The organism is Rothia sp. HMSC08A08, assembly GCF_001808385.1.
In the GTDB taxonomy this organism is placed as follows: domain Bacteria; phylum Actinomycetota; class Actinomycetes; order Actinomycetales; family Micrococcaceae; genus Rothia; species Rothia dentocariosa.
The window spans coordinates 57,672-99,389 of sequence record NZ_KV793052.1; the positions used below are offsets into that span (position 1 = coordinate 57,672).

The following is a 41,718-nucleotide window of genomic DNA, read 5'->3' on the forward strand; positions in this document are numbered from 1 at the left end:
AGCTGTTCCGAGAAAGCGAATCCGGGAAGCGAAGGAACAACAACGTTATACCCCGCCTCAACGAGAGGATGAATCACCGGAATATACCGTAAGAAAGAATCGGGCCAGCCGTGAATCAGCAGAACTGTACCAAGATTTTGTGGGCTTTGCTCATGAAGAGCATGCAGCTCTTTGCCCTGTATTGTATAGATGCCATGCCGATACGAGTTCAATATTTTCTGATGCGCCGCCCAATCATACTCGGTAAGCCAATAATCCACGAGATTTTTCATAAACTCGACCGAGATTCCTGCGTTATTCTCCTGTTCATCTAGAACAACAGGAAAACGTGCACCCCGCAAACGGACCTTCAGATCTTCAAGTACTTCGTGCGATACGTCAATATATAGGTCTCGCATAAGCTTCTTTCCTCCCCCAGTCTTCTCTCTATGAATACCCCATACTCATACAGCATTACATGCCACCGTATAACAAATCCCGCAGGGACACAGACGTTTTCGTCATCAGACACGAGAACGTCTACGCGCTGCGGGGGTTTCGGGAATAATAAAGGGCGTTAGCGCACAATCGTAGTGATCATCTGCTGTTGCCCCAGATACCTGGCAAGGTCGTGTACATCGTCAAGGGTAACCGCACGAATTTTTTCCAATAGCTCATCGGTGCTCGTGAACTTGCCTGAGTCCAGCTCGGCACGCCCCAGTCGGGACATCCGAGAACCCGAGTCCTCACTGCCCAAAACAGTTGAACCGGCCAGCTGCCCGCGTACTTTACTGAGTTCTTCCTCAGTAATTCCTGCGGACACCAACTTATCAAACTCATACTGCAAGAGTTCACACACCTGCTCGGTTTTAGCGGGCAAGCACCCTGCGTACATGCCGAAATATCCCGCATCGGAGTAGGCACCCGAGAACGCAAACGTACTGTACGCCAGCCCGCGTTTTTCGCGAATCTCCTGGAAAAGCCGCGAAGACATGCCCGACCCAAAAGCACTCGACAGCACACTCATCGCGTAGCGGCGCTCATCCCCAGCGATAATACTCGGGCACCCCATCACAATATTGGTCTGTTCAAAGCCCTTCTGCACCTCGTACAGCTCGGAAAACGGGACAATACCGCTCTCTGTGCGCACACGGCGCGGTACCGGAGCCACACCCTCAAGAAGGTTCCAGCCGTAGCGGGTGAGCGCATCCAACACAAGGTTTACGATGTGCGAGTGCTCCAGCGACCCAGCCGCCGAGATAACAAGGCGATCCGGCGTGTAATACTGCTTGTAATGTTCCCACACAGCATCCCGCGGGACCTGCATAATCTCCTGCGGAGTACCACCGATCGGGCGACCCAGGGGGTTCTGGCCCATAAGCTGTTCTACAAAATTCTCGAAGGCAACGTCCGTAGGATCATCCTGGTCCATGGCAATCTCTTCCAGAATCACCCCGCGCTCCTGCTCCAGATGCTCTGGATCGAGCAAAGCGTTACTCACCATATCAGCCAGAACATCAACCGCCATCGGGGTATCATCGTCAAGTACACGCGCATAATAGCAGGTATGTTCCTTCGCAGTGAGGGCGTTTGATTCGCCTCCCACCGCATCGAATGCCTGGGCAATATCAAAAGCAGTTCGAGACGGAGTTCCTTTAAAGAGCAGATGCTCCAAAAAGTGGGTAGACCCCAACATACCGGGTGCTTCATCCCGGGAGCCGACCCCCACCCAGAATCCGAGGGAAACGCCGCGGGTGCCAGGCATCCGCTCCGTTATCACCCGAACACCGCCGGGCAAAATCGATCGGCGAACTTCATTACCATTTATACCCTCGTAAACCAGGCGACCGCGTTCATAGTCGAGCTCAGCGGTAATCTCATCGCGCGCAACGGGAAGAGAAATAGGCATTAGTGAATAGTCCTTAGCAAACCAAATGTATATAGCGAGCCGTACAAGTCAGAGTAAACGCCAGCCCATCATGAGAACAACCCTCAGGAGTCTCAGGACGAGCTGGCGCTGCTTATCCGACAGAAAAACCAGCAAGTTCCTTAGTCAAGGTGCGGTTTATATCGGGGAGAGTTTCTACTCGGCATCCTCAGCATCAATCACTGGGGAGAGCGAAAGCTTGCCGCGATCGTCAATCTTAGTGATCTCAACCTGCACCTTCTGCCCCACCGAAACAACGTCTTCGGCATCCACCACACGCTTACCACCGTTGAGCTTGCGCATCTCAGAAATATGAAGCAGACCGTCCTTACCGGGGGTAAGCGAAATGAACGCACCGAAATCGGTCACCTTCACAACGGTACCCAGGTAGCGCTCGCCGACCTCGGGAACCTGCGGGTTCGCGATCGCGTTGATAGCGGTGCGTGCAGCCTCAGCCGAAGGACCGTCGGTTGCACCGATAAAGACAGTACCATCGTCTTCAATCGAAATATCGGCACCGGTATCTTCCTGGATCTGGTTAATCATCTTGCCCTTCGGGCCGATCACCTCGCCGATCTTAGCGACCGGAACCTTCACCGAGATGATGCGCGGCGCAAATTCGCTCATCTCATCGGGGGCATCAATAGCTGCGGTGATCACATCCAGAATGTGCAGACGAGCCTCACGTGCCTGGGTCAGTGCGCCTGCCAGCACAGATGCAGGAATGCCGTCGAGCTTGGTGTCCAGCTGAATAGCAGTCACAAATTCGCTGGTACCGGCAACCTTGAAATCCATATCGCCTAGGGCATCTTCGGCACCCAGAATATCGGTCAGTGCGGCGTAACGGGTTTCGCCATCAACCTCATCAGAAACAAGACCCATTGCGATACCTGCAACGGGCGCGCGCAGAGGCACACCGGCATTGAGCAGCGACAGGGTCGAAGCGCAGACCGACCCCATCGACGTGGAGCCGTTCGAGCCCAGAGCCTCAGAGACCTGGCGGATCGCGTAGGGGAACTCCTCGCGTGAGGGCAGCACCGGGGTAAGCGCACGTTCCGCAAGTGCGCCGTGACCGATTTCGCGACGCTTGGGCGAACCAACACGGCCGGTCTCGCCGGTAGAGTACGGCGGGAAGTTGTAGTGGTGAATGTAACGCTTGGACGTGACCGGGTACAACGAATCGAGCTGCTGCTCCAGCTTGAGCATATTCAAGGTGGTCACGCCCATAATCTGGGTTTCGCCACGCTCAAAAATCGCCGAACCGTGCACGCGCGGCAGTATTTCAACCTCGGCGGTCAACTGACGAATATCGGTGAGTCCGCGACCATCAATACGCACCTGTTCAGTGAGGATGCGCTGGCGCACGGTGTGCTTGGTAAGAGCAGCAAACGCCACTGAAACTTCATTAGCGCGCTCCTCAAACTCTTTACCTTCCCCGGTGAGGGCTTCCATCAGCTCGGATTCAAGCTCAGCGGCAGCGGCTTCACGCTCCTGTTTACCCGCGATGGAGTAAACTTCCACGAGGCGCTCGCCCGCGAAGTCCTTCACGGCGGTATCGACGTCTTCGCCGTGTCCGCCGAAGTAGGGAAGCTCCAGGGCGGGTTTACCGGCGCGCTCCACAAGGTCAGCCTGCGCCTTGCACAGAGCAGCAATAAAGGGCTTCGCAGCCTCCAAACCTTCAGCCACGATCTCTTCGGTGGGAGCAGCGTGTCCGTCTTCCTTGATGAGCTTCCAAGAATTATCGGTTGCCTCTGCCTCTACCATCATGATCGCAACGTCTTCGCTGCCATCGGCCTTGGTCACGATGCGACCGGCCACAGCCATATCGAATACGGCGTTTTCCAGCTGAGAGTATTTGGGGAAGCACACCCACTGCCCATCAATAAGGGCCATACGCACACCACCGATAGGCCCGCTAAAGGGCGCACCCGATAACGCGGTTGATGCGGATGCTGCATTAATCGCAAAGGTATTGTAAATTTCATCTGGCTCGATGGTCAGAACGGTGACGACAACCTGCACTTCGTTACGAATACCCTTCGTAAAAGCGGGGCGCAGCGGACGGTCGATTAGACGTGCCGCAAGAATCGCCTCGGTCGGGGGTCGCCCCTCGCGGCGGAAGAACGAACCGGGAATTTTACCGGCGGCGTACATGCGCTCTTCAACGTCTACGGTCAGCGGGAAGAAGTCAAAGCCCTCGCGGGGAGATTTACCAATTGCGGTTGCTGAAAGCAGCGTTGTTTCGTCATCAATCGTGACGAGCACGGATCCTGCCGCTTGTTTGGCGAGACGGCCAGTTTCAAAACGTACATGGCGTTTGCCATGAATACCATTGTCAATTTCTACTTCAGAGAATTGGATTTCGGGACCTTCCACGATTCCTTCTTTCTGTGTTCGTATACCCGTCGCCATTTCCACCCAATCTATCGGCCTTCGATAGGAAACCACGGACGTCGTACCCTGAACCTCTGTTGTACACAGGAGTATTCCGTAATTCGCTACCGAGGACCGCACCGGGGCGTGCCTGGAACGAGCGCTCTTTATAAACTGTTTATCTGAAAAATGGACGGGTTTCCGTACATGATAACGCGGGCGCATCCCCCGCCGTGCGACGGAGGATGCGCCCGCTTAGCGTTACCTGCAAGGTACGAAAACCTTAGCGACGCAGACCAAGACGCTCAATGAGCGAACGGTAGCGTTCAATATCAATATCCTTGAGGTAGCCTAGCATATTGCGACGACGACCCACGAGGATCATCAAACCACGACGGGAGTGGTGATCGTGCTTGTGGAACTTCAAATGCTCAGTCAGATCGGAGATTCGACGAGACAGAACTGCAATCTGCACCTCGGGAGAACCAGTGTCACCCTCGTGAGTTGCGTATTCCTTGATGATTTCCTGCTTGATAGCGGGATCCAATGCCACTGTATAACTCCTAGAGTTAGTGCCGCGTAGCTGCCCGTACGACCGTATGTCGCCGGGGTTTTGGGCGTATGCCCCTCACGTCTTCTGCCGCGGACCGCAGACACGCGTTTAACACATTCTACGCTACTTTTACGGATTTTGAAAGATTACCGCCGCAGCACATTCCGTATTTAGGCCTAGCATTTCCGCCCGCAATACCGCATTTATCCGCCCTGAGCATCAGATGCGATCGCCAGTTTTGCGTTCTTTGCCAACCGTGGCGCTACCGCTAGGCGATAGTACGCGAGAAGGAAAACACACCATATAGCGCCAACAACAAGAGCCAAACGAGTGTCATCGAAGAATCCGAAGAGCACGACGATGAACGCCATAAACGCAAGCGTTATATAGCTGACGACCAGAGGAAGCCGCACGGGCTGCACTTCGTCTTCGTATCCCCCACGTTTATAGGCGATGTGCGCCAGCAGAATCATAACCCACACGAAAACGGTCGCGAATGTTGCCAGCGAAGCGACTACTTCAAAAGCATTCTCGAACGCGATATTCACGATCACGCCCACCGCCATAACCACGATCATCAGAAGAGTCGTCATCCAGGGCGCACCGTTTTTTGCAACCTTGCCGAATGATTTCGGGGCCAGCCCCTGCTTTGCCAGCCCGTACATCATACGCCCGGCACCGTAAACATCGGCATTCATCGCAGACACGGCGGCGGTAATAATAACCACGTTGAGGATTGATCCTGCCGCCGGAATTCCCAGGTTCTCGAAGATCTGCACAAAAGGCGAGTTCTCTTTAGTGACAGAGTACCAAGGGTAGAGCGACATAATGACGGAGAGAGTCAGCACATAGAAGATCAGAATGCGGAACGGCACAGTACGAATAGCCTTAGGAATCGACGTGCGTGGGTTTTCCGCCTCCCCCGCCGCAATACCGATATTCTCAATACCGCCAAAGGCAAACATTACCACGGTAAAACATGCCAGGAAACCAGTAAACCCTTCGGGCATAAAACCACCATCAAGCGCCCACAGATTCGTAACGGACGGCTTCACCGAGGTGTGTGCCTGCACACCAACGAAAAGCAGAATAATTCCGCCCACAATCATGGCGATAATAGCGCTTACCTTGACAATAGTGAACCAAAATTCTGTCTCGCCAAAGGCTTTCACCTTGGCAAGGTTAATGGCGAGCAAAATGAGCAGCACCGATACGATCCAAATCCACGAGGGCGACTGGGGGAACCAGAATTTCATATATACTGCAAATGCTGTCACATCCGCGATGGCAACGAGCGCCATTTCCAGAGCATAGCTCCAGCCGGTGACGAACCCAGCCCAAGGTCCCAGATACCGGGTTGCGTATTCCGAGAATGCGCCAGATACGGGGTGTGCCAGTGCGAGCTCCCCCATAGCGCGCATCACCATGAAAACGGCAGCTCCGCCAATCACATAGGCGAGTAGTACAGCGGGGCCCGCCAGTTGAATAGCGGAGGCGGAGCCGTAAAAGAGTCCGGTGCCGATTGCCGAGCCAAGCGCAATGAACATGATGTGACGCAGGGAGAGTCCGCGCGATAGCTGGGGCGCATCCTCGGTGGAGATAGCGCCATTTGCGGTAGTTGCCGCAGAGTTAGCGTTATTCTTCATTTTTCCTCACCTCGCGGGTTAGCGGTGTAACCTCTTGAAAATCTTGTGTTCTGGTTGGTTCTGCGGTGTGGCTTTTGTTACCGTATGCCGTGCACCTCCCCCATCGAGGTTGTGGGATGCGCCCAGCGTACTCCCCGTGCATCCTTGCGATTTCTTAGTTGCAGTGAATCGTAACGCAAAAAGACGGCGGGTTTGGCAACGAAGCCAACCCGCCGTCTTGTTGAAGACTATTTCTGTTTACGCTTACGTCCTACGATGAGCGACAACAGAGCGGTTACGCCAGTCACGGTATAGACTGCCGGCCACGCGCCAATTTTCTTGGCGAGTGGATGGGAGTAACCGAAGGCAGAAAGGTAAACGCCGGTGAGGAACGTAGCACGCCCAACTCCAGCTTTACGCTTCCAGTTCTTGAAAGCAATAAAACCCGCAAGACCCAGCACGGCACCACCAAGAGGCCGGTTGCCGGTTGTAGATGCGACCTTGTAACCGCCAAGAAGACCAGCCGCAGAGGCTAAGGTCGGGCAGATTTTCATGGTGCTCTCCTGAGTCACGAGTACGTTATTGCTGTGTTAACCATACGCTATGACGGCTTAAATGTGAATTCTCTCGGAATTTTTCTTGTAATGAGTGTTTCTGTGCAACCGTCTGAGCACTTGGGGTCTGAAGCATTATGGTCTTCTTAAGCAGATCCGTCCACTTAGTCTTCAAGGTTCAACTCAAGAGCGGGTAATTCCTGCTGCGTCCAGAGCTCAGCGGCAATCTGCAGCGCATATCGTGCCGAGCGGGGAGCCACCACATCGACCGAAAGATGAAATTCCTGATCTGCTGCTGGGCCGCATAAATCAGAGATGCAGCGTACCGCCATAAAAGACACATCATAGTTACTGCAGATCTGCGCGATCGCTGTGGTCTCCATATCGGTGCTGAGTGCCGTATCGAAGGCCTCTCGGGTGTCCTTCACGTTATACTCAGTCACGAATGAGTTACCCGCAAGCATCCGCCCTTGGTGCACCGCCCAGGAACCTTCCTCCTGTGCCGATTTAAGAGCTGAAAGCGCCGCTTCAATCGCCTCTTCCCAGTCCGAGTCACGATCGCCATAGGATACGGGCATCCCAGGAATCTGCCCGCGTTCGTATCCAAAAATGGTTGCGTCGGCATCGGTGTACAGGTAATTTGACCCCAGTACTATATCTCCAACGTTGATGTGCTGCGCAAGACCACCGGCGGTTCCTGCACTGATAACCCCCAAACAGTTAGTCGCGTAGTTGATAGCTTCCGTGACGGCGGATGCGGCATTGACTAACCCAATTTTGGAGCGAACCAGCAGAAGGGGAACCTGATCTTCTTCAAGCATAAGATAACGTGGGTAGAATTTTGCTACGCCTTCAGTGAAGGAGGGCTGTGCTTGCTCGGTCGCTGCGAGGAACGGGGCTAGCTCTTCATCCATCGCAACCTGAATGACGATCGCGTTTGAGAAGCTCATCATGAGGTCGTTCAGGTTCTCCAAGTCGGCATACATTTCGTTAAAAATATCCGCCGGCGTAAAGTCTGTGGGGAACATCTGCGCAGCTTCTTCGGAGTGCCCCTGTTCGCCAGAGTGATGCTGTTCGCTCACGCCGCCATCACCTGCTCCCAGTCAGCACGTGCGGCGAGGAATTCACGTGCAGCATTCTGCGCCCCTTCAAGGGTGTGGTTAGCGCCCCAACCGCACTGTATTTCATTCGCGGCGGGCACCTCGGTAGCCGTGAGAATATCTCGTAGAGTCGCTTCCAGGATGGGCAAGAACTCCTGCAGCTCTAGCCCCAGGGTGAGGGCGTAAAACCCAGTTTGGCATCCCATTGGTGAAAAATCGATGAGCTTATCTGTGTGGTTGCGCATGTGCTCGGCGCTCATATGCTCGATCGAATGTACGACGGGCATTTCAAGATGGCCCTTGTTAGGCTGAGTGAAGCGGACATCGTATTTGATGAGGGTATCTCCACCGGGCAATTCCTTGCGGTCTGCAATCCGCACATAGGGGGCCACAACGGCACGATGATCAAGGTTGAAAGACTCGACGTTCATTTTTTTCATGCTTATATTCTCTCTTAAGCACCCGCTTCGTCGGAACCCTTCATAAGATACTCTCCCTAAGAGAGTTCCTGCATTCTCATTGCATAAATGCCGCTGAGCTCGGTCTCATGACGCAAGAATACGGCGGCATCGCGTTATTGCAATACCGCCGTATTCCATGTACAGCATGCACTGCTGCACTAGCCCTCTTTATATAAGTGCCAAACAGCTTGATGGTGCATAGCTTTGCTGGAGGATATTACTCTCGGGTCCAGTTACCGCCGAAAGCCCAGTATCCGCTGATCGGCACCGCATGCTTATTGGCAGAACTGCTGCACTCTGCAACACGGGGGTCTTTGAGTGCGTAAGAGTACTCGCCCACCACACCAACCTGGTCGTTATCTCCAGCCCAACGTTTGGGACCACCATTATAGGTTGGATTGCAGTTGTTGTTGTAGTAGCGCTGATTAATGTACGAGGCGGACATTTCTTGAAGCGAGTAAACACGAATAGTTACTTTAATAATCGTTCCTGCACTTACCGGTCCGAAGTCAAGATAGAGCTGTCCGCGCCAGCGGCTGCCCTCAACTACAGAACGCGCCTGAGAACGGGAGAACGGATAGAACTTACGGTCCTCATAACAACCGTAAGACCCCGTAGTTTTTGAGGGCATACCATCAATATTTTTGTGGTTGAAGCTCCCCCACCCAAAGGTTCCCTGCTTGATAGGTTGGGCACCAGTAACTTTATACCCAACACCGTTAAATTGGGTATCGAGTACAGCATTATTTTTTGCATTTTGTTCACCCACTGGAGTTGCCTGATTAACCCAAGGATTCGCCTTAAAGCTCCGCAAATCTTCTGTGATGCGGTAGGTAAAGGTGAAATCATGGTAAGGGTTTCTCTCAATGGGTGTATTAACAGCATAAGGGTTACGACCATTGTCATATGTATCGGCAAATTTATAAGATACACCAGCACCCCCTTGGTTCCCCCAGTCCGCGACGGTAATATTCGGATTACCATTGTCCGAGAATTCGTTAGAAACGCTCGTCTCCACAACATTCTGAGTCGCAAGCCATGAACAATCCGGCACGCTGGACGCATATGCGGGTATAGCGGAGGAGGCTAATACAACAGGGGCAGCCCAGGCGGTGCCTTTTGCCAAGGTACGCCGGGACAGTGTTTTCGAGGTATTCACAATATTCCTTTGTGTCGAGTAGGTGATTGTCATCCCTGATTTACGCAATAAGTCAGGGATATATTCTCCAGGTAGATTACTCTCTAATATATCTTATGTCACCAAAGACCCAAGATATATTACATGCATCAATAAGCTATCGGAAATTTGTAATTTTTAGTGTATCTCATGCACACATCAACAAGAGAGAAAATTACATATTTCTCTCGAAGTAAACAAAAATATTACAATTAAATTCTCAAGGTGCGGTTTATCTATACATTTATACAATTAATATAAAAAATATTTTAAACCTTCACGATAAACATGAAAGTTACAGAATCAGTTATGTTTTATTTTGGTCTTCATAAGATTACAGACGACAGAAAACGCCAGAGTCTTATTACCTAAGCGTAAGACCCTGCGGCAAGCACATCGCGCGCCTGCGCAACATCCTGATTAATCTGTTCGATCAAAGCATCAATGCCATGGTACGCAACCATAGGGCGCAGGTGCTTCACAAATTCCACGACCACATGCTGCCCATAAAGGTCAAAGTCCTCAACACGTTCTTGAGGACGGTTAATAACATGCGCCTCAACCTGACGGTTTTCAATGCCGTCGAAGGTTGGGTTTGTACCCACGGATATAGCCGCCGGATGCTTTTCACCAGACTCATCGGTCAACCATCCGGCATACACACCATCAACCGGGATAAAGCCGCGCGCCTCCAGCTCCAAATTTGCTGTAGGGAACCCCAATTCACGCCCACGCGCCAAGCCGTGCACGACTTCCCCGTACATCAGGTGCGGACGACCAAGCAGCCGAGCCGCACCTTCCATGTCCCCCGCGTTCAGATATTCGCGAATGCGGGTTGAAGAGCATCGGGTTTTTTCATCGGCCATCAAATCATCAACCACGATGACCTCAAACCCGTATTTCTTCCCCAGTTCGCGCATTGTGTTTAAATCGCCCGAATTCTTGTGCCCAAAACGCACATCGTCGCCGATCACGACATAACGTGCACGCAGGGTATCAACAAAGACGGACTTCACAAATTCTTCGGGGCTCTGCTTCGCAAACTCTAGGTCGTAATGCAGCAGTAGGTAGTTCTGCAGGCCAAGCTGGCACATGAAATAACGTCTTGACCCCTGACCCATGATTTCCTGATGCTTCAGTTCAGGATTATGCACCTGCATGGGGTGCGGATCAAACGAAACAGCAACCGAAACAAGCCCGTGCTCATTCGCTACCTCGACAACACGTGAAATAACGCGAGCGTGACCAATATGCACGCCATCAAAATTGCCGATAGTCACTACGGACGGACCGAAATCCGCCGGAATATCGCTCAACTCGGTATAGAGGGTCACGGGCTCTCCTGGTAAGAAATAATGTACCTATACATCCTAAACCAGTCTGAAGACGTATGTAGAATTACCACCCCGATAAACCTGAAGGATTTTCGAGACCCAACGCTAACGAGAGGATTTCCCCTGTTGCGAAGCTTGAAGCATATCCTGCCGAATCTTATTGGACTTATTAATCCAGGCGTACCAAATCAACAGGCATGGAGGAATGACCAGCTCAGTCACCATCAGCACGATCAGCGACCAATGCGGGGTACCGTGGGTAGCCCACGACATAATACGTCCCACGCCGCCTAAGAAAACCACCAAACAGGATATCACCAGCATATTGACCCACTTGAACTTCACGGCGATAACGAGGAATGAGAGCCCCAAACCGAAGTATATTGCGGCGAAAAACGCATAATTTGATTCCAGAGAAGCATTTGCCGCCAGAGCATCATTCTCTGGCACAGCACGGGCGCCAGAGAAGATCTGCCACCCCGCATAGAGCATAACCAAAGCACCATAAAGTGCGGTCACAGCGCGAAAAACCCCTTGGTTCTGAGGCTTGGCGACGTCCTCCACCGTACGCACGGCCGTCGTTTTCTGCGATGCTGCAGGGGCAGTATTTTTTGATCCGCGAGCAGATTTCTGAGCACTGGATTCAGATCCGATTTTCTGTGCAGGCTGTTGAGCCGACGCAGTGCGCGCTTTCTGCGGATACTCCGACTGCGCTGAAATCACCGGCTGCGGCTGAGTTACCGGTTCAGAGGTTGAAAGTGGTTTTTTCTCGGCCTTCTGCGAGTTCTTATCACGAGTCATAGTTCTCTCCTTTTAGTTTTCGCTATCCTCACCGAGAATTCTGCGACCTGTTCGTAGTGCGATGCGCTGCCCGGTACAGCCACCACAACCCCACCACCGGCAGTACCAAGGGGATATACCCATATCCCTGCCCGAAATGCGACCACACGGATGCTAAAGGGAAAAACTGCGGAGCGGCATACGAGAAAACTCCTATGCCAAGGACGCCAAGAAGCTCCACTACGATGGTGATAACCGCAAGCTGCCTAGCACGTTCTCCACGCTTTGCTAAAGAAACAGCAGCAATAGCATAAATAATTGCGGAAAGAAGCGAAAGCAGAATCGCCAAAGGCGCCTCATCAAATTTACGAATCAGCTGATAACACGCGCGAGCGCCCGCCGACAATGTAAAAATCCCGTACACCACAGCGATAACTTTACCCGGACCGGAGGCATGGCCAGCTGAGGAAACAGCATCGGATTTAGAATTGCCTTTTGTGGTGCGGGAACCCCAAGGGTTCAAAGTATTATGCACATCGTGTCCTTCCCAAGGTGTGTGCGCAGAAGGTGTCTCTAGATGCTTGCGTACTTGCTCTATAATTCAGGCTCTGTGCCCCAGCTATGTGGAGTAAAACCTGTGTCTAATAGTAATACCACAGCATATTCATTCGGTGAACCATCACGATAAGCACGGGCCCTGGAACCGCCAGTAGCAGAGTCGCCCATCGCGTACGCTCGCTGAGAGAATAGAAGAACGCGCCGGCGGGAATAAGCATGGCAGTCACGAGGTACCCGTAATACTCCAGCCAGTCACCACGAGGTCCCGGTCCCACAGCCTGCATGATGATCGACCCTACCAGGTACACCACTAAAAACGCTTCAAGAACAAGCATCGGACCTTGTGAATAGTCATCGGGTTCATAACCACGGAAATACTGTACCAAAGAAGCCAGACACGATAACGTACCGAGTACCACAGTAATCCAGAACCACCAGTCCAAACCAGCGATCATAGCCGCTCCCCCGCTTCCCGCGAGAAGTCAATTCCTGCTTCAAATACGAGCACGGGTGCCGCGCATCGGGTTCCCCGAAACTTCACATTCTCTATAAGAGCCACTAGTGTTCCGTCCGGCGCAAATGCGGCAGTTATCCCCTCGGTATTGGCATGCTGAGATTCCGGGCTTTGTGTGCCTAAGACAAGAGCATCTGAGCCTTCCTCACTGACTGTAATGCGCCGACCAAATGAAATATCGGTCGCCTCTTGCGTCGTAAGCTGCCGAACGTTGAACAGACGACGTGCCGCCTCCTCAAGAGAAAGTACAGGTAAGTCTAGCGGCCCATCAGCGTTCTCGTGTTCCTTCATGAGTTCAGCTAAATCAAACGCCTCACGCTGATACACATTCCCTACACGTATACGGTTCAAAGCACTCAGATGGCCCCCAACGCCCAGGGCTTTACCCACATCACGAGCAAAAGCACGAATATAGGTTCCAGAAGAGCAGGAAACCGTAATATCTACCTCAACAACTGGTACACACGCGGGAGCATCAAGCCCCTCGGCAACAGTATATAGTCGAGTATCAAGTTTGCTATCGCGCACCTCATGAATAGCGGCCTCATGAATCGTGACCTTTCGGGCGGGAAGTTCAATATCCTCGCCGTCACGAACCCGAGCATAAGAACGCACGCCCTTAACCTTAATCGCCGAAACGGCGGAGGGAACCTGCATAATATCGCCCGTCAAAGATCGTACGGCGTTTTCAATCTTCTCCCGAGTCAGAGCCCTCACAGCCTCCGCGCGAGCAATCCCGGTGAGCTCTCCCTCAGCGTCCTCTGTCAGAGTTGTGGCCCCTAACACCAGGCGAGCCTCATAAGTTTTATCCTGACCAACTAAATACGTCAAAAGCTTTGTCGCTTTATTCAAGCCTAAAACCAACACGCCGGTCGCCGCCGGATCAAGAGTACCTGCATGACCAACACGCCGCGTACCGGCAATCCAGCGGATCTTCAAGACTACATCATGGCTCGTCATGCCAGCGGGTTTATCCACCACCAGTAGACCTGACGGTCCACGTTCCCGAGCTTTCGCCACTGTATTAGTCTTCCTCTACTTCGGCCTGCTCAGGTTTCTTGTATGGGTCTGCCTCGCCCGCGTACTGGGCCCCTGCGGATGCGGCAGCAAGTTCAGCATCGCGCTCACGGGTTTTCTTTAAGAGGTCTTCGAGGTGGTAAGCGTTAACCGGTACTTCGTCTGGTACGAAGGTGAGGGTTGGCGTCAGACGCGCGGTAATATTTTTTCCCACCTCAGAGCGCAAAATGCCCTTAGCGGATTCCAACGCCTTTTTTGTGTTTTCTTGTTCTTCTTCAGAACCGTATACGGTGTAGTACAGGGTTGCGTGCTGCAGGTCATTCGTGACCCGGGCATCGGTAACCGTCACAAAACCGAGGCGGGGGTCTTTGACCCGGCGTTCAAGCGCCTGCGCCACAATCACCTTAATACGATCGGCGAGACGGGCTGCACGTGCTGCATCAGCCATAGTTTTCTCCTTGTGGTCAAGTACAGATAGGGGAAACGCCCGCCCCGCATCCCGCACCTTCCGGTACAAAACCAGAATGAAGCGAGATACGGGGAACGGGCGCGTTTCTGCGGGTCTTAGACGCGCGGCTTCTCGCGCATCTCCCAGGTTTCGATGACGTCGCCTTCCTTGATGTCGTTGAAGGAACCGAGTCCAATACCACACTCGAAGCCTTCACGTACTTCGGTAGCATCGTCCTTGAAACGACGCAACGACTCGATGGTGAGGTCTTCTGACACCACAACACCGTCACGTACCAGGCGTGCCTTAGAATTACGCTTGATAATGCCGTTCTTGACCATCGAACCTGCGATGTTACCCCACTTGGAGGAACGGAACACTTCACGGATCTCCGCCGAGCCGAGTTCGACCTCTTCGTATTCGGGTTTGAGCATGCCCTTGACAGCCTGCTCAATTTCCTCAATCGCACGGTAGATGACCGAGTAGAACTTCATCTCGACGCCCTCGCGGTCTGCAAGCTCAGAGACACGCTCTGCAGGACGAACGTTGAAGCCAATGATCACCGCGTTGTCCACGGTTGCCAGGTTCACATCGTTCTGAGTAATAGCACCCACACCGCGGTGGATGACGCGCAGCTGAACTTCGTCGCCGCCCACATCAATCTTCATGAGCGACTCTTCCAGAGCTTCAACAGCACCGGAGACGTCACCCTTAATAATCAGGTTGAGGGTATCCATCTTGCCCTCAGCCACAGCGGCATCGAAGGATTCAAGGGTTACGCGCTTACGACGCTTCGCGAGCTGTGCGTTACGGTCTGCGGCCTCACGCTTCTCAGCAATCTGGCGTGCGGTGCGTTCTTCTTCGGTCGAGAGGAAGGTATCTCCCGCACGGGGCACGGTCGAAAGACCCAGAACCTGAACGGGACGGGACGGACCGGCTTCTTTCACTGCATGACCGTTCTCGTCGAACATTGCGCGCACGCGACCGTGTGCCACACCGGCGACAATCGCATCGCCCACATGCAGAGTACCGGACTGCACCAAGACGGTGGAGACCGCACCGCGCCCCTTATCCAGGTTCGCTTCAATGGCAACGCCACGAGCTTCCTTATTCGGGTTAGCGCGCAGTTCCAGAACGTCGGCAGTCAAGGTTACGGCTTCAAGCAGTTCGGTAATGTTCGTGCCATTCCGAGCCGAAACGTTCACGAACATGGTGTCTCCACCGTAATCTTCAGGTACCAGACCGTACTCGGTCAGCTGGCCCTTGACCTTATCGGGCGATGCGCCCTCCTTATCGATCTTGTTGATAGCCACGACGATCGGCACATCAGCTGCCTGAGCGTGGTTCAGCGCCTCAACGGTCTGCGGCATCACGCCGTCATCCGCAGCGACCACAAGAATGGCAACGTCGGTAACCTTCGCGCCGCGGGCACGCATAGCGGTAAACGCCTCGTGACCGGGGGTATCGATAAAGGTAATCGCACGGTCTTCACCTTCGACGGTAGTGTGTACCTGATACGCACCAATGTGCTGGGTAATACCGCCAGCTTCACCCTCAATGACGTTGGTATTCCGAATAGCGTCCAGCAGTCGAGTTTTACCATGGTCAACGTGACCCATCACAGTCACAACCGGAGGACGCACTTCAAGAACGTCATCGCCTTCCGCCTCTGCTTCGGCTTCAAGGTCGATGTCAAAGGATTCCAAGAGCTCGCGTTCTTCGTCCTCAGGAGACACGATCTTTACGACGTACCCCAACTCAGCGCCCAATAGCTCGAAGGTTTCTTCATCGAGCGACTGGGTTTGAGTAGCCATTTCGCCTAAGTGGAAGAGCACGGTAATCAGCGAAGCCGGGTTAGCGCCAATCTTCTCGGCAAAATCCATAATGGATGCGCCGCGACGCAGGCGGACCTCAGTCGAGCCATCTCCGCGAGGTACTACCACACCACCGGGTGCGGGTGCATTCATCTGCTCGACTTCATTGCGGCGGGCTGCCTTCGACTTACGGTTCTTACGCTTGGAACCGCCACGGCCGAAAGCACCCTGTGCATTTCCACGGCCACCGGGACCCGGACGCGAAGGACCGCGGTTATAGCCGCCTCCGCCACGACGGTTACCGCCTCCGCCACCACCACTGGGTGCACCGGGACCGGAACCGACGTTCGAGACCTTGGACGGCATAATGGACGGGCTAGGACGGTTGCCGCCGCCGGAACGAGGCGTGTGCGAGCGCGACCCCGATGCGGAACGGGGACCGTTGCCCCCACCGCCGGGACGAGGGGCATTATTGCCTGAACGCTGACCGCGGGGTGGACGAGGACCGCCAGAACGCTGTTCGCCGCGTTCGGGTCGTTTCATTCCCTGCTGTGAGGAGAAGGGGTTGTTACCCGGACGAGGACCAGGCTTCGGGCCCGGTTTTGGAGCCGATGCACCAGGTTTCGGTGCGGGCTTTGGAGCAGCAGGCTTCGGAGCCTCTGGACGAGCCATTCCCTGCTGTGAGGAGAAGGGGTTGTTGCCAGGACGAGGACCCGAAGAAGATTTAGCGGCGCCCTTGGCACCGGGCTTAGGAGCCGCAGATTTAGCTGCAGGTTTTGCACCCGGTTTAGGGGCAGGTTTCGGTGCCGCAGGTTTAGCAGCAGATTTCGCGTCCGCCGGCTTCTTTGGAGCGGCGGGCTTAGCACTAGCAGTTTTAGCTGTGGAAGCTGCAGACTTCCCTGACGCTTTAGTTGGTTTTTCAGCTTTTTCAGGTGCCTGAGCGGGGGCGGGGAACGCTTCACGCAGTTTCTTAACCACGAGCGGGTTAAGGGTCGAGGATGCGCCCTTTACGAATTCGCCTTGTTCGGCTAGTTTTGCAATAACTTCTTTTGACGTTACACCAAGTTCTTTAGCAATCTCGTGTACGCGAGGCTTAGCCAAATTTTCTCCTGTCCTGGCTCGCACCAGGACGGTGCGAACACTAATGATGTGTGTATGCGCGCACTAGGCTCTCGGTTACGCCTAACACACGCGTGGGCATAAATTTGCCGGGGTGTGAGCACAGATGGGTACTCATGTCGCGGCACTCATTAGATATCCATCAGTTTTCTGACTCGCTTTCGTAATCTGCAAGAAGTCGTCAAACTCGTTGACTTATAGGGATGTGAGTTTCACTCATAGCCCGTAGTTTCGGGCTTGCGCTGAGCGAAGTATTCGGTCAAAACCATAAGGTCTGCGCGAGCAATTGAAACTTTAAAGGCGCGGGCGAAAGCATTTTTACGAAAAGCCTGTTGCTGGCAGGATTCACGCATATGTAGCCACGCACCGCGACCGGGCAAGGTGCAGTGCACATCCGGAAGGATGCGCATCCGTTCTCCGTCGCCGCCGAAACGGACGATACGGAGCATATTCCGCGGATTATCGCGGAGGCGACAGCCAATACAGGTACGGAGAGGTTCACTCATTGCTCTCCCCTCTTCCCCATCAAAACTGTCACAGTCGTTTAGGCACGCCACTGGGGTGTACGAGCCAAACGCACATCTTAAGTGTAGCCCCTCATCTGGGTCACGTTCGTATTCGGTTTCACGAATGCGGAAAGACCCTCTAGGGGCTACAGGGTACTCCTACTAGAATACCGGTTACTACTCGTTTTCGTCTAAATCAAGGCTGCGGGCTACTCGCTCAGCCACCTCTTCTTCGGCACGAATCTGAGCATATTTTGATTCCGCCAAAATATCAATACGCCAGCCGGTTAGTTTCGCTGCAAGGCGCGCGTTCTGGCCTTCCCGCCCGATTGCCAACGAAAGCTGCTCATCGGGGACAATCGCACGAGCAGAATATTCGCGGGGGTCCGCAATAATAACTTCGGTCACCTTAGCGGGCGAGAGCGCAGCCGTAATAAACTCCGCAGGATCCGTCGAGTAATCAACAATGTCGATCTTCTCGTCGTTAAGTTCAGCGGCAACAGCACGTACGCGAGCGCCCATATCACCGATGCAGGCCCCCTTAGCGTTGATACTGGGGTTCGTTGCGCTTACCGCTATCTTCGAGCGATGTCCTGCCTCGCGAGCAATGGAGTTAATCTTGACCGATCCGTCGGCGATCTCTGGAACCTCATGCTCAAATAGGCGAAGCACCAAGTTCGGATGCGACCGCGAGAGCACAATCGAGGGCCCTTTCTGCCCGCGGCGCGCCTCTAAGAGATATGCACGAATACGGGTTCCGTGGGGATATTGTTCTCCGGGAACCTGCTCGTTCGCGGGGAGTACGGCCTCAATAGTTCCCAAATCGACTTGAACCATACGGGGGTTATTCCCCTGCTGAATAACGCCGGATGCTAAGGTTCCTTCTCGGTCTTTAAATTCACCAAGCACGGATGCATCTTCGGCATCGCGCAGACGCTGCGATAAAACCTGACGCACCGTCGCCGCAGCAATGCGCCCAAAGTTATTGGGCGTATCATCGAACTCATCGATTTTCTGGTTGTCATCGTCAAGTTCCGGCGCAAGAATAGCGAAGTCGCCGGTGGTTCGATCGATGACGGCTCGGGAGCCTTTAATGGCGCCGGGCTGCTTCATATAGGCAAGCACCAGAGCATTTTCAACCAGCGAGAACAGTTCCTCCAAAACGAGACCTCGTTGCTTTGCAAGTGCATGCAGAACGCCTAAGTCGATCGTCATATTGTTGTCCACGCTCTTCAGCCTTTCCCTGTAGCACGGCGCCGGGACGCTTTTTCTGCGCCCCGGCTCCCGAACGGTTTGCTTTATGTTTGTTGAGTGTGAAAAAACAAACAGAAAGCCTATTTTGTACCTATTCTACAGTCTCTTGAGTAGAATTGAAATCAATTTCAACATTAGCGTGCCCAATATTTTCCCAGGGCACAATCACAGCGTCATGGTATGTCTGCTTCTGCCCTTTCTTAGTCTGTTTCTTACGCCGAAGCACAGGGCCTTCGTCCGTAATCTCGTCAAGACGAGCCACGTATTCCGTGCCATCTGTCTGTGTCACTGCTACAAGTCGGGCGCGAGCACGTTTCCAATGACGGCGCTCGGTGAGTTCTCGGGTAGCTCCAGGAGAGGAAACCTCCAACATATAGGGGAAGAACTCATCGTGCTCATCAGCTTTATCCAGAGCCTGTGAGATAGCCCCCGAGATTTCCGCAAGGCTGTCCAGAGAAAGGGAATCTGTCCGATCTTCCGTATAGTCCACGGTAATTTCTACCGTTCGGTTAGCTGCCGGACCGCTGATCTTAATCCTTTCAAGCACGAGCGAAAACTCACTGAGCACAGGTTTGATAGCTTCGTTTACCTCGTCCTCATGTAGGGAGCGTGTCCCAATTTTTGCCGGTGCCGGTTTTTCCGACCCTGCGGATTCGAAGGGACGAGTTACACCCCTGGCGGTTCGTGATGCGGCACGCCGGGAGCGAGCATTGGGGGCGCCGTCTTTCTTACCGGACCGTTTAGGTTTATACGCCATATCTTCCTTCTCTTCTCGATAATCTTGCCAAGGATGATGAACGCGTCTATGCCTGGGAATAGGACCTAAGAGCGGATCTCGGCGAGGATTTCGCGCACCGCATCCGATACGGCAATATCGCGTGCCTCTCCGTTTCGCCGGTCTTTGAGTTCCAAAGTACCGTCTTTGAACCCGCGGCCAATCACTAAGATGGTGGGTACGCCCAGAAGCTCTGCATCGCCGAATTTAACGCCCGGGCTGGTTTTCAGACGGTCGTCCAAAAGCACCTGCACCCCGGCACCTTCAAGCTCCGTGCTCAAGGTTTCTGCGTACTCGTGGGATTGAGCGTCTTTATTCGTGATGACGATGTGCACATCGGCGGGTGCCAAGTTACGCGGCCAGATCAGACCCTTCTCGTCATGATTGCCCTCAGCGATTGCGGCAAGCGCACGGGTTACGCCAATACCGTAAGATCCCATCGTCACGGTCTGGAGTTTACCGTTCTGATCGAGTACTTTCAGTCCCAGTGCCTCGGCGTATTTACGGCCAAGCTGGAAGATATGTCCCATCTCAACACCGCGTGCAGCAATAAGCGGTCCAGAACCATCCGGTGCTGGGTCGCCTTCGCGTACTTCACACGCTTCCAAAGTACCGTCTGCATTAAAGTCCCGCCCGTAAACGAGATTTGCCACGTGTTTGCCGTGCTCGTTAGCGCCAGTAACCCACGAGGTTCCGCGAACCACGCGCGGATCAACGAAAAACGGAATACCGGTAGCAGTTTGACGCTCTTCGGTATTCTCACCCAACATGGGCTGATCGAGAGTAAGACCCGGGCCAATATAGCCCTTGACGAGCTGCGGGAATTTCTTTAGATCCTCCTCAGAAGCAGCCTCAACCTCGATCTCGCCACCGATACCCATGAGCGCACCAATGTTAACCTCGACGCGTCCCAGATCGACTTCGCGATCACCAGGTACACCCACGGCAAAGAGCTTACGTTCCCCAGCGGGGGTAATGACTGCGCCCACAAAACATTTAAGCGTCTGTTCAGCGGTGAGTTCACCGCCGGTCACCTGAGGGTGCAAGTCATTCATCTGAGCCACGAGGGTTTCAATCGTGGGAGATTCGGGGGTATCGAGCACGATAGCTGCGGGTGTATCCGTGAAATCAATATCTGCAGGCACAACGGTGGTGACTGCCTCCACATTTGCGGCGTAGCCACCGGCGGAACGCACAAAGGTGTCTTCACCTACAGGGGTCGGATGCAGGAATTCTTCACTGCGTGAACCACCCATAGCACCCGATTGCGCGGTCACTATGACGGTGTCTAATCCCAAGCGGTTAAAAATACGCTGGTAAGCGGCGCGGTGGGCCTCGTAAGCCTCATTCAAGCCTTCGTCGTCCACAGTAAAAGAGTAGGAATCCTTCATGACAAATTCGCGCCCACGCAACAAACCGGAGCGGGGTCGCGCCTCGTCACGGTACTTATTCTGGATCTGGTAAATATACAGCGGCAGATCCTTGTAGGAGGAATAAAGGTCTTTCACCAACAGAGTGAACATTTCCTCATGGGTGGGCGCCAGAAGCATATCGGCTCCCTTGCGGTCCTGCAGGCGGAAGAGATTATCACCGTATTCTTCCCACCGGTTAGTTGCCTCATAGGGTTCTCGCGGCAACAATGCCGGAAAGAGAACTTCTTGGGCTCCAATTGCGTTCATTTCTTCACGCACTATATTTTCTACCTTGCGCAGAACCTTCAAACCCAAGGGCAGCCAGGTATACACGCCAGGAGCGGCACGACGAATATAACCTGCGCGCACTAAAAGCTTATGGCTTGCTACCTCAGCGTCTACAGGATCTTCACGCAGGGTCCGCACGAAGAGGTTGGACAAGCGAAGTACCATGTGTGTTCTCCTTGGATTTGATGCTAGACCTTCACCGCATCCCACATTCCTTAACCCGAAAGCGGCGGCGAACGGCGATGAATAATATAACAAGTCTATAGGTTTCCGCGCTCACAGGCGAAGCATAGTTGGTATAAAAGACCAACGTGTATATTTTCAGACGCTAACGAGTAAGGATAATGGTCGAATATTGCCCAATATCTTCCCATCCGGTGCGCTGATAGAGAGAAAGTGCCCGATCGTTGTAGTTATTAACGTAGAGGCTCAGATGCGGGTGCCTCTCTCGGAAAAGCTCACAGGCCGCAGCAAGAAACGGAGCCGCAAGTCCCAGACCGCGATAGTCGGGGTGCACCCAAACGCCCTGTATCTGCGCAGCGTCCAGATGCGATATACCCAGATCAGCTTTGAAAACCACCACGCCGAGATCGTTAGTGACAATCACGTTTTTGCCTTCAGATACCATCGACCGTACACGGTTTCTGTAGTTGCTGCCGTACCGTGCGATGGGTTCAATACCGACTTCCTCATGGAACATAGCGGCTGCGGCAGGCAGAACATCATCGTAATCTGACAGAACAGTACAACGCACATATCCTCCAGGGCTCTCTGGAACCGACTGTAACGAGGGTAGATAGCCGGGCAGTTCAGGCAGAGAGGCCGAATAGAGTGAGAATAGATTTTTTTCTGGGGGCAGGTACAGTAGCGGCTGTACCGTCCGAACAGAGAAAGGACTGGCGAGGCGTTTCCTCAAGTGCTCCCAGATTGGAAGCACACATTCACTGGGTCCAAAAAGAGACTCAATGCTGCCCCGAGAACGGTAAATGAGGTGAGCAAGAACCTCGGCGTGTGAGCGCATTCGATCGTCGTCGGGTAGCCAGATGGGAACGGTATTGCTGCCCAGTAACAGCGCGCTCAGCAAGATGCCATCTTCGTAAATCCCCACGAACCCGCGATACTGTGCTGGCAGCTTATTCCCCGTCATGCGTGCTCCGGATGCCGATGCTGGCGGCAGCCCGTAAATATCGTAATGCTCAATAGCGTAGAGATTCCCCAGCGTATCCGCATAGAGAAGCTCTTCGAGGGCATCTGCATCGCGCCGATCGAGAGCCACCACCTGGGGGGCAGATGAGGAGAAAAACTTTTTGAGCACGCTTTCGATTCTATCTAACGAGAGAGCTATCGCGGTTTTGAATGTGTCACAGCTAAGCGCCCCGCGTCCGTTGAAGGCGAGGCGCTTAGAGATTTCAGACTCGTCGCGTTTATACTCAACGCTACGGACGAGGTACAGCCGTACTATTTGACGGTAACAGCGGGGGCGCCTTCGGGCACGTACTCCCCCGAGGCTTCCATCTCGGCAGCAATACGGGTTGCCTCTTCAAGAAGGGTTTCCACGATCTGATCTTCGGGAACGGTTTTAATAACTTCCCCTTTCACAAAGATCTGTCCCTTACCGTTACCGGATGCCACTCCTAAGTCTGCTTCACGTGCCTCGCCGGGACCGTTCACCACGCATCCCATCACGGCGACGCGAAGCGGAACCTTCATATGCTCCAAGCCCTTGGTCACGTTTTCGGCGAGCTCCCACACATTCACCTGGGCGCGACCGCATGAGGGGCACGAAACAATGTCGAGCTTGCGCGGGCGCAGGTTAAGGGATTCCAGAATCTTGGTTCCCACCTTGACTTCTTCCACCGGAGGGGCCGAAAGCGAAACACGGATCGTATCGCCAATCCCTTGAGAGAGGAGGGTGCCGAATGCTACCGAACTCTTGATGGTTCCCTGGAACGCGGGACCTGCTTCTGTTACGCCTAAGTGCAAAGGCCAATCGCCGCGTGCGGCAAGCTGCCGGTATGCCTCAACCATAACCACCGGATCGTTATGTTTAACGGAAATCTTGAAATCGCGGAACCCGTGCTCTTCAAAGAGAGAGGCTTCCCACACAGCGGATTCAACCAGTGCCTCCGGGGTGGCGTGGCCATATTTTTCGAGCAGACGTTTATCGAGTGAACCAGCATTCACACCGATGCGGATAGAGGTACCGTGATCTGAAGCCATCTCGGCGATCTCTTTTACCTGGTCATCGAATTTACGAATGTTACCGGGATTCACACGCACCGCGCCGCATCCGGCTTTAATAGCCGCATACACGTACTTGGGCTGAAAGTGAATATCCGCGATCACCGGAATATTAGACTGCTTTGCGATGATAGGTAGTGCCTCAGCGTCTTTATCGGTCGGGCATGCCACGCGCACGATATCGCATCCGGCGGCGGTTAGCTCGGCAATTTGCTGCAAAGTTGAACCGATATCGTGGGTCTTGGTGGTCGTCATAGACTGTACCGAAATGGGAGATTCGGAACCGATGCCCACTGTACCTACCTTGAATTGACGGGTCTTGCGGCGGGGTGCAAGAACCGCAGGTGCAGGCTTCGGCATACCAAGGCTAACCGACAAGGCAATCCTCCAAATGTCATAAAATTGGGGCGCGGGATGCGCCGCTCAGCTTCCTATTGTGCCACCGTCGCGCGCAGAACCACTAATACGGATACCCTAACCGCGAGCAATATCACGATGAGATGAAAAAGCGGTAGTCCCGCTCACAATTCGTTTGCGTACACGATCCTCACTAGACGCTATGCGGTGCATAGCTTGCTCCGCCATTTAGAACAGCCGCAGGGGTTTAATAAAGTCGGCGGCAATAATCACAATGGACATCAGAATGAAAGCACCCGCTACAACATAGGTAAGCGGCAGAAGTTTGACCGGGTCAAACGGACCGGGATCGGCACGGCGGGTAAGCTTGGCGAAGCCACGTCGAATTGCCTCCCACAGAGCACCAAAAACATGCCCTCCGTCCAGGGGAAGAAGCGGAAGTAGGTTGAAGGCGAAAAGCATCAGGTTCATTCCGGCTATCAGCGAGACTAAGGTCGCAGTTTTTGCTTTCAGATCGATACGGTCTGTCGAGGCCACTTCACCGGCAATCCGGCTTACCCCCACTACGGATACCGGGGAGTTCGCATCGCGTTCCTGATTAGAGAAGAGATTTACTCCCAGCTCCCATACGCGCTGCGGCAGCGACCACATGGAATGTGCAATACGTCCCAGCGTGTCGCCCACATTGGGCATAACATCGCCCAACGAGCCTGGAACCATCTCCGAAGTTGGTGAGATACCGATAAAGCCGCCGGTCATCATCTTGAATGACCCATCGTCGTTACGCACATATTCTCGGGTCTTTTCATCCACGACCGGACGCTCCAAAAGCGCCGGGGTCATGGTGAGCTGCTGCTCAGAACCATCGCGTTCAATGGTGACGGTTACGGTATTATTCCCTGCCTGACGGATGTTAGAAGAAACCTGTTCCCAGGTGCTCGTGCGGTTGCCGTTGATAGCAACTATACGGTCATCTTTACGCAGTCCTGCCGCTTTCGCGGGAGACGGTGCCGACGAGTCAGTACATTCGGAATATGAGATACGGTCTTCGGTGATCGTTGCTTTTGGCACGCAGTCGGAAACCGATGCCACTTTATTAGTTGCAGACAGGGTTCCAAAACCACAGATGAGAATGGCGGTGCATACGATCCCGATGAGCAAGTTCATGCTAGGCCCGCCCAGCATGATAATCATGCGTTTATACACGGGAAGTTTATAAAACAGACGATTTTCATCTCCGGGTTTCAGGCGCTCTAAGTCAGCCTCACGGGCCGCATTCGCCAAAGACCCAAAAGGACTGGTAGTTCCGGCGCGAAGAGTTTCGAGCTCGGGTTCGTGTTCTTCCTCAACGCCAGTGGTACCCTCGGCGTTCCCCTCTGTGGGATGCTCCATCGCCCGTTTCACGCGCTCCTCGTGTTCGGGCGCAGGCGGATACATGCCAATCATAGAAATATATCCGCCTAAAGGAATAGCTTTAAACCCGTACTCAGTTTCACCGCGGCGGAACGAAAAAATAGTTTTGCCGAAACCAATCATATATTGCGGTACACGCACCTTAAAGAGTTTCGCAGGTACCAGGTGTCCCACCTCATGCAGAGCAATAGACAGCGCAATAGCTATCGCCATAATGATGACGCCTGCGGCGTAGAGCAGAATCTCCACATTTCTCCTTCGCAACAAAAGGTACGGGTTCTCAAGCGGTTTCCCGCGAAGTCTCTAGGGTACTCCCCTAAGCTGTGAAATTATAGGGTACGTGGCGCTCAGGTTATGCGCCGCGTAGGGAAAACCTTCGTGATGGTTATGACGGCATCTTCGTGGCGTAGAACTCACGAGCGTATGCGCGTGCCCAAGCTTCGGCGTTCAGAACAGCCTCTAAGCTCATGTCGGCTTCAGCCGTAACCTCGCTACTGGCGGCGTGCGCCTCCAAAACACGCGCCACGGAATCCACAATATCGGTAAACCGAATTTTACCGGCGTGGAAAGCGCTAACCGCTTCCTCATTAGCGGCGTTAAAAACGGTGGGAAAGGTTCCGCCCCGCTTGCCCGCCTCTTTAATCATCTGCACAGCAGGGAAAGCCGTCGAATCAAGCGGCTCAAAAGTCCATGTTTGCGCCTGAGTCCAATCACAGGGAGCCGCTACCTGCGGAATGCGATGCGGCCACGTCAGTCCCAGAGCAATAGGCAGAAGCATGGTCGGCGGGGACGCCTGGGCGATAGTCGCGCCGTCTACGAACTGAACCATCGAATGCACAATCGACTGCGGGTGCACCGCAACATCAATGCGGTCAAGATCAACCCCAAAAAGATGGTGTGCCTCTAATACCTCAAGGGCCTTATTCACCATCGTTGCCGAATTGGTTGTGACCACCAGCCCCATATCCCAGGTAGGATGCGCCAGCGCCTGCCGTGGGGTAACGTCATAAAGCATGTCACGGGTATATCCTCGAAAAGGTCCTCCTGAGGCCGTGAGAATCAGCCGGTCTATCTCGGCGTCGGTGCCGCTGGCTAACGCTTGGGCAAGAGCCGAATGTTCCGAATCCACGGGAACCATCGGGGTTTCTAACGGTGAGGCATCGACGGCAGCACGCACAAGCGGTCCACCCGCGATCAAAGATTCTTTATTCGCAAGGGCAACCCGGTACCCCGCTTTGAGGGCGGTCAGTGTGGGTTCTAAACCGATAGATCCGGTAATGCCGTTGAGTACCACATCCGCCGGATGCGCCGCCGCCTCAACGCTGGCACGTTCTCCCCAGACGATGCGCGGACTGTACCCGCTAATGCCCACACTGCGGGCGGCCGCATCAAGGTATTCTTGCAACCGTTGTGCATCCTGCGTCGTGCCGCTGGTGGCAACAAGCTCGGCACGTACCCGAACCGCCTGCTGTGCTAATAATTCGAGGGAGCGTGAACCGGCGCTAAGAGCTGCAACCTTCAGCGGTGCATCCTCAGCATCGACGGTGGTGCCCGCAAGACGCGCAAGATGCTCTATAACCTGTACTGCTTGGGTGCCAATAGACCCGGTGGAACCGAGTAAAGTAACCCTTCGAGCATCGCAAAGTCCATGTTTAAGAGCATCAGTGAGGGTTTCGCGGAAGCCCCCAACCCGGGTAGAGGAACCAAACTTCATGTTTACTAGTATCGCATGCTGCCAGCACGGTCTCAGAAGGTCCTGCGGCTGCCAGCAACGTCTTAGGTCAGATCTTGGATAAGCTCGATACAGCGATCCATAAAGGCATCAACCTGGGTTTCTTCATAGCTCACCGAGCCGGTCGCAGACCTAAAGACAGCGTTACGAATAACGGATGTATCAAGCGGTTCTTCGCTATTGAGTTGAGCATAGATATGATGGCATACCTTATCAACATCACCCACAAAATACCCGGCGTGCTTGCGTTTAGAGGGGCGGCGGAAGCGTTCACCATCCGGCCGCTCTAGTCGCTGTGCCAGCAGCTCACCCGCGTCTACGAGGGATAGCTCCCAATTGCTTAAACCGTACTGTTCTATATAACGGCTGCGTTCCAGTTTGGCAAAACGTTCTTCTATACGCTCTAGGGCGCGATCGACGTCCCCTACCGCATAGCCGCCGGGCTCGGTACGAAAAACAACCTGGCGAATAAGCCGCGACGTGTAAATATTAGCGTGCTGCTGTACAGCGCCGCTTAGCTGTTCGTAATCCTCGGCTAGTCGAGCAAAGAGACGATCGACCTCGGTTCGTTTATAACCAGGTTCGAGTTCTGCCGCACGGCCGAAGCCGTTATCTGTACGACTAGTATTCGTTGCCAAGGATTCTCCTTATCATCAGGCAGGGCACACGACGTGAGCAGCTCGTGTGCGTACCCTACGCATAAAGTTTTCGCTATCCTGTGTTCCGCTCTAGAGAGGAAGCACAAAGGTAAAAATCAAACACCCAACCGCGGCCGCAAAAAGTACCGAGTCCAGACGATCCATCATGCCGCCGTGCCCAGGCAGGATATTTGACATATCCTTGATGCCTATTCGACGTTTAAAAACAGATTCTACAAGATCACCCGCCGTAGAGGCGATAACCATGACCGCAGCGAGCGGTATTCCCCAGTACCATTTCTGCCCCAAAATACTTAGAGCAATACACGCTACCACGGCAGACCCAAGATAGGAACCGGCAAAGCCCTCCCAGCTCTTCTTTGGAGAAATGGTAGGTGCTATAGGATGTTTACCCCATATAACACCGGCAATATACCCGAAAGTATCGTTGCTGACTGCCATGAGAAGGATCATCAGGATGCCTGCCCAACCGCGCTCGGTGCTAAAGTACACCATCGAAATTCCGAGGGTCAAGGGTACCCATCCCAAAATTAGAATGAGACCCCTCAAAACTTTATACCGTGAGGCTGTACGTTTCCTGGGTACCACCAAGGTGATACAAGCAAGTACTAGGGCGACAGCAACGCAGGAGATCCCCAAACCAGTGAATCCCCAAATATACGCTGAGACTGTGGGGATCGGAGCCAGCACCGTCACCAGTGTCAGGGGTAAATTGTAGTCGCGTTTTTTGTTGAGTGCGGAGGCAAGCTCCCAGCTTCCCAGCCCGGTAGAGATCGCGCAGAGAAGCACAAGAAACGGAGGAAAGAAAAGCCCTGTAGTCAGCACCGCGCCGAATGCTACGCCTACGCCGATAGCGGCGGGTAAGTTGCGCCCCGCTCGGGATGCTGTTTTCCCTGGGGCGGGGGCTGTTTCGCTCTTCTTATCCCCCGTATCTTCTCGTGTGTTCATCTCTGAGCCTTAAACCTCAAGCAGCTCAGATTCCTTGTGCTTGTAGAGCTCATCGATAGTATCTACATGTTTCTTAGTGAGGGCATCAAGCTCTTTTTCGGCACGGGCACCGTCGTCCTCACCGATCTCGCCGTCTTTCACAAGCTTATCAATGACGGTTTTAGCATGGCGGCGCACATTACGTACCGAAACGCGAGCTTCCTCGGCTTTGTGGTTGACCAATTTTATGTATTCTTTACGACGCTCAGAGGTCATCTCGGGCATAACCACGCGGATAGCGGCACCGTCGTTGCTGGGGTTTACACCCAAGTCAGAGTCACGCACTGCTTTTTCGATAGCAGCTAAAGCGCTCACATCAAATGGAACAATCTTAACCGTACGGGCATCTTCAACGTTGAACGACACCAGCTGCTGCAATGGAGTCGGCGCGCCGTAGTAGTCTGCGGTAATAGAGCTAAAAATCGCAGGGTTCACACGTCCGGTGCGGACTTTGGCGAATTCTGTTTTGATAGCTTCAATGGTCTTATCCATCTTCTCGCCGGCTTCGGCAAGGGTTTCTTCGATCACGACGGAATCTCCTTTATAGGGGAAGTCGGCTCATGCCGATTTTGGTAGCTACGGCTACGGGAAACACCAAACGGTGCAAACCGCGACCTAGTTATAGTTTAGTCGCCCGAGACTATCTCGGGCGACTTCTCACCGTTTTTTCCTTATGGCTAAGCCGTTGAACGGCTTCTAATGCAAGGAGTATAACGGCATAACGTTTCTTTAGCGGGTTACAAGAGTACCCATCTTCTCCCCCAGAATAGCGCGGGTTACGTTACCTTCGCCCTGCATGCCGAAGACGCGCATCGTCACGTTATTATCGCGACATAGGGAGAATGCGGTCTGATCCAACACACGAATGTTGCGTTGCATAGCTTCATCGTAGGTGAGGTTATACAGGCGCTCAGCCTGAGGGTCTTTATTCGGATCGGCAGTGTAGATGCCGTCCACACCATTCTTTGCTACCAGAACTTCGTCAGCGTGAATTTCCAAGGCTCGCTGGGCAGCTACGGTATCGGTCGAAAAATAGGGCAGACCGGCACCGGCGCCGAAAATAACCACACGGTCTTTCTGCATATGGCGAATAGCGCGGCGAGGAATGTAGGTTTCTGCAACCTGCGGCATAGTAATAGCAGACTGTACGCGGGTATCAATACCTTCTTGCTCCAAGAAATCCTGAAGAGCCAGAGAGTTCATCACGGTACCGAGCATGCCCATATAGTCTGCGCGGGAACGATCCATACCTGCCTGTGAAAGCTCGGCGCCACGGAAGAAGTTACCGCCGCCAATCACGATGGAGGTCTCTACCTTACCCACAGTTGCTGCAATCTGCTGTGCAATATTACGCACAACCCCGGTCGAAATACCAACTTCTCCCCCGCCGAAAACTTCGCCTGAGAGCTTGAGTAGAACACGGCGACGACCGGTGTCGTCTCGATGGATTGGGTGCGTGTGTGAGTCGGTCATAAATACCCTCCAACGGATAAAACTTATGCTGATAACGGGGTGAACACTCAATAGTCCTTATCAAGGATACGCTACGGAAACACTGTCTTGTGGTACACCCTTCGATATTTTTCTCTCTCATTCGACATGCCAGAAGGCGTAGAGTTTAAGAGACTAAATGCTCCGGGCATATAAAACCCTATAAAACCTCAGGTCAACACTGTATCTGCAAGATAATCTATACAGAAAATAGGTTCTGGAACTTTCTTTGCGCTAGGTGCGCAACCTGCACAATATTTATACAAAAAGTCGGATGCTCACCCTTCACAGGGCAAGCATCCGACTTTAGCATATAACCTCAGTAAAGGCTGTCTGCTTGAGGAAAGCTCCTAGAAACTAGGCACCAACGCGGAAACGTGCGAAACCGGTAGCGGTTGCGCCAGCCTCAGAGAGTGCCTGTGCCACAGACTTCTTGGTGTCTTTTGCGAAGTCCTGGTCAAGCAGGGTGTTCTCTTTGAAGAAGCCCTTGAGACGACCCTCAACGATCTTATCCAGAATCTTCTCGGGCTTGCCCTCAGCGATTGCGGTCTCACGTGCAACACGCTTCTCAGCTTCAACCTGGTCAGCCGGGATAGATTCAGAGTCCAGGTACTTGGGGCTCATCGCTGCGATGTGGACTGCGACGTCATGCGCAATTTCATCAACGTTATTACCGGAAACAGCAAGCAGAACACCAACCTGTGCGGGCAGGTCCTTAGAGGTCTTGTGCAGGTAAACTGCCACGTTCTCGCCTTCAACGCGTGCTACGCGGCGCACCACGACCTTCTCACCCAGCAGGGCGGCAGCATCGGTGGTGAGCTCTTCAACGGTCTTACCCTCGAAGGATGCGGCCTGCAGCTCTTCCAGAGTGGATGCGTTAGCCGCGATAGCAGCCTCCAGCACGTTACGCCCGAAGGTGATGAAGGGTTCGGACTTAGCCACGAAGTCGGTTTCAGAATTGACCTCAACCATGTAACCAACGCCGTTTTCTACGCGAGCTGCAACCAAACCTTCAGCGGTTGCACGACCTTCACGCTTGGTGACGCCCTTCAGACCCTTCACACGGATAATCTCCATTGCTTTCTGCTGGTCGCCGTTAGCCTCATCGAGAGCTTTCTTGACGTCGAGCATACCTGCGCCGGTCTTCTCACGCAGTGCCTTGATGTCTGCTGCAGTGTAGTTCGCCATGTGAACTCCTCTTTTTCCTTAATTTAAGATGTAGGCGTGATAACGCCCATGAGCTATGAGCGGACGGCACCTTACCCGCCACAGGGTAGGTACCGTCCGTACTGCTTTTCCCATCGTGGAAAAGCTAAAGCCTACTTAGCTTCAGCCGCCTGAGCTGCCTCGTGCTGCTCTAGCAGTTCGCGCTCCCACGCAGCCATAGGCTCTTCAGCAGCCTCTGCCTTACCGGTCTTCTTAGCATTACGCTCAATGAGACCTGCAGCAACAGCGTCTGCCACCACACGGGTGAGCAGGTTGACGGAACGGATCGCATCGTCGTTACCAGGGATGGGGAATGCAACTTCGTCAGGGTCACAGTTGGTGTCAAGAATAGCTACCACGGGGATGCCCAGCTTCTGAGCCTCGTTAACCGCCAGGTGCTCCTTCTTGGTATCAACAACCCAGACGAGGGAGGGAACCTTGCTCAGGTTACGGATACCGCCCAGGGTCTTTTCGAGCTTCTCAAACTCGCGGCGCATCAAGAGCAGTTCCTTCTTGGTGTAACGAGACCCTGCGACATCGTCAAAGTCGATCTGCTCAAGTTCCTTCATACGCTCAATGCTCTTAGCGATGGTGGAGAAGTTGGTGAGCATACCACCAAGCCAGCGGTGGTTAACGTAAGGCATATTCACGCGGGTAGCCTGCTCAGCAATAACTTCCTGTGCCTGCTTCTTGGTACCCACAAACAGAATGTTGCCGCCGTGTGCAACGGTGGATTTAACAGCCTCAAAAGCCTTATCAATGAATTCGAGGGACTGCTGCAGGTCGATGATGTAAATGCCGTTGCGTTCGGTGAGGATGAAACGCTTCATCTTGGGGTTCCAACGGCGGGTCTGGTGACCGAAGTGAACGCCGGAATCCAGCATCTCACGCATAGTTACGACGGGCATGTCGTCTCCTTTATATCAGGGTGCCGCGCTGACCTCCCATCTCGGGCTAGCCACACGCGCGCATAGTAGTTATCGGTTTATCCTAGTGGCGATTAGACATTCGGGTTGCCCCGTGTCTCAAGCCCTGACCGCTTGTTCTAAGCGGACCGAAGGTCTTTTATCACCTGTTATTTAGGTTCCAGGTGCTCACGCCACGCGTCGTCAGCGAGCCTTTCCGTTACCAGGCTAGGCACACTGCAATAGAAAATTGTACCTGATATTTGGGTCTTAAGTCTTTAGTACCGTGAGCTTTTCGCCCGGATAAGCGTGGTTTTTTATAAAAATTGTTGCTACTACCTCACTTGAATCCATAGAATCACGAGTCTTCATATTTTGGAGGTTTGTGAAAAACGCTAAGTCGTCTCACCTGTTTTTCACGAAAACGCTAATTACCGTCTGTGGATATCGAATAAAAATGTCCCGAAAGGGTAAGTTTTCCACAGTACAGCCTTGTACATATCTTTATGCGTCTTCGACTGTGGTGTGCTCGAAGAATGATATGTGATTGGTTGGGGGCGTGGATGCACCGCGCGGGTCTGGCGGCACAGGCACGTATTTTTACGATGTCCAGACAACACTTTATATCTGCACTGTGGCGTACTCCCCTGTTTCTTCTAGCATGCTGGCGCTCAGGGCATCCTATAAAAGTCTGGGTGCCTTCTCCAATATTCTTGCGGGTTTTAACGATCCAGATCATAGTCCTTACCGTGGCATTATCTTTAGGCTTCGGGCCACACGTCAGCGGTATAAAGTACCGACACGGTCCCCTACAGATCATGCACACTTCTGCGCGTTCATGGATTTCACCTATATCTGGAAAACCTCATGTCATTCATGCCTTTATCAAGCCCAGTCAGCGGTGGTCGGCAGGGCATCGCGGAGTCGATCTTGAGGCAACAGAACAGGACCAAGTACGCGCTCCGGCGCCTGGAACCATAGTTTTCTCGGGAACTGTCGTCGATCGACAGGTAGTAGTCATTGAGCATCCGAACGGGTATAGGTCGAGTTTCGAGCCTGTCACCGATCCTCTGCCAGTCGGTACTCACGTTCAGGCGGGGCAGGTTATCGCTCGGGTGGATGCGCATCCCGCAAAACCTCGGTGCTCTACCACATGCCTTTACTGGAGCGTTCGGCGCGGCGGCGACCACAAGAACGGAAGCGGCAAAAACGCAGAATATATTAACCCTATGCTTCTGTTGGGACCAGCAGAACCGACTATACTACTTCCCGTTGACGAGAGTTTCAAAGCCTGAAATATTACCTATATGTCGTGAGCCCCGCATCGTGTACGATGCGGGGCTCACTGTGTGCCTGACCAACCGGTCTCTGCTTTGCTATACGTTATGGCACGGCACTACTGCAAAAAGTCCTGATCACTATCACCCGAAACGGGTTTCTGCTGTGACTTTGCAGCGTGCTTCGGGGTAGGAGCCTGTTGGGCGGGCAGCGGGATAGTACCGTCCGTTTCAGCCGCATAGGAGCTTCCGGACGAGAACGCAACGGTCGGCGAATCGTCGCCGTAATTGAGAACATCCGAGTCTGAAGCTGTGTAGGCTGCTGTCGGCTGCACCGCTTGCTGTGCAGCTCGGCGTTCGCGTGCCTTCTGGCTTGCGCGACGAATGCGCTTGCGGAAGATGAAGAGCACCAACAGAATCAGCAGAAGCAGACCGAGCAAAATAGCATCCACCACAAAGTCCGTCATGGTAAACCCATGCGCTGGAATGGTGAGGGATGAGGTATTGACATAACCCTCCGAGCTATTAACCGTAACGTTACGCCCGTCGCCAGAGAGATGTGAATCTTGGCGACCAAACATAGAGTTACTTCCCTGCAGAGCATCGGTTTTAACCGAGCTCATGATGGGGAGTTCAAACTTGAAATCGTAGTTTTTGGGCTGTAGCTGGCCAAAACGCTCCTGCAGGTTAAACTTGGGCGAAACCGTATAGTCTGCTCCGAAGAGATTAACCCCGCCAGGATGATGAATCGTCATTTCAGAACCGGGTAGGTAAGCACCAATACGGGTATTGAATTCCGCAGAATCTTTGCCTCGTATCTTTGCTGAATATATCGTATTATCGCCGTCAGTACGTTCCTCAAATGTCGCTTGAGCCTCATCAGACCCTTGAACGAAAGACTTAAGGGCATCCCCAGCCTGCGCGACATCAGAACTCTTAAAGGCAAGTTCAAACTTCGCTTCAACAGAACCGTCCATACCCAGCGCAGAAGTCACGTTTAGGCTTTCAGGCTGAATCGTGCGCGAATTCTTTAGGTTGACTTTTATTACCCTATCCGACGCGGATGCGCTTGAGCTTGAGCTATTCGACGAACCGTAGTCCTGGTCAAAATTTTTACCGTCGTCAGAGAAGCTAAACTTCACCCCGTAGTTGGTTCCCGGTGAACACACACGGCTGCAATCAACTGAACCTGTTACATGCTCAATGATCTTCGCCCCAGAAGAATCAGTTTTAACTTCTTGGGAACTTTCTAACGCGGTCTCTTGAGTACCCAGAATTTTCTGAAGTTTAGCATTGAGATCCTCGAAAGAATCGGCAGTAAATTTTAGGTTGCGACCGCTTTCATCTTTACCAGATTGCGTGGACGGTAAACTCCGGTAAGACTTTTTGGCGATTTCTTCGTCAATACCCTTGGTAAGCTCAGCTCCCTCAGGTTTCACCGAGTTAAGATAAGTGTCTACAGCACTTACCCGGTCAGGTACCATGATCTCTTTTGCGAGAAAGACAATCTTGGCGTTATATTTACCGTCCTTCTTATCGACCGCAATCACAACTTCATCAAACCCATTATCTTTGAGGTCTTTAGCTTGAACCTCATTGGAGGACTCTGTTGTTTTAATTTCGCGACCTTCAAAGGTAACGCTGTTTTTCCCACTTGACTGCAGGACATTGTCTTTGCGTTTTGCTTCGACCAAGCCGTCTGTTACAAGCGCTTCGGGAAGCCACTTGATAAGGTCCTGCGAGGTGAAGTTTTCAGAGACTTCAACGCCCTGAACCAAACCGTCTTTGCTGTCGCTAATCAGAATTCTGGGTTCTTTATCAAAGCTTGAAGCCTTCAAGATAGCGGAGACTTTAGTACGATACTCATCTACGCTATTAAAATTCACTTTGAAGGTGGCCTGAGCATTATCGCCTTCGGTTCGAATGCCCTCATAATCAAGTTCTTGAGGTTTGTGTTTCTTAATCGAAGCGTCAAGAGCGTTAACGTCGCCTTTGAGGTAATCTTTATTATCTTTCAAGCTGAAAGACACTGTAATGGTGCGGGAGCCTTTCTCGGAATTTTCAAGCCCAAGATTTGTCTCAACTTTTGCACCACAGGCAGACATAATGAGCGCTAGAACCGTCAGAAAGACGGCAAGGAATCCAAGTCTTCCTTGCCGTCTTGACGAGCGCTGCTGTAGTAGCTGGCTCATCTTACAATGCTCCTAGAAGCTTGATGCCATGGGGTTAGGCATCATCTGGAACGCAATATTGTATACGATGATGGCCACAATAACCCATGCAGTTGTAAGAAGAGCGTGCATTAACACAGGCGATTTCTCAAAACGGCCTAGGCGATTCAGCCCTAGGTAGATAAGAGACTCACCGATCACAATCGAGAACGCAAAGATTGCTACCAGAAGATATATCGTCAGGATGGGGTTCTCTGCAAAGTTCTTCCCATTTGTACCCATCGTGAGAAGAACAAAGAGGTAGAGCAGAAGATAGGAGCCAACCAAGGGAAGAGCCGCAACACCTGCCGCGCTCATGCAGTCGTTGAAACTCGACTGAACTTTTCCGATACGAGCGGTCAGCATGAGCTGCAAGCCGCGCAGAACGTGAATCGCAAAAATTGCGACAAAGAAAATCAGAAAAATCATGACGGTCTGCCCAAAGTTTCCTCCCTGAGAGGAGCTCCCCCGGCTGCCGTAGAATGATCCGCGGAACATGTAGAAAAGCCCAAGAAGACCGCTGACCAGCTGCGTAATGACCAAAGAGCCTGCGAAGGACTGTGCTGCTACAGCGATAATCCATCCCCAAGGTTGGCTGTCCTGCAGTCTTTTATGTGCGTCGCCCGGCTGGCTCTTAAAGACATCAAGGAAGCTGCCCCAAACATTCTTGAGAGCTTCAGCGAAAGGGTTTGGCACTGCCGGTGCTGCTGGCTGGGCGAAACCAGCATGTGGGTCTCCCTGAGGCTGTGCAGGGTTTTGCGGGTTAAACCCGTTCGGCTGGGGAATCTGCTGGTTCGGAGCACCCGGAACCGGGTTTCCAAACTGATTAGGATCCTGCTGGTATTGTCCGCCCTGCTCCTGGGGAGGTACAGACTGGTGCATATTAGGGTTCCCATACGGTTGAGCGGGGTTGGGATTCTGGTACCCGTCATTGCCATAGCCTTGAGGATGTTGTGGCTGACCTTGACCGGACTGCGGAATATTCTCACTCATCATCTGATCCTTATCTCGGATTTTCCTATGCAACAAGCCGATATACACTCGGGACGTTGCTTCAAGAAACCAGATAAGTCTGAAGATCTCGTGGCTAAGCCTTATTCCAGGAAGAAGGCGCTGGAGCAACAGTACTCCGTGTGTTTATCGGCGATGTCTCGCGTGTGCATGCGAGGTTACTTTTTACCCTACCTTAAATCTCGCCTTTACTCACGATAATTCGTCATATCTTCAGAAAATAAGGTATTTATTCTTCTTCTAATTTCTTCACGCGACGAGTCACCACGATGGGGATAGAGATCAGCACTACGATGAGCAGGGATGCTACGACAATCCCAGCAATCATAATTGGCCTATAGTTGCGGGGGGCCTTCTGCATATGAATTTCCATTGTGGCGGTGTTAATACCCTTGGCGCGCACATGAATTGCCCCATCGGACTGATCTACAACAGTATTAGCAGGAGGATTTACAACTGCCATACCGTCCGGCGCCACCACAATATATTCACTGTCGCCACTGAATCTATCGGTGACTTTAGCATCCGCAACGAGCTTGGCACGCAACGTCAGCTGATCGTTCTCACCCTTCTCAAGACTTACCTCGCTGCCGGGCATATAGTTGTTGAGCAAACGTTGGAAATCTTGAACTTTGATATTGCTGATCCGGGTAGTAAAGGTACGCCCTATACCCTGCTCATTACGCTCCATATTATGTTCACCGGTCTTTGTATTGGAGGCACCAAAGATCTCATTAATACTCCGGCTAAAAAGCATTGCGTCGAGCGGGCTAAAGGTATATTGGAAGCTCGCACTCAAAGAAGACTCGGAGCTGATGTAGAAAGTGCTTGAAAATTTCTCAGGAACCACTCGGCGGCTCATCGTATAGCTAACAACCGAGGATGTACCAGAATCGTATTTTGCTGCCTCGTTGACGCTGTATAGAGCTTCGTCGCCGCTCTTACCCCAGGATGCGGGCGCTGCTACAAGCCCCAATGGCGGGGATGACATGCTCGCATCACAAATACCGGCACAATCAATATGCACATTTGCGGTTGATAAAAGCTCTTGATTTTCTCCTGTGGACTCGCTGAAAGAGATGGAATTATTCTTGGTTCCGAGAAGCTGTTCGAGGTCTCTATTAACCTGGTCGATGCTATTCGCAGTAAATGTTACGTGCCGACCCTGTGCTTCTTTCGGGATAAGAGCATCTTTACCCACAAAATACGGCTGATACGAATGAATATCGGACTCTACCTTTTGGTTATCAACTTTGACGGCCTCCAGATAGGTATCTAGGTCTTGAAGCTCGCTTTGCCCAATCTCACCTTTAAAATCTCCGAGAAGCAAGTGCCCCTCAAAGGTACCGTCTTCCTTGAGCTGAAGCACAAAAATAAGATTGCGAACATGGGGCGAAGGAACATCCTGCTGATCTGCGCGAGCCGCTGTCAGGAAGGCCGAGCCATGATCGTGTGTAGGCACCGGCGCAAGAACGGGTGCCGCTACGCCAAGAACAGAGGCGAGGGTAAACGCGGTGGCAAAACGCAGAAAGCGACGCTCATATAAACCTTGTAGCGCTCTCATGCAGGATTTATCGGTGGTCATTATTCCTCATTTTGAGTGAGCCGGAGTCTCTAACAGGGGTTCCGAGAGAAAATGGTGCTTTTCAAAAGTAGCTGGCAAACGCTTTATCTCTCAAATGTTCGTATCTAATGTAGCGTGTTTATGCTCTCTGTTCTAACTCGCGTAACTCGAACCCCGATATAAAGCGAAAAGACCCCGCTCGGCGACATGTAATAAATGAGTCATACCGAGCGGGGTCTGTAGGGAGTGTGGGACTTGAACCCACGACCAAAGGATTATGAGTCCTCTGCTCTAACCGGCTGAGCTAACTCCCCTAGAGGCTTAGCGCGTAAGCCACGTCTCTAGAGTACCTGAGGGGTACAGTTTTGGCGAATCTTAGACACATCTTATTTTTCAGAACGTTGAGCAAGAAAGCGCTCATAGGGGGCATCCGATACATATAATTCCTCAAAAGTGCGCCAGGTATTCTCCGCACTGTGGAATTCCACAATACGGCGGCTCTCACGCCCCATCTGCTCGCGTTCAGCGGCAGGTAGACGAAGAATTGCTGTAAGTTTATCTGCCAAATCCTGCGGATTATTAGGTTCAAAGAGGTATCCGTTAACGCCTTCTTCCACGAGATGTGGAAGCGCTAGGGCGTTTGCCAAGACTACGGGAGTGGATGCGCTCATAGCCTCCAAGGAGACAAGCGACTGCAGCTCTGCGGTCCCAGGCTGACAGAAAATATCCGCCCTCTGGTAAACACCCGGCAGTTCTTCGTCCGGAACAAACCCACGGAACGTCACTCGGTTTTCAACACCGCATTCGCGTGCCTTCTGTTCGAGGGTTTCACGAAGCTCGCCGCCTCCGGCGATATCAAGGCGAACGTGGTCAAGGTCTTCAGGGAGAAGAGAGAGCGCCTCAATAAGCACATCTACGTGCTTCTCTTCAGCAAGACGACCCACGAAGGTTACACGCAGTTCGCCGGGTGCTTTGCCCAAATCTGCGCCCTCAGCAAGTTCGTAGTCGCTGATTTCAATGCCGTTAGAAACGGGCATAACGGGGCGAGTAAATCTTCCAAGATCTCGCATCGCATCGGCGCCGATCTGAGTCGGAGTTGTCACCACCGCCGCATATTTGAAAAGACGGCGCATATCCGCCCAGGTAATATGCGCATACACCTTTTTGATGGGTTCCGGGAACGGCAGGAATGGATCTAAATTTGCGGGCATAAAGTGGTTGGTGGCGATAACTCGAATTCCACGCTTATGTGCCTGCTTCAGTAATGCGCGCCCGATAATGTAGTGGCACTGCACATGAATAACATCCGGCTTAACTTCATCAAGGATACGACCCACCTCGGCGTGGATTTCCCAGGGAATACAGATGCGGTTGGTTTCATGAGTGGGGGGCAGATGCGAACGCAGACGGTGCTCGACGATGCCGCCCTCTACTACGGTTCGGTAGCTAGGTCCACGGCTGGGATTTGCGGCAACCACGTGTACTTCGTGCCCGCGCTTGAGCATAGAGGTCGCTAGGCGGTGCCCAAATTGTGCCGCGCCGTTCACATCGGGGGGATAGGTCTCAGCACCGATCAGGATCTTCTTTGCCTGCTGCATCGCCTGTTCTCCTTGGTCTGACTTCTCAGGTGTATGGGGTGTTCTTCATTATTTTATCGGGTGTTATCGCGTTCCTCAGCATAAACAGGCCTTGGAGTTCTCTGAGAGTCGCCTCTATATGCACTCAAAAATGGCCCGCCACCGCGGAGGTGACGGGCCAATATACGGAGTCTGTGGTGCAGGTACTTGCGTTAGCGTCGCACAATCTTTCGGAGGAAGAGTACGACTGCAGAGAGCGATGCGCCCAGAGCTGCGAAGGACTTCCACCGAGCCTTAACAACCTCAGGCTTGGATGCGTTGCTGACCATGTTGCGCCCAACGGTAGCCGCGCTGCTGGGTGCGTTCTGTACACCGGTCTTTGCGGAGTCTACGGTTGATTGGGTGAAGGATTGAGCATTCTGTGCGTACTTCTGCATATCATCGCGCAAAGCTGCAAGGTGTGCGCGACGTTCTTTAGTGCGCTGCTGAATCTGCTCAATGGTGAGCGGCTTGGGCTCTTCTTCGCCGCGTGCCTTACGCTCCTCAGCTTCTTGGCGTGCCTTCTCTGCAGCGGCCTCACGCTCTGCCTGCTTGCGCGCTGCACGTTCAGCCTGCTCTTGTTTCAAACGGGAGGCTGTCATTGCGCTGCCTTCACGAAGCACGCCGAGATCGAAGAGAACGCCGAAGATTGCCGATTCGGGAGCAAAGGGCAGCTGGGCTTTAACTTTTTTATATCCGATAAGCCCTAAAATGGCGAGAATAATAAGGAAGACGCCTGCCCAAATCAGCGCTGAGGCCCATAAAGGTACAAGCTGTCCAAGGAGGAAGATAAGCAGACCGATAATAGCGATGACCATGAAGCACGCAAAAACAGCTGCGACGGCGAGAAATGCTGCACCTTTGCCAAGAGCGACGCCTTTGGTCTTAAGCTCGTGCTTTGCAATCTGGACTTCGTCTTTGACCTGGTTAATACCTAGGGTTTTAAGTACCTTAGCGGCATCAAAGAGACCCGCGATACTTGACTTAATCCCTGCAATGCCTGCTCGTATGCCTTGGGGATTAGTGTTTGTGGTCATGCCCACCTCTCCGTGATTGTTCTGTGTGGAGCTTCTGTTTGGCACCCCACGGTTATTATTCTAGCTCTATTCTTACCGCAGGTGTGTTGTTACACAACCGCCCCAGCGATCACACCGGCCAAACCGTATGATTTTTCTGCTCCCATCGAATCTTCAGAAGGCGGCAGTATACGGTTTTATGGTGTGTAGGGTATCTTTCGCATTCTACCGTGTGCTGTGTAATTTCTCGAAAACTTTTGTGCGTATGCATTCATATAGTGGTTCGAGACAGCGATGTTTGATGCGCGAGAGGGTTCTTGGGCGAGGGTATTTAGAGACCCCCAGCGTTGAGAAAATATGGAGTGGGTTACTGGCAAAGTCCAGTCACCTTATAAGAAAAGCCTCAGAGTGAAACTCCGAGGCTTTTAAATGCTCCCCCGACTGGACTCGAAATAGACGAAGCCC

General features: G+C 52.9%; 36 protein-coding genes and 1 tRNA gene (1 of these 37 cut by a window edge). 1 reads left to right on the forward strand and 36 read right to left on the reverse strand.

The features are described from left to right. The 30 genes from HMPREF3164_RS00260 to rpsB form a co-directional block, all read right to left on the reverse strand. Positions 1–398: the 5' end (the start) of an epoxide hydrolase family protein gene (locus HMPREF3164_RS00260; RefSeq protein WP_048755090.1), read on the reverse strand. The gene continues 676 nt to the left of window position 1, outside the view; only the first 398 of its 1,074 coding nucleotides appear in the window; its start codon is at positions 396–398; the stop codon falls past the left edge of the window. A 158-nt stretch (positions 399–556) separates the two neighbouring features. Beyond that, positions 557–1,888 (reverse strand): M16 family metallopeptidase, encoded by a 1,332-nt coding sequence (locus HMPREF3164_RS00265; RefSeq protein WP_070448424.1) that lies wholly within the window; start codon positions 1,886–1,888, stop codon positions 557–559. A gap of 174 nt (positions 1,889–2,062) precedes the next feature. After that, positions 2,063–4,282, reverse strand: coding sequence for a polyribonucleotide nucleotidyltransferase (locus tag HMPREF3164_RS00270; RefSeq protein WP_070448425.1), 2,220 nt, complete (start codon positions 4,280–4,282; stop codon positions 2,063–2,065). A gap of 280 nt (positions 4,283–4,562) precedes the next feature. Continuing rightward, a complete protein-coding gene (rpsO, locus tag HMPREF3164_RS00275; protein ID WP_004006251.1) occupies positions 4,563–4,832 on the reverse strand; it encodes a 30S ribosomal protein S15 in 270 nt (89 codons plus the stop codon). A 203-nt stretch (positions 4,833–5,035) separates the two neighbouring features. Next, positions 5,036–6,478, reverse strand: coding sequence for an amino acid permease (locus HMPREF3164_RS00280; RefSeq protein ID WP_070448426.1), 1,443 nt, complete (start codon positions 6,476–6,478; stop codon positions 5,036–5,038). 227 nt (positions 6,479–6,705) lie between these two features. Beyond that, on the reverse strand, positions 6,706–7,011 hold the full coding sequence (locus HMPREF3164_RS00285) for a hypothetical protein (RefSeq protein ID WP_013398741.1): 306 nt from the start codon (positions 7,009–7,011) through the stop codon (positions 6,706–6,708). A gap of 164 nt (positions 7,012–7,175) precedes the next feature. Next, positions 7,176–8,093 carry a 5'-methylthioadenosine/S-adenosylhomocysteine nucleosidase gene (gene mtnN, locus HMPREF3164_RS00290; RefSeq protein ID WP_139044899.1) on the reverse strand — a complete coding sequence of 306 codons (918 nt, stop codon included), beginning with the start codon at positions 8,091–8,093 and terminating at the stop codon, positions 7,176–7,178. Continuing rightward, complete coding sequence (locus HMPREF3164_RS00295; protein ID WP_004006247.1) at positions 8,090–8,551, reverse strand: S-ribosylhomocysteine lyase; 462 nt, start codon at positions 8,549–8,551, stop codon at positions 8,090–8,092. The genes mtnN and HMPREF3164_RS00295 overlap by 4 nt, the downstream gene beginning before the upstream one ends. 238 nt (positions 8,552–8,789) lie before the next feature. Continuing rightward, on the reverse strand, positions 8,790–9,731 hold the full coding sequence (locus HMPREF3164_RS00300; RefSeq protein ID WP_239661875.1) for a hypothetical protein: 942 nt from the start codon (positions 9,729–9,731) through the stop codon (positions 8,790–8,792). A gap of 386 nt (positions 9,732–10,117) precedes the next feature. Continuing rightward, entirely contained in the window at positions 10,118–11,083 is a 966-nt protein-coding gene (locus HMPREF3164_RS00305) for a bifunctional riboflavin kinase/FAD synthetase (RefSeq protein ID WP_048755096.1), read from the reverse strand. 105 nt (positions 11,084–11,188) lie between these two features. Then, positions 11,189–11,884: a DUF4345 domain-containing protein gene (locus tag HMPREF3164_RS00310; protein ID WP_070448427.1), complete on the reverse strand. Its 696-nt coding sequence runs from the start codon at positions 11,882–11,884 to the stop codon at positions 11,189–11,191. A 28-nt stretch (positions 11,885–11,912) separates the two neighbouring features. Then, complete coding sequence (locus HMPREF3164_RS00315) at positions 11,913–12,398, reverse strand: hypothetical protein (protein WP_095343012.1); 486 nt, start codon at positions 12,396–12,398, stop codon at positions 11,913–11,915. A 106-nt stretch (positions 12,399–12,504) separates the two neighbouring features. Continuing rightward, positions 12,505–12,876 (reverse strand): hypothetical protein, encoded by a 372-nt coding sequence (locus HMPREF3164_RS00320; RefSeq protein ID WP_004006242.1) that lies wholly within the window; start codon positions 12,874–12,876, stop codon positions 12,505–12,507. Then, complete coding sequence (gene truB, locus HMPREF3164_RS00325) at positions 12,873–13,955, reverse strand: tRNA pseudouridine(55) synthase TruB (protein WP_070448428.1); 1,083 nt, start codon at positions 13,953–13,955, stop codon at positions 12,873–12,875. Before truB ends, HMPREF3164_RS00320 begins: the two co-directional genes overlap by 4 nt. 4 nt (positions 13,956–13,959) lie before the next feature. Further along, positions 13,960–14,400: a 30S ribosome-binding factor RbfA gene (rbfA, locus tag HMPREF3164_RS00330; RefSeq protein ID WP_048753064.1), complete on the reverse strand. Its 441-nt coding sequence runs from the start codon at positions 14,398–14,400 to the stop codon at positions 13,960–13,962. Positions 14,401–14,516: 116 nt separating this feature from the next. Beyond that, on the reverse strand, positions 14,517–17,315 hold the full coding sequence (infB, locus tag HMPREF3164_RS00335) for a translation initiation factor IF-2 (RefSeq protein WP_070448429.1): 2,799 nt from the start codon (positions 17,313–17,315) through the stop codon (positions 14,517–14,519). Positions 17,316–17,545: 230 nt separating this feature from the next. Then, positions 17,546–17,839, reverse strand: coding sequence for a YlxR family protein (locus HMPREF3164_RS00340; RefSeq protein WP_080972544.1), 294 nt, complete (start codon positions 17,837–17,839; stop codon positions 17,546–17,548). A 177-nt stretch (positions 17,840–18,016) separates the two neighbouring features. Continuing rightward, a complete protein-coding gene (nusA, locus tag HMPREF3164_RS00345) occupies positions 18,017–19,054 on the reverse strand; it encodes a transcription termination factor NusA (RefSeq protein ID WP_004006237.1) in 1,038 nt (345 codons plus the stop codon). A gap of 130 nt (positions 19,055–19,184) precedes the next feature. Further along, positions 19,185–19,850 carry a ribosome maturation factor RimP gene (rimP, locus tag HMPREF3164_RS00350; RefSeq protein ID WP_070448430.1) on the reverse strand — a complete coding sequence of 222 codons (666 nt, stop codon included), beginning with the start codon at positions 19,848–19,850 and terminating at the stop codon, positions 19,185–19,187. A gap of 65 nt (positions 19,851–19,915) precedes the next feature. Continuing rightward, positions 19,916–21,733, reverse strand: a complete 1,818-nt coding sequence (locus HMPREF3164_RS00355; protein ID WP_070448431.1) for a proline--tRNA ligase — start codon at positions 21,731–21,733, stop codon at positions 19,916–19,918. A 163-nt stretch (positions 21,734–21,896) separates the two neighbouring features. Then, the gene (locus HMPREF3164_RS00360) at positions 21,897–22,883 is read right to left on the reverse strand and encodes a GNAT family N-acetyltransferase (protein WP_065425173.1); all 987 of its coding nucleotides are present in this window, start codon (positions 22,881–22,883) and stop codon (positions 21,897–21,899) included. 143 nt (positions 22,884–23,026) lie between these two features. Further along, positions 23,027–24,169 (reverse strand): flavodoxin-dependent (E)-4-hydroxy-3-methylbut-2-enyl-diphosphate synthase, encoded by a 1,143-nt coding sequence (gene ispG, locus HMPREF3164_RS00365; protein ID WP_080974366.1) that lies wholly within the window; start codon positions 24,167–24,169, stop codon positions 23,027–23,029. A 225-nt stretch (positions 24,170–24,394) separates the two neighbouring features. Then, positions 24,395–25,828, reverse strand: coding sequence for a M50 family metallopeptidase (locus HMPREF3164_RS00370; RefSeq protein ID WP_048753054.1), 1,434 nt, complete (start codon positions 25,826–25,828; stop codon positions 24,395–24,397). Positions 25,829–25,964: 136 nt separating this feature from the next. Then, positions 25,965–27,293 carry a 1-deoxy-D-xylulose-5-phosphate reductoisomerase gene (gene dxr / locus HMPREF3164_RS00375; protein ID WP_070448432.1) on the reverse strand — a complete coding sequence of 443 codons (1,329 nt, stop codon included), beginning with the start codon at positions 27,291–27,293 and terminating at the stop codon, positions 25,965–25,967. 62 nt (positions 27,294–27,355) lie between these two features. Beyond that, entirely contained in the window at positions 27,356–27,949 is a 594-nt protein-coding gene (locus HMPREF3164_RS00380) for a DivIVA domain-containing protein (protein WP_004006230.1), read from the reverse strand. Between the two features lie 90 nt (positions 27,950–28,039). Continuing rightward, positions 28,040–28,918, reverse strand: a complete 879-nt coding sequence (locus tag HMPREF3164_RS00385) for a phosphatidate cytidylyltransferase (protein WP_070448433.1) — start codon at positions 28,916–28,918, stop codon at positions 28,040–28,042. A 9-nt stretch (positions 28,919–28,927) separates the two neighbouring features. Then, positions 28,928–29,485 carry a ribosome recycling factor gene (gene frr / locus HMPREF3164_RS00390; RefSeq protein WP_004006228.1) on the reverse strand — a complete coding sequence of 186 codons (558 nt, stop codon included), beginning with the start codon at positions 29,483–29,485 and terminating at the stop codon, positions 28,928–28,930. Between the two features lie 201 nt (positions 29,486–29,686). Continuing rightward, positions 29,687–30,430: a UMP kinase gene (pyrH, locus tag HMPREF3164_RS00395; RefSeq protein ID WP_004006227.1), complete on the reverse strand. Its 744-nt coding sequence runs from the start codon at positions 30,428–30,430 to the stop codon at positions 29,687–29,689. Between the two features lie 375 nt (positions 30,431–30,805). Then, the gene (gene tsf / locus HMPREF3164_RS00400) at positions 30,806–31,636 is read right to left on the reverse strand and encodes a translation elongation factor Ts (protein ID WP_004006226.1); all 831 of its coding nucleotides are present in this window, start codon (positions 31,634–31,636) and stop codon (positions 30,806–30,808) included. Between the two features lie 131 nt (positions 31,637–31,767). Beyond that, positions 31,768–32,562, reverse strand: coding sequence for a 30S ribosomal protein S2 (gene rpsB, locus HMPREF3164_RS00405; RefSeq protein ID WP_004006225.1), 795 nt, complete (start codon positions 32,560–32,562; stop codon positions 31,768–31,770). A gap of 815 nt (positions 32,563–33,377) precedes the next feature. On the opposite strand from rpsB, the gene HMPREF3164_RS00410 reads away from it, so the two are divergent. Further along, entirely contained in the window at positions 33,378–33,854 is a 477-nt protein-coding gene (locus tag HMPREF3164_RS00410) for a murein hydrolase activator EnvC family protein (protein ID WP_239661874.1), read from the forward strand. A gap of 101 nt (positions 33,855–33,955) precedes the next feature. Here HMPREF3164_RS00410 and HMPREF3164_RS00415 read toward each other — a convergent pair whose 3' ends face one another. The 6 genes from HMPREF3164_RS00415 to HMPREF3164_RS00440 all read right to left on the reverse strand — a co-directional run bounded on the left by HMPREF3164_RS00415 (position 33,956) and on the right by HMPREF3164_RS00440 (position 41,274). Next, positions 33,956–36,028 carry a hypothetical protein gene (locus tag HMPREF3164_RS00415; protein ID WP_070448434.1) on the reverse strand — a complete coding sequence of 691 codons (2,073 nt, stop codon included), beginning with the start codon at positions 36,026–36,028 and terminating at the stop codon, positions 33,956–33,958. Positions 36,029–36,040: 12 nt separating this feature from the next. Then, the gene (locus HMPREF3164_RS00420; protein ID WP_239664779.1) at positions 36,041–37,039 is read right to left on the reverse strand and encodes a Yip1 family protein; all 999 of its coding nucleotides are present in this window, start codon (positions 37,037–37,039) and stop codon (positions 36,041–36,043) included. A gap of 247 nt (positions 37,040–37,286) precedes the next feature. Continuing rightward, on the reverse strand, positions 37,287–38,621 hold the full coding sequence (locus tag HMPREF3164_RS00425; protein WP_246822534.1) for a hypothetical protein: 1,335 nt from the start codon (positions 38,619–38,621) through the stop codon (positions 37,287–37,289). A 240-nt stretch (positions 38,622–38,861) separates the two neighbouring features. Then, a tRNA-Ile gene (locus HMPREF3164_RS00430) sits at positions 38,862–38,935 on the reverse strand. Between the two features lie 72 nt (positions 38,936–39,007). Beyond that, positions 39,008–40,219: a glycosyltransferase gene (locus HMPREF3164_RS00435; protein WP_004006220.1), complete on the reverse strand. Its 1,212-nt coding sequence runs from the start codon at positions 40,217–40,219 to the stop codon at positions 39,008–39,010. Between the two features lie 191 nt (positions 40,220–40,410). Then, positions 40,411–41,274 carry a phage holin family protein gene (locus HMPREF3164_RS00440; RefSeq protein ID WP_013398718.1) on the reverse strand — a complete coding sequence of 288 codons (864 nt, stop codon included), beginning with the start codon at positions 41,272–41,274 and terminating at the stop codon, positions 40,411–40,413. Positions 41,275–41,718 lie beyond the last annotated feature (444 nt).

Coding starts and splice junctions, on each gene's coding strand:
- HMPREF3164_RS00355 (WP_070448431.1), bottom strand. CDS start 21,733: ATGGTACTTCGCTTGTCCAACCTCTTCGTGCGGACCCTGCGTGAAGAT.
- dxr (WP_070448432.1), bottom strand. CDS start 27,293: ATGAAGTTTGGTTCCTCTACCCGGGTTGGGGGCTTCCGCGAAACCCTC.
- HMPREF3164_RS00340 (WP_080972544.1), bottom strand. CDS start 17,839: ATGAGTGAACCTCTCCGTACCTGTATTGGCTGTCGCCTCCGCGATAAT.
- HMPREF3164_RS00285 (WP_013398741.1), bottom strand. CDS start 7,011: ATGAAAATCTGCCCGACCTTAGCCTCTGCGGCTGGTCTTCTTGGCGGT.
- rbfA (WP_048753064.1), bottom strand. CDS start 14,400: ATGGCTGATGCAGCACGTGCAGCCCGTCTCGCCGATCGTATTAAGGTG.
- HMPREF3164_RS00415 (WP_070448434.1), bottom strand. CDS start 36,028: ATGAGCCAGCTACTACAGCAGCGCTCGTCAAGACGGCAAGGAAGACTT.
- HMPREF3164_RS00295 (WP_004006247.1), bottom strand. CDS start 8,551: ATGAAAAAAATGAACGTCGAGTCTTTCAACCTTGATCATCGTGCCGTT.
- HMPREF3164_RS00265 (WP_070448424.1), bottom strand. CDS start 1,888: ATGCCTATTTCTCTTCCCGTTGCGCGCGATGAGATTACCGCTGAGCTC.
- ispG (WP_080974366.1), bottom strand. CDS start 24,169: ATGCCGAAGCCTGCACCTGCGGTTCTTGCACCCCGCCGCAAGACCCGT.
- HMPREF3164_RS00435 (WP_004006220.1), bottom strand. CDS start 40,219: ATGCAGCAGGCAAAGAAGATCCTGATCGGTGCTGAGACCTATCCCCCC.
- HMPREF3164_RS00440 (WP_013398718.1), bottom strand. CDS start 41,274: ATGACCACAAACACTAATCCCCAAGGCATACGAGCAGGCATTGCAGGG.
- HMPREF3164_RS00420 (WP_239664779.1), bottom strand. CDS start 37,039: ATGAGTGAGAATATTCCGCAGTCCGGTCAAGGTCAGCCACAACATCCT.
- rpsB (WP_004006225.1), bottom strand. CDS start 32,562: ATGCCCGTCGTAACTATGCGTGAGATGCTGGATTCCGGCGTTCACTTC.
- HMPREF3164_RS00310 (WP_070448427.1), bottom strand. CDS start 11,884: ATGACTCGTGATAAGAACTCGCAGAAGGCCGAGAAAAAACCACTTTCA.
- tsf (WP_004006226.1), bottom strand. CDS start 31,636: ATGGCGAACTACACTGCAGCAGACATCAAGGCACTGCGTGAGAAGACC.
- HMPREF3164_RS00280 (WP_070448426.1), bottom strand. CDS start 6,478: ATGAAGAATAACGCTAACTCTGCGGCAACTACCGCAAATGGCGCTATC.
- HMPREF3164_RS00410 (WP_239661874.1), top strand. CDS start 33,378: ATGCACACTTCTGCGCGTTCATGGATTTCACCTATATCTGGAAAACCT.
- rimP (WP_070448430.1), bottom strand. CDS start 19,850: ATGGCGTATAAACCTAAACGGTCCGGTAAGAAAGACGGCGCCCCCAAT.
- nusA (WP_004006237.1), bottom strand. CDS start 19,054: ATGACGATCGACTTAGGCGTTCTGCATGCACTTGCAAAGCAACGAGGT.
- HMPREF3164_RS00425 (WP_246822534.1), bottom strand. CDS start 38,621: ATGAGAGCGCTACAAGGTTTATATGAGCGTCGCTTTCTGCGTTTTGCC.
- HMPREF3164_RS00320 (WP_004006242.1), bottom strand. CDS start 12,876: ATGATCGCTGGTTTGGACTGGTGGTTCTGGATTACTGTGGTACTCGGT.
- HMPREF3164_RS00385 (WP_070448433.1), bottom strand. CDS start 28,918: ATGAACACACGAGAAGATACGGGGGATAAGAAGAGCGAAACAGCCCCC.
- pyrH (WP_004006227.1), bottom strand. CDS start 30,430: ATGACCGACTCACACACGCACCCAATCCATCGAGACGACACCGGTCGT.